The organism is Vibrio sp. CyArs1, assembly GCF_022432925.1.
GTDB classification, from domain to species: Bacteria; Pseudomonadota; Gammaproteobacteria; order Enterobacterales; family Vibrionaceae; genus Vibrio; species Vibrio mediterranei.
In genome coordinates this window covers 1-57,671 of the sequence record NZ_JAKRBO010000010.1, presented here as the reverse complement: position 1 = coordinate 57,671, position 57,671 = coordinate 1, and the positions used below count along the sequence as shown (strand labels likewise).

The 57,671-nt window shown below is 45.4% G+C and carries 49 protein-coding genes, 1 tRNA gene, 3 rRNA genes and 1 pseudogene (1 of these 54 running past the window's edge); 23 read left to right on the top strand and 31 right to left on the bottom strand.

Translation table 11 applies throughout. The features are described 5' to 3' along the window. Both MMA19_RS22500 and MMA19_RS22495 read right to left on the bottom strand, forming a co-directional pair. Positions 1–2,339: the 5' portion of a PAS-domain containing protein gene (locus MMA19_RS22500; protein WP_124940526.1), read on the bottom strand. The gene continues 1,087 nt to the left of window position 1, outside the view; the window shows 2,339 of its 3,426 coding nt (coding positions 1–2,339); it begins with the start codon at positions 2,337–2,339; the stop codon falls past the left edge of the window. A gap of 71 nt (positions 2,340–2,410) precedes the next feature. Continuing rightward, positions 2,411–3,598 carry a 3-phenylpropionate MFS transporter gene (locus MMA19_RS22495; protein WP_240207290.1) on the bottom strand — a complete coding sequence of 396 codons (1,188 nt, stop codon included), beginning with the start codon at positions 3,596–3,598 and terminating at the stop codon, positions 2,411–2,413. Between the two features lie 232 nt (positions 3,599–3,830). On the opposite strand from MMA19_RS22495, the gene MMA19_RS22490 reads away from it, so the two are divergent. The 10 genes from MMA19_RS22490 (at position 3,831) to MMA19_RS22445 (ending at position 15,462) form a co-directional block, all read left to right on the top strand. Then, positions 3,831–5,657, top strand: coding sequence for a putative nucleotidyltransferase substrate binding domain-containing protein (locus tag MMA19_RS22490; RefSeq protein ID WP_240207289.1), 1,827 nt, complete (start codon positions 3,831–3,833; stop codon positions 5,655–5,657). A gap of 23 nt (positions 5,658–5,680) precedes the next feature. Beyond that, entirely contained in the window at positions 5,681–6,307 is a 627-nt protein-coding gene (locus MMA19_RS22485; RefSeq protein WP_038222766.1) for a 3'-5' exonuclease, read from the top strand. Positions 6,308–6,491: 184 nt separating this feature from the next. Continuing rightward, positions 6,492–8,441, top strand: a complete 1,950-nt coding sequence (gene acs, locus MMA19_RS22480) for an acetate--CoA ligase (protein ID WP_006073433.1) — start codon at positions 6,492–6,494, stop codon at positions 8,439–8,441. Positions 8,442–8,716: 275 nt separating this feature from the next. After that, entirely contained in the window at positions 8,717–9,166 is a 450-nt protein-coding gene (aroQ, locus tag MMA19_RS22475) for a type II 3-dehydroquinate dehydratase (protein ID WP_006073432.1), read from the top strand. A 61-nt stretch (positions 9,167–9,227) separates the two neighbouring features. Continuing rightward, positions 9,228–9,695, top strand: coding sequence for an acetyl-CoA carboxylase biotin carboxyl carrier protein (accB, locus tag MMA19_RS22470; protein WP_240207288.1), 468 nt, complete (start codon positions 9,228–9,230; stop codon positions 9,693–9,695). A gap of 15 nt (positions 9,696–9,710) precedes the next feature. After that, entirely contained in the window at positions 9,711–11,054 is a 1,344-nt protein-coding gene (accC, locus tag MMA19_RS22465) for an acetyl-CoA carboxylase biotin carboxylase subunit (RefSeq protein WP_038223863.1), read from the top strand. A 106-nt stretch (positions 11,055–11,160) separates the two neighbouring features. Next, a complete protein-coding gene (gene prmA, locus MMA19_RS22460; RefSeq protein WP_031494195.1) occupies positions 11,161–12,042 on the top strand; it encodes a 50S ribosomal protein L11 methyltransferase in 882 nt (293 codons plus the stop codon). 200 nt (positions 12,043–12,242) lie between these two features. Continuing rightward, positions 12,243–13,211: a tRNA dihydrouridine synthase DusB gene (gene dusB, locus MMA19_RS22455; protein WP_031494196.1), complete on the top strand. Its 969-nt coding sequence runs from the start codon at positions 12,243–12,245 to the stop codon at positions 13,209–13,211. 23 nt (positions 13,212–13,234) lie between these two features. After that, positions 13,235–13,531, top strand: a complete 297-nt coding sequence (gene fis, locus MMA19_RS22450; protein ID WP_006073423.1) for a DNA-binding transcriptional regulator Fis — start codon at positions 13,235–13,237, stop codon at positions 13,529–13,531. A gap of 287 nt (positions 13,532–13,818) precedes the next feature. After that, positions 13,819–15,462 (top strand): methyl-accepting chemotaxis protein, encoded by a 1,644-nt coding sequence (locus MMA19_RS22445; protein ID WP_240207287.1) that lies wholly within the window; start codon positions 13,819–13,821, stop codon positions 15,460–15,462. Positions 15,463–15,609: 147 nt separating this feature from the next. Here MMA19_RS22445 and MMA19_RS22440 read toward each other — a convergent pair whose 3' ends face one another. The 4 genes from MMA19_RS22440 to zntR form a co-directional block, all read right to left on the bottom strand. Beyond that, on the bottom strand, positions 15,610–17,748 hold the full coding sequence (locus MMA19_RS22440; protein ID WP_240207286.1) for a lysine decarboxylase CadA: 2,139 nt from the start codon (positions 17,746–17,748) through the stop codon (positions 15,610–15,612). Between the two features lie 102 nt (positions 17,749–17,850). Next, positions 17,851–19,197 (bottom strand): cadaverine/lysine antiporter, encoded by a 1,347-nt coding sequence (cadB, locus tag MMA19_RS22435; protein WP_240207285.1) that lies wholly within the window; start codon positions 19,195–19,197, stop codon positions 17,851–17,853. Between the two features lie 411 nt (positions 19,198–19,608). After that, positions 19,609–21,201: a lysine decarboxylation/transport transcriptional activator CadC gene (cadC, locus tag MMA19_RS22430; RefSeq protein ID WP_240207284.1), complete on the bottom strand. Its 1,593-nt coding sequence runs from the start codon at positions 21,199–21,201 to the stop codon at positions 19,609–19,611. Positions 21,202–21,373: 172 nt separating this feature from the next. Next, entirely contained in the window at positions 21,374–21,769 is a 396-nt protein-coding gene (zntR, locus tag MMA19_RS22425; RefSeq protein ID WP_006073412.1) for a Zn(2+)-responsive transcriptional regulator, read from the bottom strand. 31 nt (positions 21,770–21,800) lie between these two features. Here zntR and MMA19_RS22420 point away from each other — a divergent pair. The 3 genes and pseudogenes from MMA19_RS22420 to purD all read left to right on the top strand — a co-directional run. After that, positions 21,801–21,899, top strand: a pseudogene (locus MMA19_RS22420) (phosphoribosylamine--glycine ligase); the annotation flags it as partial. Between the two features lie 156 nt (positions 21,900–22,055). Continuing rightward, positions 22,056–23,648 carry a bifunctional phosphoribosylaminoimidazolecarboxamide formyltransferase/IMP cyclohydrolase gene (purH, locus tag MMA19_RS22415; RefSeq protein WP_240207283.1) on the top strand — a complete coding sequence of 531 codons (1,593 nt, stop codon included), beginning with the start codon at positions 22,056–22,058 and terminating at the stop codon, positions 23,646–23,648. Between the two features lie 85 nt (positions 23,649–23,733). After that, on the top strand, positions 23,734–25,023 hold the full coding sequence (gene purD / locus MMA19_RS22410) for a phosphoribosylamine--glycine ligase (protein WP_240207282.1): 1,290 nt from the start codon (positions 23,734–23,736) through the stop codon (positions 25,021–25,023). Positions 25,024–25,103: 80 nt separating this feature from the next. On the opposite strand, the gene MMA19_RS22405 is transcribed toward purD, so the two are convergent. Continuing rightward, the gene (locus MMA19_RS22405) at positions 25,104–25,796 is read right to left on the bottom strand and encodes a DUF1481 domain-containing protein (RefSeq protein WP_062461648.1); all 693 of its coding nucleotides are present in this window, start codon (positions 25,794–25,796) and stop codon (positions 25,104–25,106) included. 208 nt (positions 25,797–26,004) lie between these two features. Next, a complete protein-coding gene (gene hupA, locus MMA19_RS22400) occupies positions 26,005–26,277 on the bottom strand; it encodes a nucleoid-associated protein HU-alpha (RefSeq protein ID WP_006073404.1) in 273 nt (90 codons plus the stop codon). A 318-nt stretch (positions 26,278–26,595) separates the two neighbouring features. Between hupA and MMA19_RS22395 the strand changes: the two genes are divergently transcribed. Beyond that, positions 26,596–27,726 (top strand): hemolysin family protein, encoded by a 1,131-nt coding sequence (locus tag MMA19_RS22395; RefSeq protein WP_240207281.1) that lies wholly within the window; start codon positions 26,596–26,598, stop codon positions 27,724–27,726. Positions 27,727–27,787: 61 nt separating this feature from the next. Here the strand turns inward: MMA19_RS22395 and MMA19_RS22390 are convergent, their stop codons facing one another. Next, positions 27,788–29,677, bottom strand: a complete 1,890-nt coding sequence (locus MMA19_RS22390; protein ID WP_240207280.1) for a RimK/LysX family protein — start codon at positions 29,675–29,677, stop codon at positions 27,788–27,790. A 273-nt stretch (positions 29,678–29,950) separates the two neighbouring features. Between MMA19_RS22390 and MMA19_RS22385 the strand changes: the two genes are divergently transcribed. Continuing rightward, entirely contained in the window at positions 29,951–32,272 is a 2,322-nt protein-coding gene (locus tag MMA19_RS22385) for a Tex family protein (protein WP_240207279.1), read from the top strand. A gap of 67 nt (positions 32,273–32,339) precedes the next feature. Here MMA19_RS22385 and MMA19_RS22380 read toward each other — a convergent pair whose 3' ends face one another. Further along, positions 32,340–32,789: a hypothetical protein gene (locus MMA19_RS22380; RefSeq protein WP_006073398.1), complete on the bottom strand. Its 450-nt coding sequence runs from the start codon at positions 32,787–32,789 to the stop codon at positions 32,340–32,342. 149 nt (positions 32,790–32,938) lie between these two features. Further along, positions 32,939–33,730 (bottom strand): pimeloyl-ACP methyl ester esterase BioH, encoded by a 792-nt coding sequence (bioH, locus tag MMA19_RS22375; protein ID WP_006073396.1) that lies wholly within the window; start codon positions 33,728–33,730, stop codon positions 32,939–32,941. 61 nt (positions 33,731–33,791) lie between these two features. Here bioH and MMA19_RS22370 point away from each other — a divergent pair, with 61 nt between their 5' ends. The 4 genes from MMA19_RS22370 to cysQ all read left to right on the top strand — a co-directional run bounded on the left by MMA19_RS22370 (position 33,792) and on the right by cysQ (position 36,747). Then, entirely contained in the window at positions 33,792–34,472 is a 681-nt protein-coding gene (locus MMA19_RS22370; protein WP_240207278.1) for a ComF family protein, read from the top strand. 116 nt (positions 34,473–34,588) lie between these two features. Next, a complete protein-coding gene (nfuA, locus tag MMA19_RS22365; protein WP_031493658.1) occupies positions 34,589–35,176 on the top strand; it encodes a Fe-S biogenesis protein NfuA in 588 nt (195 codons plus the stop codon). 184 nt (positions 35,177–35,360) lie between these two features. Then, a complete protein-coding gene (nudE, locus tag MMA19_RS22360) occupies positions 35,361–35,918 on the top strand; it encodes an ADP compounds hydrolase NudE (RefSeq protein WP_031493657.1) in 558 nt (185 codons plus the stop codon). Positions 35,919–35,928: 10 nt separating this feature from the next. Further along, the gene (gene cysQ, locus MMA19_RS22355; protein WP_038223913.1) at positions 35,929–36,747 is read left to right on the top strand and encodes a 3'(2'),5'-bisphosphate nucleotidase CysQ; all 819 of its coding nucleotides are present in this window, start codon (positions 35,929–35,931) and stop codon (positions 36,745–36,747) included. Positions 36,748–36,823: 76 nt separating this feature from the next. On the opposite strand, the gene MMA19_RS22350 is transcribed toward cysQ, so the two are convergent. From MMA19_RS22350 to gspC, 12 genes are read right to left on the bottom strand one after another with little or no spacing between them, the layout of a single operon-like run. After that, positions 36,824–37,582 carry a type II secretion system protein N gene (locus tag MMA19_RS22350; RefSeq protein ID WP_171391871.1) on the bottom strand — a complete coding sequence of 253 codons (759 nt, stop codon included), beginning with the start codon at positions 37,580–37,582 and terminating at the stop codon, positions 36,824–36,826. Beyond that, positions 37,583–38,077, bottom strand: a complete 495-nt coding sequence (locus tag MMA19_RS22345) for a type II secretion system protein M (protein ID WP_031493654.1) — start codon at positions 38,075–38,077, stop codon at positions 37,583–37,585. An 8-nt stretch (positions 38,078–38,085) separates the two neighbouring features. Continuing rightward, complete coding sequence (gspL, locus tag MMA19_RS22340; RefSeq protein ID WP_006073379.1) at positions 38,086–39,327, bottom strand: type II secretion system protein GspL; 1,242 nt, start codon at positions 39,325–39,327, stop codon at positions 38,086–38,088. Then, on the bottom strand, positions 39,296–40,309 hold the full coding sequence (gene gspK / locus MMA19_RS22335; protein ID WP_038222770.1) for a type II secretion system minor pseudopilin GspK: 1,014 nt from the start codon (positions 40,307–40,309) through the stop codon (positions 39,296–39,298). The genes gspL and gspK overlap by 32 nt, the downstream gene beginning before the upstream one ends. Before the next feature lie 8 nt (positions 40,310–40,317). Next, entirely contained in the window at positions 40,318–41,013 is a 696-nt protein-coding gene (gene gspJ, locus MMA19_RS22330) for a type II secretion system minor pseudopilin GspJ (RefSeq protein WP_063604260.1), read from the bottom strand. Beyond that, positions 41,003–41,359, bottom strand: a complete 357-nt coding sequence (gene gspI / locus MMA19_RS22325; RefSeq protein WP_006073375.1) for a type II secretion system minor pseudopilin GspI — start codon at positions 41,357–41,359, stop codon at positions 41,003–41,005. Before gspI ends, gspJ begins: the two co-directional genes overlap by 11 nt. Next, complete coding sequence (gene gspH, locus MMA19_RS22320) at positions 41,343–41,948, bottom strand: type II secretion system minor pseudopilin GspH (RefSeq protein ID WP_031494721.1); 606 nt, start codon at positions 41,946–41,948, stop codon at positions 41,343–41,345. The genes gspI and gspH overlap by 17 nt, the downstream gene beginning before the upstream one ends. Positions 41,949–41,998: 50 nt before the next feature. Then, complete coding sequence (gene gspG / locus MMA19_RS22315; RefSeq protein ID WP_240207277.1) at positions 41,999–42,442, bottom strand: type II secretion system major pseudopilin GspG; 444 nt, start codon at positions 42,440–42,442, stop codon at positions 41,999–42,001. Positions 42,443–42,501: 59 nt separating this feature from the next. Next, a complete protein-coding gene (gene gspF / locus MMA19_RS22310; RefSeq protein ID WP_038223887.1) occupies positions 42,502–43,731 on the bottom strand; it encodes a type II secretion system inner membrane protein GspF in 1,230 nt (409 codons plus the stop codon). Continuing rightward, positions 43,732–45,225: a type II secretion system ATPase GspE gene (gene gspE, locus MMA19_RS22305; RefSeq protein WP_038223889.1), complete on the bottom strand. Its 1,494-nt coding sequence runs from the start codon at positions 45,223–45,225 to the stop codon at positions 43,732–43,734. Positions 45,226–45,227: 2 nt separating this feature from the next. Next, positions 45,228–47,252 (bottom strand): type II secretion system secretin GspD, encoded by a 2,025-nt coding sequence (gene gspD, locus MMA19_RS22300; protein WP_240207276.1) that lies wholly within the window; start codon positions 47,250–47,252, stop codon positions 45,228–45,230. A 31-nt stretch (positions 47,253–47,283) separates the two neighbouring features. After that, the gene (gene gspC / locus MMA19_RS22295) at positions 47,284–48,141 is read right to left on the bottom strand and encodes a type II secretion system protein GspC (RefSeq protein ID WP_240207303.1); all 858 of its coding nucleotides are present in this window, start codon (positions 48,139–48,141) and stop codon (positions 47,284–47,286) included. 360 nt (positions 48,142–48,501) lie between these two features. Between gspC and hslR the strand changes: the two genes are divergently transcribed. The 4 genes from hslR to MMA19_RS22275 all read left to right on the top strand — a co-directional run bounded on the left by hslR (position 48,502) and on the right by MMA19_RS22275 (position 53,776). Further along, positions 48,502–48,888: a ribosome-associated heat shock protein Hsp15 gene (hslR, locus tag MMA19_RS22290; RefSeq protein ID WP_006073354.1), complete on the top strand. Its 387-nt coding sequence runs from the start codon at positions 48,502–48,504 to the stop codon at positions 48,886–48,888. A 15-nt stretch (positions 48,889–48,903) separates the two neighbouring features. Next, positions 48,904–49,779, top strand: coding sequence for an Hsp33 family molecular chaperone HslO (hslO, locus tag MMA19_RS22285; RefSeq protein ID WP_240207275.1), 876 nt, complete (start codon positions 48,904–48,906; stop codon positions 49,777–49,779). Between the two features lie 348 nt (positions 49,780–50,127). Further along, positions 50,128–51,756, top strand: a complete 1,629-nt coding sequence (gene pckA, locus MMA19_RS22280) for a phosphoenolpyruvate carboxykinase (ATP) (RefSeq protein WP_240207274.1) — start codon at positions 50,128–50,130, stop codon at positions 51,754–51,756. A 109-nt stretch (positions 51,757–51,865) separates the two neighbouring features. Next, positions 51,866–53,776, top strand: a complete 1,911-nt coding sequence (locus MMA19_RS22275) for an AsmA family protein (RefSeq protein WP_240207273.1) — start codon at positions 51,866–51,868, stop codon at positions 53,774–53,776. Positions 53,777–53,795: 19 nt separating this feature from the next. Here MMA19_RS22275 and MMA19_RS22270 read toward each other — a convergent pair whose 3' ends face one another. The 8 genes from MMA19_RS22270 to MMA19_RS22235 all read right to left on the bottom strand — a co-directional run. Next, positions 53,796–54,716: a bifunctional GNAT family N-acetyltransferase/hotdog fold thioesterase gene (locus MMA19_RS22270; protein ID WP_006073348.1), complete on the bottom strand. Its 921-nt coding sequence runs from the start codon at positions 54,714–54,716 to the stop codon at positions 53,796–53,798. A 37-nt stretch (positions 54,717–54,753) separates the two neighbouring features. Further along, positions 54,754–55,188 carry a D-aminoacyl-tRNA deacylase gene (gene dtd, locus MMA19_RS22265; RefSeq protein WP_006073346.1) on the bottom strand — a complete coding sequence of 145 codons (435 nt, stop codon included), beginning with the start codon at positions 55,186–55,188 and terminating at the stop codon, positions 54,754–54,756. Next, complete coding sequence (locus MMA19_RS22260; protein WP_240207272.1) at positions 55,160–56,107, bottom strand: virulence factor BrkB family protein; 948 nt, start codon at positions 56,105–56,107, stop codon at positions 55,160–55,162. The genes dtd and MMA19_RS22260 overlap by 29 nt, the downstream gene beginning before the upstream one ends. A 14-nt stretch (positions 56,108–56,121) precedes the next feature. Next, on the bottom strand, positions 56,122–56,679 hold the full coding sequence (locus MMA19_RS22255; RefSeq protein WP_124940507.1) for an AAA family ATPase: 558 nt from the start codon (positions 56,677–56,679) through the stop codon (positions 56,122–56,124). Between the two features lie 259 nt (positions 56,680–56,938). Further along, a 5S ribosomal RNA gene (gene rrf / locus MMA19_RS22250) occupies positions 56,939–57,054 on the bottom strand. Between the two features lie 48 nt (positions 57,055–57,102). After that, positions 57,103–57,178, bottom strand: a tRNA-Thr gene (locus tag MMA19_RS22245). A 63-nt stretch (positions 57,179–57,241) separates the two neighbouring features. Then, positions 57,242–57,357 (bottom strand): 5S ribosomal RNA (gene rrf / locus MMA19_RS22240). Positions 57,358–57,483: 126 nt separating this feature from the next. Next, positions 57,484–57,671: ribosomal RNA gene (locus tag MMA19_RS22235) — 23S ribosomal RNA — on the bottom strand; the annotation flags it as partial.

Here is a 57,671-nt window from a genome sequence, read left to right as displayed (position 1 = left end):
TTGGTGGCAAACACCAATCGTTTGTTGAGCTGTTCGAGCTCTTGCGTTCGTTCAATCACCCGCTCTTCAAGCCGTTCATTCGCATCACGTAGGGCACTTTCTGCTTCTCTAAATACCGTAATGTCAGTAAAGCTCATAACAAAGCCGCCGCCGGGCATAGGGTTACCTTGAACTTCGATCACGCTACCATCGGGACGCACTCGAGACGACGTATGAGGAGAGCCTTGCTCTAGATAATGGATGCGTTTGCGAACATGCTCATTAGGATCACCTGGCCCACATAAGCCTTGTTGTGCATTGTGACGAATGACATCAGCAATGGGTCTGCCAACTTGGATTAAACCAGCAGGAAAGCTGAATAGCTCGAGGTATCGACGGTTCCACGCTACCAACCGAAGCTGTTTGTCTACTACCGCTATGCCTTGTCCAATATGTTCAATTGCCCCTTGCAACAAGCCACGACTAAAATGATAAAGCTCCGACGCTTCATCAACAATGGTTGCCACTTCCTCAAGCTGCATATTTCGTCCCTGCAAGGCCGACGTTAACACCAATTTGGCCGATGACGCACCAAACACCCCAGCTAAAACACGTTCGGTATGACGAATTAGCTCTGCTGAGGCTTGCTGATTGGGTAAAGGCTGCTTTTCCTGCTGCTTCCAAAACTGTCGAAATGCACTTCTGACTCTGGTTCTGCCAACAAACCGAGAAGCAAGCATCTCCAGTTCAGCCACTGTGACTCGGCTTTGATATAAGCTGAGATTCTCACTTTCAGGAAGTGGCGTACCAACAAACGAAGCCGATTGCAGTCTTTCTGTTAGGCTTGAACGAGTGGCCAGTGAAATCACTACAAAGCAAATAGCATTCAACACGACGCTAATCAGCATGCCCCAGTCAGAGCTTTCAATATGCAGAGATGAGAGAATATCGGGCGGCGTAATCACTCGTAAAAGTAAGTTATTGGTCGCATCGCCAGCTAAAAGCCCGGTTTCACTCATCAGGGTGATCAGCCAAATGGCGAATCCAACAAACAGTCCGACATACACCCCTTTTCGATTGCCAAGACGCCAATACATCCCCCCTATCAAAGCAGGTGCAAACTGGGTAATAGCCGAAAATGACAAAAAGCCAATCGCCGATAGCGAGTGTATTGTGTCCAGCGCCTGATAAAACGCCCAAGCGCCAAACAACAGCAAGCAAATGAGTGCTCGACGAATTATAAGCAGCAGACCGGATAAATGACGGTGTGAGCGGTGCGCCAGTTTAATTCGGCGCAGCAATAATGGCATCACCAGATCATTCGACACCATAATTGCCAATGCAATGGTAGACACAATCACCATACCACTGGCGGCAGATGTGCCTCCTAAAAACGCCAATAAGGCGATGTTGTTCGCCTCTGCAAATTTAGGAATACTGATGACGAAGGTATCTGGAGATGTTCCCATCAATAAGCCTTGTCCTACCCAAGCAATTGGCAACACAAATATCCCCATCAGAACCAAATACGCGGGGAACAACCACCTTGCAGTATGTAAATCTTGGGCGCGCTCATTCTCCACTACAATCGTGTGGAACTGACGCGGCAGACACACGATCGCCATCATGGTCAGGCCGGTATGAATTAGCAAGGTAGGAATATTAGGGGATTGATAGGTATTCGATGCCAGTTCACCAAGATGGATATCTGGGCGCTGCCATGCCAAGTAAAGAATGAAAAAGCCAACAACGAGGAACGCTACCAGTTTGATGATTGATTCAAAAGCAACAGCCATCATCATGCCGCGATGGTGCTCGGTATTATCGATATGGCGAGTGCCGAACAGCATGGTAAAAATTGCTAGCGCACCAACAACAAACCACGAAATATGATTATCTTGATAACCCAGTTCATCCGCTAGATTCGGTGCGACGACATCCAATCCCATCGTAATACCGCGAAGCTGTAATGCTATGTAAGGCAAGATGCCGGCTACTGCAATCAGCGTCACCACTACCGCTAAGCCTTGAGACTTGCCATATCGTGCGGCAATAAAATCCGCGATTGAAGTAATGTGTTCGCGCTTTGCTATCAAAATAAGGCGAGCAATAACACGCCAGCCTAATGTGAAGACGATAATGGGGGCGATATAAATGGGTAGGAATGCCCAAGGATTTGAGCTAGCTTGACCAACGGTTCCGTAAAAGGTCCACGAAGTACAATACACAGCAATAGACAGGCTATACACCCAAGGTCGCCAGTTAGACAACCATTTCTTTTGTCTGTCTCCATACCACGCAATAAGAAACAAAATCCCCAAATACGCCAGTGAAACGGGGACGACTACCCATCCTTGCATGTTGTGATATCCCTTTAAATTCCTTAACTATTATTTAAAGGGCTATCACTAATTTTCACAAATGTTCAGCCTCAATTCTGTGGCTCAGGCTGAGAATTTTCGTTGATATCTCGCACACCTTTGTTTTTCGGCTCAACTTTAATAAACAGTGCGAGGAAGCCCATCGCCGCCATCCCCCAGAAAACGTTGGCTCCCCACAGTTCGTAGCCCCAGCCACTGACGGCCATCATCAACGCAATAAATGCACCCAATGGGATGGCGTTATACAGGGCCTGCAATGCCACCATCTTGTTAGCATCAGACTTTTGGATATATCGAATGGCAGCAATATGAGCGATCGCGAACGTCACACCATGCAGTAACTGGATAACGACAAGTGCCCCAACGGCGGTCGTTGAAGCCGTCAAACCCCAACGAACCATGACACCAACAGAAGAAATAACAAACAGAGTGCGTAGCGACCATCCTGCAAACCATTTCTTACTGAAAGCGAACAATAGCACTTCCGATACCACACCTAGGCTCCACAAATAGCCGATTAGGCTTTCTGGATGCCCTGCTTCCTTCCAATAAATAGAGCTAAAGCTGTAATAAGCCGCATGGCTTCCCTGAATAAGCGCAATAAGCACCAAAAAGCGTATCACCGACCAATCTTTTAACAGTAATGTCAGCTTTGGCCTAACCGCATCATCTTCATGTTGAGAAACTGGCATAGTCGCTGGACTACGCATCACCAACAGCATCGAGAACACGAAACCCGCAATCGCAGTGTAAACAATCATATTCGGGCCAAACTGTGAGGCTAAATAACCTACCACAGAAGAACCCGCTATAAAGGCAATAGAGCCCCAAAGTCGGGTACGGCCATAATCCAACATACTGCGATTCGCATAGTGGTTAGCCATAGCATCGGATAAAGGCACAACCGGGCCAAAGCTGAGGTTAAACAGAACTGTGACCAAGGCTAGCATCATAAAACTTGGGCCTGCTGCTAGGTGAGCAGCGACAAAAATGGTGCACGCTAACGTTGCCCAGCGTAGTGCTGGTAACAGACTTTCTGCTTTGTGAATTCGCGGGGTAATCAATAGGTTTGCAACGCAGCGAGTCGCAAAGCCTAATCCCATCAACATACCGACATCAGCTGCAGATACCCCTTGATCTTCAAACCATAACGCCCAAAAAGGCAGATAAACACCGTAGGCAAAAAAGAAACCAAATAAATATTGGGATACCCAAGCAAATGGGGATGGACTCAACATAGCAGCAACCTAAAACAACGACAGGAAAGAGAGCGAAGAGACGCTCTAAATAAGATCGCGCCCATTATGCAATGCGAAACGTTTGCAAAAAAGGGAATTGTTTATAGAAATGAATTTCCCCATATCAAAATGCCCTAAATATTACGTGGCCAATATTCGACTAAAGTCGTCTGGAGCTTGTCGTTAATTTTGCCAGACTATCAGCATAGCCACGGTTACGGAGCTCGTTTTTATGCCTGATAAATTCAATATGTCGTCACCTCCTTTCGACAGACTCACCGAACAGCAACAAAATCAGCTAAGAACAGCCTTAGATGTCGCGTACTTTCGAGATAAGGACGTCATGCTGCGTGCCGGGTCACCCAGCGACAGTTTACATATTATTATTAAAGGCTCTGTCGAAGAGCGCGATGAACACAACCAAGAAGTATTTGCCCACTATACCTATGATGATCTCTTCGACGTCCGTGCATTACTGGGCGATAGCGTGAAACACAATTATGTCGCTTTAGAGGACACCTTAGTTTACTTGTTACCTAAAGAGGTATTCTTATCTCTTTATCATAGTAACGGGCAGTTTGCGGCCTACTTTGATACCAGTTTGGCTACCCGTCAGCAGTTGATAGAAGAAGCACAGAAGCAACAAAACCTTGCTGAGTTCATATTGACCAAAGTCGACGAAGACATCTACCACCCTCCTTTAATTCTAGGGCCAGACTTAACCATTACTGACGTTACTAAGCAGCTGCTCAATCATGGTGTCGACGCCGCATTAATTGAACTGAATCTGGATACTGACACGCAGCAGCGCCACCCTAATACCCTGCCTTACGGCATAGTCACTCGCACCAATATGCTCCATGCCGTCGTGCTAGAAAACCTACCTAATACCACTCCAATCAGTGAGATTGCTACTTTTCCAGTCCACCAAGTCGACAAAGAAGAGTTCCTTTTCAATGCCATGGTGACTATGACTCGACAACGGGTAAAGCGACTAATGGTATGCGAAGGGAAGAAAGCGGTGGGCATGCTCGATATGACTCAAATCCTCAGTGCTTTCTCTACACACTCGCATGTGCTGTCACTCAGTATCGCCAGAGCCAACAATGTTGATGAGTTGGCGTTAGCATCTAATCGACAGCAGCAACTGGTAGATAGTCTCGTGACTAACGGAATCCGAACTCGATTTATGATGGAACTGGTTTCTGCTATCAACGAGCAAATCATTGAGCGCGCGTTTGAGCTTATTCTGCCACCTGCGATGCACGGTCACTGCTGTCTTATCGTCATGGGCTCAGAAGGTCGTGGAGAACAGATTCTAAAAACTGACCAAGATAACGCGCTTATCTTAGAAGATGGTATTGATTGGCCTAATAAAGACAGCGCGCTCAAGGAGTTAAACCATACACTAGCCAGGCTAGGTTACCCACTTTGCCCTGGCAATGTGATGGTCAGCAATGCTCATTGGGTCAACACCACCAGCGAATGGAAACAGCGCATAGAACAACTCGTGAGTAGCGCTAGTAGTGAAAGTGTCATGGAAATCGCGATTCTGGCCGACGCCAGAGCTGTCGCAGGAAACGCTGAATTGTTAACACCAGTTAGGCAACATTTGCAACAGCAGATGGAAGGTCAAGAAGCAATCCTTACCGAATTCACTCGCCCAGCCCTCAACTTTGCAGTGCCTCTGACTTTGTTTGGCAATGTTAAGTCATCAAAACAAGGTGTGGATCTTAAACAAGGCGGTATCTTCCCAATAGTTCATGGGGTGCGCGCCATCAGTCTTGAGTATGGTATCAACGAAACCAACACCTTTGATCGCATCGAACAACTGGTCAGTAAGCGAGTATTAGAAACCTCCACCGCAGAAAATTTGGCCGAAGCGCTCAAGCATTTCTTTAAACTCAGACTGCAGCAGCAGCTATCTCATCACGATATTAGCAATGCCATTCAACTTAATGATTTAGAGAGACCAGAGCGAGACTTACTACGACATGGATTCCATGTCGTGAAAAAATTTAAACAGTGGCTGGGATATCACTACCAAATACGTCACTAATTTCAGCGGAACAAGGCAGTACCATGAATATTATCTCAAGAGCCTATTGGCGCTATCATTTGCGCCACTCGCCACATCGGCACTTGTTTGCTCGCCCCAAACACAATGAGTATGTGTCCTTGGATTGTGAGACGACAAGCTTAGACCCAAGTGTGGCAGAGATTGTCACCATCGCCGCAACTAAAATTATTGATAACCGAATAATCACTAGTGACCCATTTGAAGTGCGTTTATCTGCACCCAAATCTCTAGGAGAAGACTCGGTGAAGATTCACCATATTACTCACGATGAGCTCAAACACGGCATTAGCGAAAAACAAGCGATGTCAGCACTGCTGAACTTTATTGGTAATCGACCTTTGGTAGGCTATCACATCCGTTATGATAAGAAGATTCTTGATCGCGCAGCTAAAAAACACCTTGGGTTCCCCCTACCCAATGAGCTCATTGAAGTTAGTCAGATCTACAATGATAAACTACTCAAGCTGCTTCCCAATGGTTACTTCGATCTAAGTTTGGAGGCAATCTGTCGACATTTGCAGATTCCTAATTATCACAAACATGATGCATTGGAAGACGCTAAAGCCGCCGCCATGGTCTATCTCAAGCTGACTCGAGGCTCACTTCCACCCTTTCGCCCACAGAGCTAATTATGTTAATCGGTCAGAATGCGACTTAGCTCTCATTAACGCAGGCTTGTAAGTCATTAATTTTGTTTGTTTTTCCTATACTAAGCCTAAAGTCTAATTGCTGAATACCGCAATCTAGCCGAGAGTTAATACACGATCTAGTTCAGCCCTAGTCAAAAAAGCTCAATTCACAAGGAGAGAAGCAATGAGTGAAGTTCATGTTTATCCGGTAAAAGAAAATATTAAAACAAACACTCACGCGGATGACGACACTTACCTATCCATGTACCAACAATCCGTCAGCGATCCTGAAGCCTTCTGGGGTGAGCATGGAAAAATCGTTGATTGGATTAAGCCATTTACCAAAGTAAAGCAAACCTCATTCGACACTGGACACGTTGATATTCGTTGGTTTGAAGATGGCACCCTGAACGTATCTGCCAACTGTATCGATCGTCACTTAGCGGATAAAGGTGATGAGGTTGCCATTATTTGGGAAGGCGACAACCCAGAAGATGACAAGACTCTAACTTTCAATGAGCTTCATAAAGAAGTGTGTAAGTTCTCTAATGCATTAAAAGCTCAAGGAGTTCACAAAGGCGATGTCGTCTGCCTCTATATGCCAATGGTGCCAGAAGCCGCCATCGCTATGTTAGCTTGTACTCGTATTGGTGCAGTTCATACGGTGGTATTTGGTGGTTTCTCGCCTGAAGCACTCTCTGGACGCATTATCGACTCCGATGCCAAAGTCGTTATTACGGCGGACGAAGGAGTACGTGGTGGACGTGCAGTTCCACTTAAGAAAAATGTCGATGAAGCACTGACCAATCCAGATGTAAAAACCATTAGCAAAGTGATGGTGTTAAAGCGCACCGGAGGCGATGTCGAATGGCACGAGCACCGCGACGTTTGGTGGCATGAAGCGACAGCGCAAGCTTCTGACGTTTGTCCTCCAGAAGAGATGAAAGCGGAAGACCCGCTGTTTATTCTATACACCTCTGGCTCTACTGGTAAGCCAAAAGGTGTACTTCATACTACTGGTGGTTATCTCGTGTACGCCACCATGACCTTTAAATACGTCTTCGATTATCAACCAGGTGAAACCTTCTGGTGTACCGCTGATGTAGGTTGGATCACTGGCCATACTTATTTGGTTTATGGACCACTGGCAAACGGGGCTAAAACGATTCTGTTTGAAGGTGTACCAAACTACCCTGACACAAGTCGTATGAGTGAAGTGGTTGATAAGCATCAGGTTAATATCCTTTATACCGCTCCAACAGCAATCCGCGCATTAATGGCTAAAGGTGATGAAGCCGTCAAAGGCACGACTCGCGATAGTCTGCGCATTATGGGCTCAGTTGGTGAACCTATTAACCCAGAAGCCTGGGAGTGGTATTACAAGACCATCGGCAATGAGAAATCACCAATCGTCGACACATGGTGGCAAACTGAGACGGGTGGCATTCTTATTACCCCATTACCAGGGGCAACCGAACTTAAACCTGGCTCAGCGACACGTCCATTCTTTGGTGTTCAACCTGCTCTGGTAGACAACATGGGCAATGTTATTGACGGTGCCACCGAAGGTAACCTTGTCATTCTTGATTCATGGCCAGGTCAGATGCGTACAGTTTATGGTGACCATGACCGCTTTGAGCAAACTTATTTCTCTACATTTAAAGGCATGTACTTTACTGGTGATGGTGCTCGTCGCGACGAAGATGGCTATTACTGGATTACTGGTCGTGTTGATGATGTGCTGAACGTCTCAGGCCACCGCATGGGAACCGCCGAAATTGAATCCGCCTTGGTTGCCTTCGATAAAATTGCTGAAGCGGCCATTGTTGGTATCCCACACGATATTAAAGGTCAGGCAATTTACGCTTATATCACTCTTAATGACGGTGAATTCCCATCGGCAGAGCTGCATAAAGAAGTGAAAGATTGGGTGAGAAAAGAGATTGGCCCAATCGCTACACCAGATGTACTTCATTGGACTGACTCGTTACCTAAGACTCGTTCAGGTAAAATCATGCGCCGTATCCTACGCAAAATTGCGACTGGTGATACTAGCAACCTTGGTGATACCTCGACCTTGGCAGATCCAAGCGTCGTAGATAAGCTGATTGCAGAAAAAGCCGAACTTGCTTAACTTATTTGACACTTAATCAACAAACCGCCCGCTTTTCGGGCGGTTTTTTTGTATCAGGATTTATCAAGGTGACGTCAAAATGTGCTCTGTGTTGCAATTTTTCTGACAGACAAGAGGTGATTAGACCAGTAAATTGCTGCTAAATGCTGTGAATTAGCTATAATCTTGGTCAATTTTTAAAAATATGATGGTTATGAGCTTTTCATACCCTCGTTTTTTTATGTAGACTTGAAATAAATCACGTTTATTTCACGTTAACCGAAGATGGCGACATTATGGCAGCAAAGTCACGAATTCTAGTTTTAAATGGACCAAATCTTAACCTCTTAGGTCTAAGAGAACCTGGTCATTATGGAAATGAAACACTAGCGCAAATCGTTGATAACTTAACTGATCAAGCATCACTTGCGGATATTGAATTGTCCCATCTCCAGTCAAATCGTGAATATGAACTGATTGAAGCCATCCATGCTGCGCATGGTAATACTGATTTTATCATTATTAACCCTGCTGCTTTTACGCACACGAGTGTTGCACTACGTGATGCATTACTGGGTGTTTCAATCCCATTTATTGAAGTGCACTTATCTAACGTTCATGCCCGAGAAACATTCCGTCATCATTCTTATTTGTCTGATGTTGCCCAAGGTGTTATCTGCGGATTGGGTTCGCAAGGCTATGAATTTGCGCTTTCAGCTGCCATTAAAGCCCTGAAAGCAAAATAACCAAATACTCTACGGCTCAATATTTGAGGCCGTCTTACTCACAAGATAAAGAGAAAGAAACATGGATATTCGTAAAATTAAAAAGCTAATTGAACTTGTAGAAGAATCTGGCATTGCAGAGCTAGAAATTTCTGAAGGTGAAGAATCGGTACGTATCAGCCGCAACAGTCCGGTAAGTGCAGCACCAGCACCAGTTCAATATGCTGCTGCACCTGCTCCAGCAGCAGCGCCAGCACCTGCAGCAGCACCTGCAGCAGCGCCAGCGGCATCAGGAGACGAACCAGCAGCCCCAGCTGGTCACCAAGTTCTTTCTCCAATGGTTGGTACGTTCTACAGCGCTCCAAGCCCAGATGCGAAACCATTTGTAAAAGTAGGCCAACAAGTTAACGCTGGCGATACTCTATGTATCGTTGAAGCGATGAAAATGATGAACCAAATCGAAGCAGACAAGTCTGGTGTGATTGCAGCAATCCTTGTTGAAGATGGCCAACCTGTTGAGTTCGATCAAGCTCTAGTAATTATCGAATAATAGAGAGCGCTCATTATGTTAGATAAATTAGTAATCGCGAACCGTGGTGAAATTGCACTACGTATTCTGCGAGCATGTAAAGAGCTAGGTATCAAAACGGTTGCTGTTCACTCAACGGCTGACCGCGATCTTAAGCACGTGCTACTAGCAGACGAAACCATTTGTATTGGTCCTGCACGCGGTATCGATAGCTACCTAAATATCCCACGCATCATTAGTGCCGCGGAAGTGACTGGTGCCGTTGCTATCCACCCAGGTTATGGTTTCCTATCTGAGAACGCTGACTTTGCTGAACAAGTAGAGCGTAGTGGTTTCATTTTTGTTGGTCCTAAAGCAGAAACGATTCGCCTGATGGGTGACAAAGTTTCGGCAATCAACTCAATGAAGAAAGCAGGTGTTCCTTGCGTTCCTGGTTCTGATGGTCCTTTAGACGACGACGAAACGAAGAACAAAGCGCACGCTAAGCGCATTGGTTACCCAGTCATCATCAAAGCCTCTGGTGGCGGCGGTGGTCGTGGTATGCGTGTCGTTCGTAGCGAAGGTGAGCTTATTGAAGCTATCGCTATGACACGTGCAGAAGCAAAAGCCGCTTTCAACAATGATATGGTTTACATGGAGAAATTCCTAGAAAATCCACGTCACGTTGAAGTTCAAGTGATTGCTGATGGCCAAGGTGGCGCAATTCACCTAGGTGAGCGCGACTGTTCTATGCAGCGTCGTCACCAAAAAGTAGTGGAAGAAGCTCCAGCTCCAGGCATTACAGAAGAAATGCGTAAGTACATCGGTGAGCGTTGTACTCGTGCATGTATTGAAATTGGTTACCGCGGTGCAGGTACGTTCGAATTCCTATACGAAAACGGTGAGTTCTACTTCATCGAAATGAACACTCGTATTCAGGTAGAGCACCCAGTAACAGAGATGGTAACAGGTGTAGACCTAATCAAAGAGCAGCTTCGTGTTGCTGCAGGTCAGCCACTGTCTTTCACTCAAGATGACATCAAACTTCGTGGCCACGCTATCGAGTGTCGTATCAATGCGGAAGATCCTGAGCGTTTCTTACCATGTCCAGGTACTATCACGCGTTTCCACGCGCCAGGTGGTATGGGTGTACGTTGGGAATCTCATATCTACACTGGCTACACTGTGCCTCCTCACTACGACTCAATGATCGGTAAGCTAATCACTTTTGGTGAGAACCGCGATGTTGCCATTGCTCGTATGAAGAACGCACTGGGTGAGATGATTGTGGAAGGTATTAAAACTAATATCACACTTCAAGAATCGATTATGAATGATGAGAACTTCCAACACGGTGGTGCCAACATTCATTACCTAGAGAAAAAGCTTGGCATGAGCTAAGCCCTTTCTAAAAATACTAAAAACCCACTACGGTGGGTTTTTTTATGCTCACTTAACGCGAATCTGCTACACTCTGCGCAAAATTCGTCAAGCAAGGACCCAACTCATGCCTTGGATTCAAATCAAACTAAATGCAACCAACGAAAACGCTGAACAAATCGGCGATATGTTGATGGAAGAAACTGGCGCTCTATCCGTCACCTTCCTAGATGCACATGATACCCCTGTTTTTGAGCCGTTACCTGGCGAAACTCGTCTGTGGGGCGATACTGACATCGTAGCCCTGTACGATGCAGAAGCAGACACCAAGCTTATTTTGACCCAAATAACTGCGTCAAACATGCTCGCTGAGGGCTTTGCTCATAAAGTTGAACAGCTCGAAGACAAAGATTGGGAGCGTGAGTGGATGGAAAACTTCCACCCAATGAAGTTTGGCGAACGCTTGTGGATTTGCCCAAGCTGGCGCGATGTTCCAGAGCCAGATGCCGTAAATGTGATGCTAGACCCTGGTTTGGCTTTTGGCACAGGCACGCACCCTACTACAGCTCTGTGTCTTGAGTGGCTTGAATCTTTAGACCTTGCTGGTAAAACCGTTATCGACTTTGGTTGTGGCTCTGGGATCCTAGCAATCGCCGCGATCAAGCTTGGTGCAGCAAAAGTAATCGGGATCGACATCGATCCTCAAGCTCTAACCGCATCGAAAGATAACGCTGAGCGCAATGGCGTTGCTGACCAATTGGAGCTATTCCTACCACAAAACCAACCGGAAGGCTTAATTGCCGATGTGGTCGTTGCCAATATTCTTGCGGGTCCTCTTCGTGACCTATCTGGCATCATTAAAGGCTTAGTGAAAGAAGGTGGCCAACTTGCCATGTCTGGCGTGTTAGACACCCAAGCAGAAGATGTTGCGAACTATTACCGTGATGAGATGACTATCGACCCAATCGTTGAGCTCAATGAATGGTGCCGAATCTCGGGTAAAAAGTAACCATTATTATTTACAAAGCAGTGCGTTAGCTTGCTAACGCACTGCTTTTTTTTGTTGATACAGAATAGTTTTACCACTAAACGCCTGAAAATCAGGCAATTTGCAGAAACAAATTGTAAATGCTCAAATATTAGTCTTTTCACGCACCGAAAAAATGCGTAAAATGCGCGCCCTTGCTTGTGTAAACCTGTGGCAATGTTTTGAGAATCGGACAATACCAACTTAAGAACAATCTGATTGTGGCGCCTATGGCGGGTGTTACGGATAGACCGTTTCGAGAGTTGTGCCTTCGTTACGGTGCGGGAATGGCGGTCAGTGAAATGATGTCATCCAACCCGAAACTGTGGAAAACAGCTAAGTCACAGCAACGCATGGTGCACGAGGGTGAATCTGGTATTCGCTCGGTGCAAATAGCAGGTGCCGATCCCAAGCTTATGGCTGAGGCGGCACAATTCAGTGTTGAGAACGGTGCGCAAATCATCGACATCAACATGGGTTGCCCTGCTAAAAAAGTGAATAAAAAGCTCGCGGGCTCAGCTCTGCTTAAGTACCCAGACATTATCGAAGATATTCTGCGTACTGTGGTTGATGCCGTAGATGTCCCTGTGACATTGAAAACCCGTACGGGCTGGGATACAGACAATAAGAACTGTGTCCAAATTGCAAAACTAGCCGAAGACTGCGGCATACAAGCACTCGCCCTTCACGGTCGAACTAGAACTTGTATGTACAAAGGCGAGGCAGAATACGACAGCATCAAAGCGGTTAAAAACGCTATCTCTATACCGGTTATTGCTAACGGTGATATCGATAGCCCTGAGAAAGCGAAATTCGTACTGGATTATACCGGTGCAGACGCTTTGATGATTGGACGTCCGGCCCAAGGACGGCCATGGATTTTTGAGGAAATCCAACACTATTTGGAAAACGGTACACTGATGCCAGAGCGTCCCACCGAGGACGTACAAGGCATTTTGCTAGGTCATGTTCAGGCACTTCATCAATTTTATGGTGAATATTTAGGTCCACGCATCGCTCGTAAGCATGTTGGCTGGTATTTAAAAGAACATGAACAAGCCAGTGAGTTCCGCCGTGCCTTCAACGCGATTGAAGCGGCTAATGAGCAGCTAAACGCATTGCAAGGCTATTTTGAAAACGTTGCATCATAATTACGAGAAGAGCTAAACCGATTATGTTCGAACAAAATTTGACTTCAGAACCATTGACAGTTACTACAGTAACATCTCAAGACCAGATCACACAGAAGCCTCTACGCGACTCTGTAAAAGCGTCTCTAAAGAACTACCTTGCTCAATTAAATGGTCAAGACGTCACTGAATTGTATGAACTAGTTCTAGCGGAAGTAGAACAGCCGCTACTAGACACCATCATGCAGTACACTCGCGGTAACCAAACTCGCGCAGCAACTATGATGGGTATCAACCGCGGTACTCTTCGTAAGAAACTTAAGAAATACGGCATGAACTAATCCATTGTGATTGTTTTTGTGAAAAAGCCAGAGCCTAGCTCTGGCTTTTTTATTGTCTGTAGATCACAACTCTGCTGTTATCAGCCATATTGCATTCGATAAAACGGAACTTGGGTCAAATCTTAGACCATTAGGGAATAGCCGGATGTTTCACCATCACGTATCGTAGAACACACAATAACCACAAAACCTTGTCAGACTGGCCACACAATAACAAACAATGAAAGTCAGCATGCCAACTGCCCTGTTGGTAATGTGTTCACCTATAAGAAAAAGGAGTTCTTAGGATGAATGCCTCATTTTTGCGCCGTAGCTCTATTCAAACTCGTCTCTATCTACTGATAGCGATTGTCTCCATCACGCTGATGGTCCCGCTCGTTCTCGCACTAGTTGATTATCAACAATCCCTGATAGCGGCAAAGAAAACTAAAACTCGCCACTTAGTTGAGAGTGCCTACTCGCTTGTCAACCATTACCACCAGCAACAATTGTCCGGTCAGTTGAGTCAACAGCAGGCTCAAGCAGCGGCCGCTGAAGCGATTCAGAGCCTTCGTTATGAAGGGAACGATTATTTTTGGATTAACGATCTTACCCCCACCATGGTCATGCACCCTATCAAGCCCCAACTAAACGGGCAAAACCTTAGTCAAATTGCCGACCCTAGTGGCAAAAAACTGTTTGTTGAGATGGTGCAAGTTGCAAAACAACAACAAGCGGGCTTTGTACCTTATCTCTGGCCTAAACCTGGTTTAGAAACACCCGTAGAGAAAGTCTCTTATATCAAAGCCTTTAAGCCTTGGGGATGGATTATCGGCACTGGTGTCTATGTCGATGATGTTCAAGCGCAAGTCTGGCAAGCCATACAGAAAGTCTTAATAACCGTCGTGATCGCGTTGGCCTTTATGTTAGCATGTGCCACCCTCATCAGCCGCAGTATTGCGAAACCTTGCCGCGAAACATTAGAGGCACTGACAGAGATAGCCAGCGGTGACGGCGATCTATCGAAGAAGCTACCAGAGCAAGGCAATGATGAATTGAGCCATATTGCCGCTGCATTTAACCGCTTCACACATAAGTTGGAACACATCATTCGCGATATTAAGCCGGTAACCGACAACATAACCCAAGCTGCCATTTCCCTTAACGCTGTAGCACAAAACGGGGCTAGTCAATCACAGCAGCAACAGCAAGCTGTGGATACCGTAGCGTCCGCTATGAACGAGTTGCATGCCAGTAACCAAGAAGTGGCCAACTCTGCTCAGCATGCCGCTCATGCTGCCACTTTAGCCAGTGAACAAGGACAGCAAGGTAGTGAAGTGATAGAACTTGCCGCGTCATACATGCAGTCCCTCTCAGAGCGTCTTACAGAAACGGATAACAACATCAAGCTACTGGCGAGTGACACCCAACAGGTAGGGGCCGTCTTAGAGGTGATTCGTGGCGTGGCTGAACAAACCAATTTGCTCGCGCTCAATGCTGCTATCGAAGCAGCTCGTGCGGGAGAGCAGGGTCGAGGCTTTGCGGTGGTTGCAGATGAAGTTCGCACATTGGCCACTCGCACTCAAAGCAGCACGGACGAAATCGAACTGATTATTCAGAAGTTGCAAAATCAAGCGGCGCAAGTAAGTCAATCGATGACCCAAACTCAGCAACAGTCACAACAAACATTAGAACAAGCGAGCAACGCCAAGCTCGCGCTGCAAGAGATTGACACCCAAGTGAACGCTATCGTTGCGCTGAATCAGCAAATCGCTGAAGCCAGTTCACAGCAAACCTTGGCGACTGACGAAATTAGCCAGAACCTAACACAAATTGCTGATCACGGTAATCAGTCAGCTCTAGAAGCTCAAAAACTGGCTCAAGCCAGTGAGCGGTTAATGGAAAACGGCCATCAACTCAGTTCTGGTATAAGCACCTTTAAAGTCTCTTAGCCTTAAGTACTAAGAATAAAAAAGGCGAACAGTCACGCTGTTCGCCTTTGATATTAAGCGGTCGTCAATCGGGGTAGCGGCCACTTTCTAGGATGAGTGCATCAAGATGGAGCATGCAAACGACATCAGACGCCCTAATCAATCTATTTATTGGTCTTTCAATACTTTAACGGTATAGCAGCCATCTTTCTGACGATAAACACCGTGAATATCAGTCTCAAAGCCTGGGTAATGCGCGCCGATTTCACACAGCATTTCCAAGAAATCCAACACAGGACGTGAACTATCAGTCACCATTTCACCCGGTAACACAAGTGGCACACCTGGAGGATAAGGTAAGATCATATTAGCACTGACACGACCCACCATCTCTTTTAAGTTAATCTCCTCAATTTGACCACGTAGCTCTTGTTGCCAAGCCGCATGTGGTGTGACTTTCATTTCAGGCAGAACATCGAATGCTTTGTACATCAATTCTGGTAATTGGTATTTCATTGTTAGCTCATGAATACCCTGAGCCACCTCTTGAATGCGTTTACCTTCATAGAAGTGGGGGTCTTCTTGGTATAGTGACGGCAACATAGTACGTACGGTTAGGTTAAGGTCGAAACCACGTTTAAACTCGGTTAAACCGCGCAGCAGTTGCATTGCTTTAGATTTATCGATACCAATGGAGAACAAGAACAACAAATTGTATGGGCCTGTTTTCTCCACCACGATACCGCGTTCGTCAAGGTATTTAGCAACTAGGGAAGCCGGAATACCGGTTGATTCCATCTCACCAGACTTACTCATACCCGGAGTCAATAGCGTGATTTTGATTGGGTCTAAGTACATGTGGTCATCGTCTAGATCTTTAAATCCATGCCATGTCTCTTTAGGATCCAATTTCCAGCATTCTGTTGTGTCGATGTTGTCAGGCTGCCATACATCGAAGAACCAGCCTTCACTTTCACCTCTAAGGCGTTTGATCTCTTTACGGAAACGAATCGCTCGGTCGATAGAGTCTTGCATCAACTTACGCCCAGTATTACCACGCATCATTGCCGCTGCCGTTTCTGTTGATGCCACAATACCGTATTGTGGTGAGGTTGAGGTGTGCATCATAAATGCCTCATTGAAAGAAGCTTTATCAAACTCACCTTTAATGTGAATCATGGAAGCTTGAGAGAAGGCTGCCAACAATTTGTGAGTCGATTGTGTCTCATAGAACACTTTACCCGGCATTGCTTCACCGCTCATGCCACACTTGCCATTATAAATAGCGTTGAAATTAGTGTAAGGCACCCAAGCACTGTCAAAATGAATGTGCTTACAATCCAAAGACTCTTTGATGAACTGGGTATTGTAAAGTAGACCATCATACGTTGAGTTAGTGACTACCGCATAGGTCGGTGCGCTAGCCCCTTCAGTATTTGCTACTTTGTTAGCAATAACCTCACGGCTAAACTCGCGTTGTGGAATCCCCCCAAGAATACCGTAAGCATTGCGAGTTGGACGGAAGTAAATCGGTGTCACGTCGCTCATCATCATTAAATGAGTTAGTGACTTATGACAGTTACGATCCACAAGCACAGTACTGCCCGCCGGCGCTGAGTACATACCAACGATTTTGTTCGATGTCGATGTACCGTTAGTTACAATATAAGAACTATCCGCGTTAAATGTTCTCGCGATATACTCTTCCGCTTCTTTGTGCGGACCAGAATGATCAAGTAACGACCCTAGTTCAGGCATAGAGATTGAGACATCGGCCTTGAAGGTGTTTGGTCCATAGAAGTCGTAGAAAATACTTCCCGCAGGGCTTTTTTGGAATGCCGTGCCTCCCATATGTCCTGGTGTACAGAAAGTGTATTTTCCTTCTTCGACATATTTAAATAACGCTTTAGTGAATGGCGGCATGATAGCGTTTTTATACGCTTCCGTTGCTTGGTTCACTTTGATGACAATATCGTCCGCCATACCTAAAGCGTACTCAAAGAAGCTGACATTTAAACGCAGATCCGTCAGTGAAATATCCAATGTAGATTGGTCATTAGCAAATGCATGTACTGGCAGCTTCTCATTTACTGCGCTGATGCGCTCACAAAGATTGAGCGAGTATTTATCCCAGTCAAACAGCACACCACAGACGCGGGGATTCATTTCAACCAGTTTAATTAGGTCTTTGTCGTCAACTGGGTAAACTACGTCATAACCTGCTTTTTCTAGCGCAGCGTGCAGTTGACGAACCAGCTCTTCTTTGAAGAACACACCCATGTGATTAAGGATTGCGAAAATATTCATTTGGACATCTCCAAGGCGAATGAGGGCGCTCCCTGCCAAAGACAGTGAGTAAATAGAGCGCCTAGGAATAAATGGGCTGGTGCACTTCGCACCAGCGAAGAATTAGTGACTCGCTTGCTGCGAAGACAGTTCGTTAGGGTGTTGCTCCATGTACTGAGCTAAGCCCGCTTTTTTGCTGTAGAACATCAAAATGATGAGTGACATGATGAAGGTGGCTGTTAATGTTGTTCCTTCTGCTCCTGCTAATGCCACCATGCAGAACAAGCATGCGATACCAGAGAAGAACATCACGAAACCATTACGAGTCGTCATACCTTCAAAACGAATCAAGTTAATGCTGGAGTAGAAGTAAGGCAGCATAGTGAGCAATACGGCATCAGTCGTCAGTTGATTAAATAGGTCTGCCGCATGAGCAGTTTTTGAACTGAACACCATCAATACACACATTAACGCTGTCATTTTGATGGAAGCGAGAATGAGACCTTTTCTAGGAACACCATTTTTATCGACTTCACCATAAATTTTCGGGAAGTTGCCATCATTGGCCGCCCGTTTACAGGCTTCACCCACCAACATCATCCAAGAACCCAAAGAGGTAAAACAGGCCAGTGCAGTGAAAGCGGCAACGAAAGGCGCAGTCCAGTGACCAAAGATCTCTGTGGTAGCTAGTGCAAACGGTGCACCAGATGCAGCCACTTCAGAAGCAGGGAACATACCGCTGATCATTTGAGTCGACACAATGTAAATCACACCAGCAATAGCGGTCCCTAACATGGTTGCTAGTGGAACAGTACGTTTTGGGTTATCCACCATACCGGAGGACACCGCTGCTGATTCAACACCAACAAAAGACCATAGACAAATCAATACCGCCGCGATAACAGCGTGACTATCACTGCCTGCAGAGACATTCCAGTTTTGGCTGTACAACGCAGGTTCAAAGTGCGTCCAACCGAATAACGCGGTACCGAGCACAGGGATGAGGATAAGCACAAGCCCTAATGTACATAAGCGGCTAACCCAACTGCCACCAAGCAAGTTCACCATAGTAAATACCCAGACCGAGGCAATCGTCGCGATGCCGGCGGGAATTGGGTTGTTTAAGACTGGGAAAAAGACCGAAAGATAAGAAACACCTGTAATTGCAATCGCTAAATTACCGATCCAGTTTGCGTGGTAATAGAGCACACCGGTTTGGAAGCCAAATACAGGAGAAATTTCACCGGCATACGCGATAGGCCCCCCCTCTTGAGGGTTCTTCGTTGCCAAACGTGCAAACACAAATGCAAGGCTCAACGCGCCAACAATACATATCACCCAGCTATAGAGTGAAATGGAACCCACAGCCGCCAGGCTCGATGGTAACAACGCAATACCACTGCCCATCATGTTACCCGCCACAACACCAGTACAGGCAATGAGGCCAATTTTCTTTGTATTCGATGACATAACATCTCCAAATTAGTTCTACTTGAACGTCATGCGTTCAAACTGAAGCCGATTCGAGATGTCACCGTAAGAAGGTTGAGCAACACCTCGTGAATTTTCGAGATGCAGGTTACGCCCAATTTCAAGCAAAGAAATCAATCTGAAGTTATCAATAAAACCATTAGCTAGAAACGTTCAACCTTGATATAAACCTTATCAAAAATAAAATTAAACCTTTAAAAAACAATTAGATAGTCAATATAAACTACCAAGCTAAACCATTCTAAAAATATCAAGGTGAGCCTTTATCACCAAAAACGTACTTTCCTGATATCAAGCCAGCCCTATGCCAGATACAAAAACGCCCTCCAATAAGGAGGGCGAGTATTTGAGTATGGGTGCGCTACTGATTCTCTACGCGCTCAACAAGGATTAGATAAGTCGGACAACAGAAGGATGAACTGCACGATACATGGCGTGGTCAATCTGTTTTAGATTGCTATAAAAAATCAGATTTTCGCACAACAAGTAGGTTTCTACGGACGTATCAATATAGAAGGCTTCACTGTAGGCCTCACTTGCACTATCCACATCCCCTGATAACTCAGCGTGCTTACCTTTAATGATATAAGCCAACACAGAATCACGAAGTTGAAGCGCTTGGTTCAGGTAGGCGGCGGCTTGCTCTTGGTCTCCCACCATGGTTTCATGTAAAGACAGTGCCTCGTAGATACGCGGTTGTATCGGTCCATTCGATGTCGCAAGGTATTGTTTTAGCGCACCACTGAGTTTGCCTAGCTTCTCTTGGGTTAAAGGGCTACTCTCGTCTAAAGCACTTCTAACATAATAGGCGGCCAGCAATTCAGACTGTACATAGGCGTTATCCGGCTCTTGCTCTACCACCTTTTCCAACAAATCAATGCCATATTGGAACTGCCTAACATCAGACATATTCAAATAATGGTTAGCACGAATAAACAACCCTAGTGCTTCAGGATCACTAGGTACTCCAGCCATCATGGTCACCGCACGTTGCTCAGCATTGGCTACATTAAGCACTCGCATCAAATCTAAGGAGCTTTGTTTGAGTACAGATTTCAAATGCTTGTCGGCTAAGGCATATTGACGGCTAAACAACACTTTTTCGGAGGAGTTATCTCGATATTCCAATTCAAGAAAGTCGCGGCCATCGTCTTCATCCACTCTTACCAGTACAGTTTTACCGGGGACAATTCCCGTTTTGAATGCCGTTTTATGCAGCATCACCCGATAGCCACTGACTTGAGTAATATCAGACATCAACTTTTGAGCAAAACCATCCGCCAGTTCATAGCTACGCCCTAAACTGCGAATGCCATCTTGAAACTCAAACTCGATAAGATGCGTGTCAATCACCTGTGTAATGCTCACCTCAGATTGTTGGTAAGTAAAGATGCCAATCGCAGCCACCAAAATACCAATCCAAATTGCATTGATAACCCCTAAACGCCATGGACTTAACAGTCGTTTGGGCTTTTTGCTTCGCGTTGCCTTCTGCTTCTGGTACAGAGCTCGAGTCAATGGTGCAGCCGGAAAAGCGATCGCTTCCTGAGCATCGGTGTCACTGTCCACAGCTATTGGATCGGATTTAGAGTGTAACGTTGATGTATCCGAACTTGCAGGGGCAATAGAAGAAGATCGATATTGAAGAAATTGCTCTGGCGTCATTGGTGTGACGGCAGCCACTAGTTTGTAGCCACGTTTGGGCACCGTTCCGACATAATGCAGATTCTCTTCACGACCATCTCGGAGGATTTTTCGCAGTTCAAACACAGACTGAGTCACAACCTGATCAGTGACAATGGCGCCGTCCCAAACGTAACGAATTAGTTCGTCGCGACAGTAGACTTGGCCAGAGTGTTCGGCTAAGAAATGTAATAGATTGATTAAGCGTGGTTCAACAGAGACTTCCCTATCTTGTCGATACAGCTTATTTTCATCAACACTGAGAACCCAGTCGTTGATTTGAAAATAGACCTCTACCATATGAATTTTCGTCTCTCACATACACGTCCCCGCACTTTATAGCCCCACGCTACCAGCGGATGACTGTGGAAAGGCGCGATTATAGAGGTCTTGAGAGTTTTCACCTATACAATGCCGATGATCAAAGGTGCAAACTAAGGTTGGTAGCCTCGCGGATAGCTATGAGGTGTGGTTATTCCAACGCCGCTAATATAGAGCAATGACTGGCATCATGACCATGCCCACAACATGCGTCATTGATTTTTTTCAACGCGGTCCGAATACGTGTTAGCTCCGCTATTTTCTCATCGATGATGCTAAGTTTGGCAGAGGTGATAGCTTTCACCTCTGCACAGCTATGCTCGGTAGCTTCAAGTTTAATGCCTAGCAGTTCTTTGATTTCGTCTAGGCTCAAGCCGAGCTCTTTGGCTTTTAAAATAAAGCTAACCTGTTTTTGGCTCTCTTCATTATAAAGACGATACCCAGATTCACTGCGCCCTGCGGGAGCGATAAGTTGGTTTTTCTCATAAAATCGCAACGTATCCGCTGTGACTTTGCAGCGTTTTGCTAACTCACCTATCTGAAACATAACCGTTTAAATTAACCTCTTTGTTACAAAACTGGCCTATAATCCTTTTTTTTGCACTTTTTTTTGCGATGCCAAACGATTGCGCGAGCTTTTTTGTAATAGATTGGTTAGAATACGCGCCATCGACATAAATGATGCTTTTTTGCTCAAGGATAATTGCCAAAGTATTAGTGACCTGTCCCTATGATGGTGCAAGCCACGCTATTTTGGCAACTATCTTTATGCCGTAGGTATAAACACCTACACACAGCAACGTTAACTCCGTGATTTTGAGGAAGACAGAAGCATGAATAACGCTCGTCCAATTCGCCGCGCTCTTATCAGCGTATCTGACAAAACTGGTATTGTTGAGTTTGCCGAAGCGCTAGCACAACGTGGTGTTGATATCCTATCAACAGGTGGTACAGCTCGCCTACTTGCAGAGAAAGGCATCGCAGTAACTGAAGTATCTGACTACACAGGCTTCCCTGAAATGATGGATGGTCGCGTCAAGACTTTGCACCCTAAAGTTCATGGTGGTGTGCTAGGTCGTCGTGGTCAAGACGATGCAGTTATGGAGACACACGGTATCAACCCTATCGATATGGTTGTCGTTAACCTTTATCCATTCGCAGAGACGGTTGCTAAAGAAGGCTGCACGCTAGAAGACGCCGTTGAGAACATCGATATCGGTGGTCCAACTATGGTTCGCTCTGCTGCGAAAAACCACAAAGACGTGACTATCGTTGTTAATGCACACGACTACGACCGCGTTATTGCTGAAATGGACGCAAACGAAAAATCTCTGACTCTAGAGACACGTTTTGACCTAGCTATCGCTGCGTTCGAGCACACAGCTTCTTACGACGGCATGATTGCTAACTACTTCGGCACTATGGTTCCATCTTACGGTGAGAACAAAGAGGGTGATGAAGAGTCTAAATTCCCACGTACGTTCAACCAACAGTTCGTGAAGAAACAAGACATGCGCTACGGTGAAAACAGCCACCAAGATGCTGCATTCTACGTAGAAGCAAACCCAGAAGAAGCGTCTGTATCTACCGCTCGCCAAATTCAAGGTAAAGCGCTGTCTTACAACAACATCGCTGACACTGACGCAGCACTTGAGTGTGTGAAAGAGTTTGATGAGCCAGCCTGCGTTATCGTTAAGCACGCAAACCCATGTGGTGTTGCACTGGGTAAAGGCATCCTTGAAGCGTATGACCGCGCTTATAAAACTGACCCAACATCAGCGTTTGGCGGCATCATTGCCTTCAACCAAGAGCTAGATGCAGAAACAGCGAAAGCCATTGTTGAACGTCAGTTCGTTGAAGTGATTATCGCACCTTCTGTTTCAGCTGAAGCAGTAGAAGTGGTTGCCGCTAAGAAAAACGTTCGCCTACTAGAGTGTGGCGAGTGGACAACTAAGACAACCGGTTTTGACGTTAAGCGCGTTAACGGTGGTCTTCTGGTTCAAGACCGTGACCAAGGCATGGTATCACTTGATGACCTTAAAGTAGTCTCTAAGCGTCAACCGACCGAAGAAGAGCTGAAAGATGCACTATTCTGCTGGAAAGTGGCTAAATACGTGAAATCCAATGCGATCGTTTACTCGAAAGGCGACATGACTATCGGCGTAGGTGCTGGTCAAATGAGCCGCGTGTACTCTGCGAAAATTGCTGGTATTAAAGCTGCTGACGAAGGTCTGCAGGTTGAAGGCTGCGTAATGGCATCTGATGCGTTCTTCCCGTTCCGTGATGGCATTGATGCTGCAGCAGAAGCTGGCATCAAGTGCGTTATCCAACCAGGTGGCTCTATGCGCGATGACGAAGTTATCGCAGCCGCTGATGAGCATGGCATGGCGATGATCTTCACAGGCATGCGCCACTTCCGTCACTAATTACTTGTCGCATTTGGTGCTGTAGCCACATTAGCGCTGCAACACCAAATGCTTAGAGTAATCCAAATTTTGAAAGGATTATTAAATGAACGTTCTAATTATTGGTGCTGGTGGTCGTGAGCACGCTCTGGGTTGGAAAGTGGCTCAGAATCCAAATGTTGAAACTGTTTTCGTAGCACCAGGCAACGCAGGTTCTGCGCTTGAGCCTAAGCTAGAGAACGTTGCGATTGATGTTGAAGACATTCAAGGTCTAGTTGCGTTTGCAAAAGATAAAAACATCGAGCTAACGATTGTTGGTCCTGAAGCACCGCTTGTGATTGGTGTTGTTGATGCATTCCAAGAAGCAGGCCTAGCGATCTTTGGTCCTACTCAAGCTGCAGCTCAGCTAGAAGGCTCAAAAGCGTTCACCAAAGACTTTTTAGCTCGTCACGCTATCCCAACTGGCGCTTATGCTAACTTCACGGAAATTGAACCTGCACTGGCTTACGTTCGTGAGCAAGGCGCACCAATCGTTGTTAAGGCTGACGGTCTTGCTGCTGGTAAAGGTGTTATCGTTGCGATGACGCTTGAAGAAGCAGAAGATGCAATCAAAGACATGCTAGCTGGCAACGCATTTGGCGACGCCGGTAGCCGCGTGGTTATTGAAGAGTTCCTAGATGGCGAAGAAGCAAGCTTCATCGTGATGGTTGATGGCGAAAACGTATTGCCAATGGCAACCAGCCAAGACCACAAACGTGTTGGTGATAAGGACACAGGTCCTAACACTGGCGGTATGGGCGCATACTCACCTGCTCCAGTGGTTACTCAAGAAATCCACAACCGCATCATGGAAGAAGTTATCTATCCAACGGTTCGCGGTATGGCTTCAGAAGGTAACCCATACACTGGTTTCCTATACGCGGGTCTAATGATCGACAAAGACGGTACGCCTAAAGTTATCGAATACAACTGTCGTTTCGGCGACCCAGAAACACAACCTATCATGATGCGTATGCAATCAGACATGGTTGAGCTTTGCCAAGCTGCAATCGACAAAAAGCTAGACCAAGTTGAGTCTAAGTGGGATCCACGTGCTTCTATCGGTATCGTTCTAGCGGCAGGTGGCTACCCAGCATCTTACAGCAAGGGCGATGTTATCTCTGGTCTACCAACAACAGAAGTGGAAGGTGAGAAAGTATTCCACGCAGGTACAACAGACAAAGACGGCAATGTTGTGACTAACGGTGGTCGAGTGCTTTGTGCAACTGCACTGGGCAACACAGTATCTGAAGCTCAAGCACGCGCTTATGAGTTGACTAAGAAGATCACCTGGGACGGCATGTTCCACCGCAACGACATCGGTTATCGTGCCATTGCACGCGAGCAAGGCGAGTAGCTTTCGCTCTATCGAACGGTAGCAAAAAGGCGCTCAATAGAGCGCCTTTTTTATTCTGTGGTCTAGTCACGTTGCACTGGTTATTCAGTGGCAAGCACGGGACGCTTAATACAATCGGTCGAACCATCAGAGAGCATTAGCAATTGTTCTACTTTTGCTCCAGTCAGTCGAGTACTGCCTAAAAACGCGACATAGCTTTCCACTTCCGCCAAACGCTGCACTACAAAGTCTGGCAAACTCTGTTCAAACTTAATATTGTTAAATTCAATACCGCTACAGGTTTCCAGCGACTTTCCATCCCAATGACCTTGGATAAGCTCTAAACCATCACTATCCTGCTCTTTTACTCTTTCCACAAGTAAGTCAGCTTCACGTTGGTAGTTTTCTAACTGAGCACGTTTGATGGGTAGGACTTTACCATTTCGACGGTATTGTTGATAAATAGCTTCGCCATCTTTATTGAAGCGCACGTGAATACGGTAATTGACTGAACCTGACTCAATCTCATTTTGCACCCCTTCTCGCACAAACTCACGTAGTGTGTCACCACTCCAACGATAATTGGACTTATACCAACCATAGTCATTCATATTGACATAGTCAGCAGCACTGAACGGTTTTGTCAGCCGCTCGGTATACCAATACAAACTCGTTGCATCCCCTAACGTTTGACCACCTGTGTATTCCGAATACTGATTCAGAGATGGTGACGGAGAAGAAGAGCAACCAGCGAGCGTTGCAACTAATAGTGATACCAACAGAGTTTTCTTCATTGATGTCTATAACCTCAAACAAAAGCAACGTAGGCAAACAACAGCTTCTACTAACTGTAGGACAGCGTTAATGACAAGGCGTTCACTTCAATTCAGAGTATTGGAGGAGAGATTGATGGATAAGCGCATTACATCGGCTAACACGTTTATCGATCAACCGCATAGGAGGGAAAACAGCACCGATGAAAACTCATCGGTGCTGTAGAAATTATTTAACTGCGTCTTTTAGCGCTTTACCAGCTACGAAAGCTGGAACGTTCGCTGCAGCGATTTGGATCTCTTCACCAGTTTTTGGATTACGACCAGTGCGAGCTGCACGGTGGTTTACTTTGAACGTACCAAAACCAATTAGTTGAACTTGGTCACCTTCAGTTAGCGCTTCAGAAACACCTGAAAGCGTCGCTTCAAGCGCTGCTTTAGCTTGTGCTTTAGATAGGTCTGCTTTCTCAGCGATAAAGTCGATTAATTGGGTCTTGTTCATTAGGTTTCCCTTCTTCATGTTATCGAGTTAGAGCCCACTCTAAATCATAAAGCCCCCATCTGGCAAAGGTTTGTAGCCGATCTTTCTCACTTATGACCGAGATTTAACCGTTTTATGAGCAATAACTCACAATTTGTTACGTGAAGATTGAGTTTGAAACCTTGTAATTTATTGCATAAAGTCCCATAAATGCACTGCCGCACAATTAATAAGCCTGATAAATCTATTATGCGGCTACTGTTTTTTAAGCACTCACCAACAATGCACAGGCTCATTTGCAGCAAAGTTAGGTTGATGTGTGCACATATTAGGAAATGAATGTTTCTTTTAACGGTTTACATAGCGATCGCTATCGGTGTTTCTTTTATCTGTTCTGTGCTTGAAGCGGTGTTACTTAGTATTACACCAAGCTACCTAGCTCAGCTTCGACAACAAGAGCACCCTGCAGCAGACAAGCTTAGCAAGCTTAAAGCTGAACTCGATCGACCATTGGCTTCTATTTTGACGCTTAACACCATCGCACACACCATCGGCGCGGCAACGGCAGGTGCGCAAGCTGCTAAAGTGTTTGGTAGTCAATGGCTAGGCGTTTTCTCAGCGGTACTGACATTAGGTATTTTAGTGTTGTCAGAAATCGTCCCGAAAACCATTGGTGCAACCTACTGGCGTCAACTTGCTCCTACCGCAGCTACAATTTTACGTTGGATGGTATGGGCACTAACTCCATTTGTTTGGTTTTCTGAGCAGATCACTAAGCGTCTGGCTCGTGGCCATGAAGCGCCAAAGATGCGTGATGAGCTGTCTGCGATGGCGATGTTGGCAAAAGAAAGTGGTGAGTTTGCTGAGGGTGAATCCAATATCTTGAACAATATTCTTAATATTCAGGATATTCCGGTAACGCAAGTTATGACACCGCGCCCGGTGGTTTTTCGCGTTGCAGCTGAAATGACCATCAATGAATTCTTGGACCAACACAAAGAGACCCCATTCTCTCGTCCACTGGTCTATAGCCAACAAAAAGACAATATCCTCGGGTTTGTACACCGTCTGGAATTGTTTAAGTTGCAGCAACAAGGCAGTGGGGAAAAGCAGTTAGGCTCTGTAATGCGTCCTATCCACGTGTTGTTTAACACGATTATGTTGCCTAAAGCATTTGAGCAAATGATGGCTGCACGCCTACAGATTGCAATGATTGTAGACGAATATGGCACCATTCAAGGCATCATTACACTCGAAGATATTTTTGAGCACTTACTAGGCCAAGAGATCGTCGACGAAGCAGACAAAACCACAGACATGCAAGAACTGGCTTACCAGCGCTGGGAACACTGGAAAGAGAAGCACAGTATGATCGATGGTTCTGATGATGAAGAATACGACGAAGTCGACAACAACTCAGAGTCAGAAAAGAAAATCGATGCCGACATCAAAAAAGATGAACAGCAATAATCTCTAGAAAATAAAACGGCAGCGCTTAAGCGCTGCCGTTTTTTATTGGCTTACGTTTGAGTTAGTGACTGCCGATATCATTTCCTAATAGGAAGTTCTCATCACTACTAACTACTACGCCGTACTTAAGGAAGTTTTTCCCTAAAATCATACTGTAGTGGAAACGAGAGCGGTCTTGTAGATTGACTCGAACCGTCTTCTCGACATCGCCAAGTTTCACTCGCATTTCAACCACTGGGCGTACATTGGCTTTTTCACCCGCCTTCGCTTTAATGCGCATTACATCCACCACTTCACGGGTGAATTCTTGCTTCATCCCCATATCATTGGCATAAGTGAAGGTCACCATGTCTTTACCGTCTTTCTTGAACTGTTTAATATCCAAAGCATTCATTGAACTAACATCAGCGCCGGTATCAAGTTTCACAGGGAACTTCAAGCCTTCCACCGTTGCATTCTCTATGTGACCTGCGGTAAAGATAGGATAGGCGTCCAGCAGGTTTTCACTTCGAGTATTCACCAAGACACCAGCTTTCGTCGCTTTCTTACCTATGATGAAGTAAGGCTCTTCACCTTCATCACTATCCAAAGCTTCCAAAGCAAATTCAACCGTCACTTCTTTGTCGCCAACAATAAACTCACCGTCGACAACCGGTCGCACCGTATCACCTACTTTTATTTTACGAAGAATGGTCTTGCGGATTTTTTCTTCATTACCTTGGTCGTTAGATAAGTAGTACTCCACTTTGTCACGACCTTTAGCTTCAATCATTTCAAAGCTAGCGACTTTTAATAATGGCGTGCTAACCGCAAAAGAAGGCTCAGCGTTTAACTGGTAGCCATCAAGAATCAGACTTTCCACAGGTGAAACCACCAGCGGTTTATTCTTCATACGAGACTCAAAGCTCTGCTTCTTCTTGTCCAGCTTATCTTTGGCACCCGTATCGACAATAAAGTTTTTACTAAGTGTGTCTAGGCCCAATCGAAGCTGAGTACTGTATTTAGAGCGATCTTTTAAATACACCTGAATCGTCTGCTCAAAGTCTTTACCACCTTTGAACGGCACAAAAACAACTGGGTATTCATTACCACTGACAGAGAGCATTTTCACCAATGGATACGTCACACGCTTTTTCGCGTTTTCTTTACCCGCTAAGTCAAAGCTTACGCTGTTATCTTTTTTATTTACTGCGACATTCTGCGCGTTAAGAATGCTGTAGTTATTTTGCAAAGATAGGCTTACATCGACTGGCACACCATCAACTTCACCAGACTCACGACGACCAATAACTTGAGCGTCTTTCTGTTCTTGCAAATAGTCGTAACCAGCCATGACCCAAGCATTGTCAGCTAAGAACGTTTTACCAATTAAGATAGGAGCACTAAAACCACTTCGGTCAGTTAAGTTCACTTCGGTTTCTACCGTTTTACCTGCAATAGTCAGCGGCAGAGTAATCACAGGGCGATAGATAGGTGTCGCACTGGTTCGGCTACGAATCACACTAGTACGCGTCAAAGGTCGCTCCATAGTGATTTTCTCTCCGGTGTATGGGTGACGAAGCGTAAAAGTCACCATACCACCGAAGTTTCGTTCTTCATTATCAAATTCTTCTAGCCACCAGTCACTGGCAGAGCCGCCATACTCATCTACGATGGTCTGCAACAGCTTCTCATCAGTTAACCCTTGGTACTTTGGGTTGTCGCTGGTGACATGGATATCTTCAGCGTGCATCGATGTAGTGTCCGCACCGGTATCAATCTTGCCAACAAAAGGGATACCTTTAAGCGCGTCAATATCTTGATAGTACACACTCTCAACACGACCTAAGACGAGTTTATCTTCGATAGAAAGTACAGGTGCTTGAGTAGTAGAGAGATCTGGTGCAGCCATAGCCCACCCACTGGTCATTGAGGCGAGAATTAACGCCAACTTAGTTGCTGTTCTATTCATTTTAATACATCCATTCATTGACCGACTTTTAATACCCCGTTTGTCTTGAGACAACGGCCACTGTAATTCATTGCCAACTCTCTTTAACTTTACAGAAAATTAACGGAATATCCACGCGATTATCAATAAATTAGCAAATTACTGAAGTGTTTCACGGCTAAGTGATAGAGAAAAATAACCAAGCAATTGCAAAACTTAGCTCAAGCCCTTATATCCTATAGATATCGAAGAAAGGATCTTCCTTTCCCTAACACACAACAAGAGAATACACGGATGAGCCAAGCTATCTGTCAACTGATTGCTAAAGAGCTGAGCGTCAGCACTAAGCAAGTTGAAGCTGCTGTCACTTTGATTGATGACGGCAACACCGTACCCTTCATTGCACGTTACCGAAAAGAGGTAACAGGCGGGCTTGACGACACCCAATTACGTACTTTGGATTCTCGCCTTAGTTACCTAAGAGAATTGGACGAAAGACGTCAGACAATTCTGAAATCCATTGATGAGCAGGGCAAACTCAGTGCCGAATTACGCGCTGAAATCGAAAACGCCGATAACAAAACACGTCTTGAAGATCTGTATCTACCATATAAGCCAAAACGTCGCACAAAAGGGCAGATTGCCATTGAAGCAGGACTAGAGCCACTTGCGGATCTGCTTTGGAATCAACCAAGTCATACTCCGGAAGACGCTGCCCAACAGTACGTTGATGAGTCAAAGGGTGTCGCAGATAACAAAGCCGCTCTTGATGGTGCACGCGCTATCATCATGGAGCGCATCGCTGAAGATGCAGACCTATTAGAGAAAATTCGTCACTACCTAAACCGTAATGCGGAACTTAGCGCTCGAGTTATCCAAGGCAAAGAACACGAAGGCGAGAAGTTCAAGGACTATTTTGAACACGACGAAGCCATCAGCAAAGTTCCGTCGCACCGTGCACTGGCCATGCTTCGTGGTCGCAATGAAGGCTTCTTGCAATTATCCCTCAACGCCGATCCAGCTAATCAAGAAAACGCACGCGAGTCTCACTGTGAAACCATCATTGCAGAGCATTATGGTGTTCATCTAAGCCAAGCGCCAGCGGATGCTTGGCGCAAACAAGTCATCAGTTGGGCATGGCGCATCAAAGTATCGATGCATATGGAAACCGAACTGATGGGCGCGCTCAAAGAACGCTCGGAAGTCGATGCCATTACCGTGTTCGCTACAAACTTGAAAGACCTTCTGATGGCCGCACCAGCTGGCCCAAGAGCAACATTAGGTCTAGATCCTGGTTTGAGAACAGGCTGTAAAGTGGCTGTCGTCGACACTACAGGTAAAGTGTTAACAACAGAGACGATCTACCCTCATCCCCCGCAAAAGCAATACGATAAGTCAGCACAGGTTATTGAGCAGTTAGTGCGTCAATACAATGTCGACCTAATCGCGATTGGTAACGGTACTGCCTCACGCGAGACAGACAGCTTTGCTGCCGATGTGATTAAACGTGGCAATCTTAAAGTTCAGAAAATTATCGTCAGTGAAGCTGGTGCTTCAGTGTACTCAGCCTCGGAACTTGCTGCCAAAGAGTTCCCAAACATGGACGTGTCACTACGTGGTGCCGTCTCTATTGCACGCCGACTGCAAGACCCGCTGGCTGAACTGGTGAAAATCGACCCTAAGTCTATTGGTGTTGGTCAATATCAGCACGATGTAAGTCAAACCATGCTGGCTAAACGCCTAGATGCAGTCGTCGAAGATTGCGTAAACGCCGTTGGGGTTGATGTAAATACGGCCTCAGCTGCACTACTCACTCGAGTGGCAGGACTTTCATCAACACTGGCGCAAAACATTGTCGACTATCGTGATGAAAATGGCCGCTTCGAGGCCCGTACAACCTTGAAGAAAGTCGCCCGTCTAGGTCCTAAAGCTTTTGAACAGTGCGCAGGTTTCCTTCGCATCATGAATGGCAAAAACCCGCTTGATGCATCTTCGGTTCACCCTGAAGCGTATCCAGTAGTTAAAACAATTGCTGAGAAAACTGGCCGTAAAGTGCAAACGATTATCGGTGATAGCAGCTTTTTGAAGTCTATTAACGCCATTGATTACACCGACGAGACATTTGGTTTACCAACTGTCACCGATATTATCCGCGAATTGGATAAGCCAGGCCGTGACCCTCGACCTGAGTTTAAGACTGCAACCTTTGCTGAAGGGGTCAACAAGATCTCCGACTTAGAACCCGGCATGGTGCTAGAAGGTGTGGTGTCTAACGTCGCTAACTTTGGTGCCTTTGTGGATATTGGTGTACATCAGGATGGATTGGTACATATTTCAGCTCTAACGGATAAGTTTGTCGCCGACCCTCGCGAAGTAGTTAAAGCAGGTGACATCGTTAAAGTTAAGGTAATGGAAGTCGATGCAGCCCGTAAACGCATCGGCCTGTCTATGCGTTTAAACGATGAACCTGGACAAGATAACAGAACTAGCCGCAGCTCATCTCAAAAGCCGAGAGAGCCTCGAGGCGGACAGCGTCAACACAAACCTCGTCAGGAATCCGGTAATAGCGCCATGGGTGGCGCATTCGCAGCGGCGTTTGCCAAGGCGAAAAAGTAGTTTCTATCAATAACAAAAGAGCACCTTAAGGTGCTCTTTTTAATTCACGTTATATCGAACCGTTCAACTAAGTGACCGCAAGAATATCAGAGGGTGTATTTGGCGCTACTGCATGGCCGTAATGATAACGAATCACGGTGCGACGTTTGGCCATCTTCCCTTCGAGTATCGCTGCATCGACTATTTTCTTCGGTAAACGAAAGCGCATAGCATAGCCTTTCCCTTGCGACTGACTATAGGTATTTAGCGACAACAACCGAAACCAATTTTCTACCGGATTATGCGGCTGAGAATCCTCTTCTTCCGTTTCATACTCTGGGTGCTCAGCAGGATCCCAGGCGCTGCGCTTACGGCGTTTTTCATCTTCGTTGATGCGTCGTTCAGCATTGGTTCTCGCCAGTTCCACTGGAGCGATGATCGGCTCTCTCACTTTGTTGTCACGAGCCACTTGCTCTGTCTGCGGATTCACGGACGGTGCAATAACCGGGGCACTTACACTGTTGGGTGACACTATCATGGTCACTCTCCTCTGTAATGAGTGATTACAGCCAATACCTCTACACTTAGCCTTATCTTTAACCGATTGAATTATCGTCAATCATCTCAATACAGTATCGGACAAAATGCATAAAGCTTTACCGATTTTGTGTAAAAATCCTGCAAATATCAGCGAACTAGCGCCTGCACCTTGTCGATAAAACCGCTTTGCTCGGTAATAAACGGAGCATGCGAAGAATCCTTAAATACATGTGATTGATGACCGGATGTGAGCTCATCTAGCTGTTTTGCAACACGCACTGGCACCAAACCATCTAATCGACCATACCAGCGGTGAACTGGCATCGATAGTTCTCCCAACTGTTGACGCAGATCGAGGGAGTCCAACCAATTCAGTCCTAGCATCAACGCTTCTTGAGAAGGCATAGGCCGCGATAACACCGCCTCTTTTAGTTGTTTCACATCTTGACGAGCACTTGGACTGCCCATGGCTTGCAGTGCCATAAATCGTTCAATGGTTAGCTTGAAGTTCTCAGTTAGCTGTTCCGTAAATGCAGCTAGTACATCCTTTTTAATCCCGCGCCACTGTTCACCTTCAGAGAACTTGGGCGAGCTTGCTAATGTCACCAACTGCGAGATTCTTTGCGGATAATAATGAGCTATATGAGTCGCCACTAACCCGCCTAAAGACCAACCCAACCAAATGGCTTGGTCGGGAGCATCCGCCAGTAACAACTCACAAAACTGCTCAAGGGACTGATACTCAACATCATGACTGAAGCCATAACCGGGTAAATCAACGCTATGCACGGTGAAAGACTGAGCCAGTTCGGCACTGCACTTGGACCATACCGCGCCATTCATGCCCCAGCCATGAAGCAAAACGATATCGGGTCCCTGACCTTCAGAATGCCAATGTACTTTTGATGCTGAGCTCACGTTATCTCCTACCGAATTCATACTATGTTGGGGTTGTTTTGCTTCATGCTAAACAGATATTCTCAAACGTCAAATTAGACCAATGAAACTGTCACTTCCAATACCCTCTCTGTGTCATTTATGCGGTTTGCGTATCGACTCAACCATGGAGCACCATTTATGGTGCCCACATTGTCATCGACAAATGGCGTTACACATTAAACGCTGTCATTGCTGCGGTTTACAAATAGAGACACAAGCCGATAAGTGTGGTCAGTGCCTTAAATCACCGCCTCCATGGCACCAAATGTATTGTTTGGGTGACTACCAATACCCACTTTCAACACTCATCCAGCAGATAAAGCGTCAGAAACGCTATTGGCTACTTCCTCCTCTAGCACGAATGCTCAACAGTTTGATTCTTCACCCTGCTCCCATGGTGGTCACCGTACCAATGAACTGGCATCAATATCTATTAAGGGGATTTAATCTTAGTGAAGTGCTCGCTAACGAGATAGCTAAGTCCGCGCCTCAAACTCAACTCATGCCTAATGTATTTCTCAAACATGCTCGAGCCCCAATGCAAAAAACCTTAGATAAAACCGCACGGCTGCGTAATGTTCGCCAAGCGTTTTCATTACATCAGCGACCAAAAGCAAGTCATGTTGCGATAATTGATGATGTGGTCACAACTGGCGCAACTGTCAGACATTTAAGCGAATTATTGCTTGATGTAGGGGTAGAAAAAATCGATATTTACTGCTTGTGCCGCACGCCAAAATGAGTCGGTAATCCACTGGAACTTCAAGTTGCACACAATACAGACAAATAATTTTGGCATCTACTCACGACAGGAGTAGAATAGTGGTAATAACCTACAACTATACTCAGGTATTCGTCGTGTCAAATCCAATTACTATTACAGAAAGTGCACAAAGCCACTTTGCCAAACTACTGGCTCAACAGCCAGAGGGTACGAACATCCGTGTTTTTGTCGTTAACCCAGGCACTCAAAACGCTGAATGCGGTGTGTCTTATTGCCCACCAGAAGCGATTGAGTCAAACGACACAGAATTTAAATACGAAGCCCTATCTGCTTATGTTGATGAGTTATCTCTACCCTTCCTTGAAGATGCTGAGATCGACTTCGTCACCGACAAAATGGGTTCACAGCTTACGTTAAAAGCACCAAACGCGAAAATGCGTAAAGTCGCTGATGATGCGCCATTAATGGAACGTGTCGAGTATGCTATCCAAACTCAAGTAAACCCACAGCTTGCTGGTCACGGTGGCCACGTTAGTCTGATGGAAATTACTGAAGACGGTATTGCCATCGTTCAGTTTGGCGGTGGTTGTAACGGTTGCTCCATGGTTGATGTAACCCTGAAAGAAGGTATTGAGAAACAACTTCTTCAAGAGTTCTCTGGTGAACTTACAGCGGTTAGAGATATGACCGAGCACGATCGTGGCGAGCACTCATACTACTAAGTGACTTTTTCGCCCACGCGGCCATGAAGTTCGAGCAGAGCGCCAAGGGAAACCTTTGCGCTCTGTTTTTTTATGGTTCTATTTGGCGATGACTCAATTCCTATATATATTAAGCAGTACAATAATTTCTGTTCCGCACGCTCACATCATTAATCTATGTGGAACAACGCTAAGGAGATAAGCCATGCCGTCCAAAAAAGGACCTGAAATCTTAGCCCAAAAGACCGTTGCCGAATCTCGGCTATTTAAGATTGAGGCGTTAGACTTAGCGTTTTCTAATGGTACTAAGCGCACTTATGAGCGAATGAAGCCAAGTGGTCGTAACGCAGTCATGATGGTTCCTATTACAGAGCATGGTGATATTTTATTGGTACGCGAGTACGCTGCTGGCACAGAGCGATACGAACTGGGCTTTCCTAAAGGACTTATCGACCCTGGCGAGTCACCTGACCAAGCAGCGGTGCGAGAGTTGAAAGAAGAAATCGGCTTTGGGGCAAATAAGCTGACTCCGCTTAAAGAAGTGATCTTAGCACCGTCTTATTTTTCAAGTCGCATGACCTTGTTCGTTGCTCAAGATTTGTACCCTGAACAGCTTGAAGGCGATGAACCAGAGCCTTTAGAGATAGTGAAATGGCCACTGGCTCAGGCAGACGAACTCCTCTCTCATATGGATTTCTCCGAAGCGCGCAGTATTACCGCATTACTGCTGATGTTAAGAATGAAGTCAGAACTAGGACTATAACGTGACGGCACTGAATAAAGATCTCTCCCACCTCATTCCCGACGCCATCAGCATTGCTCGCCTTGCTGGGCAGCTCATATTAGACATCTATGAAAACAAGCAATATGAGGCTTTTACCAAAGAAGATGAGACTCCAGTCACCACCGCCGACCTCGCAGCTCACAAGCTGATTGTTGAAAAGCTCAGTCAATTAACACCAGATATCCCTGTACTGTCTGAAGAAGCAGCAGATATTAGCCTTGAACAACGTTCGCAATGGGATACCTATTGGCTTGTTGACCCGCTTGATGGCACTCAAGAGTTCATTGCTCGCAGTGGCGATTTTGCTACGATCATTGCACTGGTTCGCAACCATAAGCCGATTATGGGCATCGTCTATGCGCCCGTGTCAGGCGTGACTTATTATGCCTACGAGAATAAAGGGGCTTGGAAAATCCCATCCATGGATGAAAGCTTGAGAATTAATGTCCTCAAACATGATGCTCAAGATCAATCCATCGCGATTGCGATTAGTCGCCGCCAAAATATCAATCGTGTCACAGCAAGAATGAGCTCTGCGTGGAACTACGATTTGGTTCCTCTTGGTTCTGCGGCACTAAAAGCGTGTCTAGTGGCAGAAGGCGCAGTGGACTGTTACTTGCGCTTAGGCCCAACAGGTGAATGGGACACAGCAGCAACCCAATGCATTGTCGAAGAAGCTGGCGGTGCCATCTTAAGCACCGAGTTAGGTCCGCTGTCCTACAATCAAAGAGAGACATTGGAAAATCCAAACTTCATTGTGATTGGCGATCAATCGCTAGCTTGGGATAAGATTCTCATACAAGAATAGACACACAATAAAACTAAAAAGGAGGCTAAGCCTCCTTTTTAGTTGTTAACTCAACAAACAACTTCGTCTCCAGTTCCTAGAATCTTCCTTGATAATTAAAGGAATAACGACCTTGATTATCAGGGTTACCTAGCCAACTCAACTGCTGACGCATGGTCGCAGGGAAATCACCTTCCGGTTTAAACCACGCGCTGGATTGATATTGTCGGTTCGGCGTCAGCTGCCCTGAGAACTCACTAGAGACTTGCTTACTAGATTGACTGCCTTTCGCGGTTAATACACTGTCATTGCACGCCAAATCAACAATAGTCGGCCCGAAGCTTAAGCTGCCGACAGGGGTTTCAATATAGCCAGCACTCCATGACAGACTGCCCTCTCCCGTTCCACACCAAGGAGATTGGTATTGCAACGATTTGATCGCCAATTCAAGCTGCCCCCCAGCCGAAACAGGCACGGGCATAGGAGAGTATTGCAGAACGGTATCTGCCGGTATCGAAGCTAACAAGGTCTCCACGTAAGGCCCTGAGAAGCTAATACCGACATTCCCTTTCCCAGAGAGACCAAGAGCACTGCCTCGGCCAAACCTAACAGCATATTCTGGGGACAGAGTTAGCAAACTCGACCATGAGAAGGACCAGTTAAGCTCTCCTAATTGGTAGTTCTGAACTCGTACATTTTGAGCTCGCCCCTGCCAAACTGTTCCTTCTGCGCTATCAATAAACACACCTTGAGGCAACGGTGAGAAGCTCAATGCCACGCTCGCAGGCAAGTGATAGATAGCACTAGCGGTAAATACACTGGTGCAAAGTAACGCGTACTTAATGACTCGTTTCACTTAGCTACCTCTTTTAAATTGCAGACGGTTCACCTCTATCACACCACTCAAATCCGCCTTATCAATATCCATATTTTCCACTGTCACTCCGTGGTTTTCCTGTAAATAGAATAACCAATTTACGAAGAACTCAAACGGGATCGGTTTGATCCAGACTTGCAGCTGGTCGTTACGAGGCTGCATTCGAATCAACTCGACATTAAATCGATTTGTTGACGACGTGATAACCTGATTTAAAGGCTGCTTGGAGACAACCACACCGCCTGCACGACGTTTTTCAACGATGGTATCGGCTTGTTCACTTACCCAAGACAACAATTGACGCTCTGATTGAATGCGCATTTGAGCATTCTCAGTTCGCTGAGCAAACGGGGCGAGTATCCCCCAATAGATGATCCCAATAATGGCAACGACAGAACATGCCAAAACCAGTCGCTGTTCCCTTTGACTGATACTAAGCCACCAGCTTTGTGCGCTAAGTAGTAGACCTTTCATGATTAACCCTATTTTGCCTTCAACACAAAGTTACCCATCACCACTTCACCATTACGGTTAAGAGGACCTTGTGACACATCGAATTGCGTTTCCAGTTTTATTCTTGCCGCTTCAAAGCTTTCAAAATCCTTGCTGGTGACACTCATACGAACTTCATTGCGATTGCCATCAAAGGTAAAACTCTCAACTTGCATGCCATTCACTTGACCCACGGTGTCGGGCAATTTCGACAACCATTCCAACACAGACGCACTGGAGATATCGGAGCCACCTAATCGGCCTAGCTCATCTTGCATTTGTCTCTTCAGGTAGCTCACTGTAGGAATGCGTTTCTTATCTGGAAACACGCTTCGGAAAATACGTTCACTTTCCGCTCGGTAAGCTGCTGCCTGAGCTTCATACTGATTAACAAGCACTACTTGTTCCGCAATCAGAGCAACGATAAGTATTGAGGCCGCGATAGCTACTTTCTTCCAAACTTTCCAATGTTTTAAGAAAGAAGCTTTAGGTTTAAAGTCACCACTGAGTAAACTAAAGCCGCTATCCACCACTCCTTTTGAAAGTAGTGCCATGGCGGGTTCTGCTGGCAAAGTTTGCCATGAAACATGGTCAGAATACGAAGCAACAATCGTAGGTTCTTCTGAATAGCTCTCTACGACTACTACAGCAGACTCTTCTTGATCTTGCTGCTCCCGAGAGGATAAATAATCCGACTTAATAACCGCTTCAAGCCAGTTGTTATCAACCGTCATACCCGACCATTCAGAGGTACGAAACAGCCACTGCTCATCCATTTCAATCGCAGAAACATGTTGTGTCTTGGGCAAAGCTAAAACATCAGGAACGACCTTTTTAACTTCAATACCATGTTGCAAAAACGCCTCAAGCACATCAGATAAATAGCGCTTATCAACCGCACACACTGCCGCTTTGTCAGCGTGTTTATTAAGAATCGTAAAGTGAAGCTGCTCGACATCTTGAGCAATATCATCTTCTACAAGAAATGGCAGCATGGTTTCAAACTGCCTAGCTCCACCTGCAGGGATCTCAACTTGAGCGAAGTGAACATCCTGTGCACATAGCATAAGCATTGTGACACGCTGCTGCGCGTATTCCTTGATCTCTTCGAGCTGCGCTAAACTGTCAAGCACACCACTCGCTATCACTTCTTGCTGATTGGTCGACCAAACCGCCCAATGTACAGGGCTAGTCGGTTGACTATTCAGGCGAACGGTTAAAAACTCGCTCACGAAATCCTCCAAATCGACGGCGCACTACCGTCACATCTTGCCTATCTTGGCTAAAAAATAAGGTTCTTAATCGCAGTCTTGATTCGTCCACAACTACCTGCGCATCTAACTCAAAGTAAACACTGTCCACAGTCAGGAAAGGAGAACCTTGCTGCTTTGTATTGTCATCCACCGCACCCATTTGTGGCTCTGCTAAAAACTGATTCACACCAGACCACCCATCAAAGGGGCGATTTTCAATAAGCTGTTTGGCATTATCGACCGACAAATTCGGTGCAAATAACGCAGCGAGTAACGGTGCTTGCTCGACCGAAATCGTATTAACATTGAGCTGCCAACTGGATGTCGGTAACGCGCACACTAGTGGAGCAATTTTCAACATAGCTTCACCAGACATCTGATTAATTGCTCTCAGTTCAGAACTGTCGGCGATTAGACCATTAGCGGCAACATACGCTGGCGACAAAGACTCGTAGTAACTGTCTCCAACTCCAGACACGGAGCGAACAGTCGTTTCCTTATTGATAAACTCCCAAGTCGAATCAGCAATTTGTTCGGCTTGGTAATTCTCGACTTCACTTTCTTCCAGCAATCGCTGAAAGAAACGCACCAAAAATGGTTTAGTGGCGCTATTGGCATTCGGTGTCACATTCGCCAGAGCATTGACATTGAAGCATGACTGCATATCTCGAATGTAGCCAGTTGCTTGACCGTAATCGAGAGGATAAGTGCGTTCCTCAAGAGCCCAAGGTTGATTCAGATTAATACTGTCTTTGTTATCTTTGTAGCTCTCTTTTATCGCAACAGAGGCCAATGCCTCAACACCAATGGCATACCAATAGGCCTGTTGATAATTAACCTGATTCGATGCTCGAGTGAACTGACTAAACAAGCGCTCAGACATCGTAGCGGCTATTGATACCATGATGGCTAAAAGCAGCAGAATAACAATCAAGGCAACCCCTTTTTGGGAGTTAGGCATCACTCTCTTCACGAATTGCCTCCTTGGTTATTACCACCTTGATTCCCACTGCCATCTTGATTCCCATCACCATTATTAGGTGCCGATGACGCGTTAATGGTACCTGCAGGAGTCAGGTAAATCCTGGTTATCTCGCCATAATCTTCGAAGGTAAGCTTAATCTCCACAGCTAATGGCAGTGACAAGTCTGCTTGCCACTCTTTAAGCCACGTTTCCCCATTGTAAAAACGCATGTCAAAGTCTTCGACACCGCTAAAGATAGGGAGAACCACCGGAGGCTCGCCCACAGCCGTGTCAGGGTAGCGCCACCATACTCTTTCTAGTTTGCCCTGTTTTAGTCGATAGCCAATTTTCGCTACTTCACCTCGCGGAAATTGATTTTGCGGATTGAGCCACCCTAGACGAGTAAAAAGTAACCCTTTTCCTTCAGACTCCAATAAGTTTTGCTGCCACAAGATCAACCGATTTAACGGCGCCTCTCCCTCGTGTCTAAACTGCCTAAGTGCCATTTGCCTAAAGTCACTATCCAGATAGACAAACCCTCGCTGGATTTCTTGCAAACGAGCACTGCGCTCCTGCGAGAGTTCGTTACTTCGCTGAACTTGGTTAACCACTTGATAAGCAGCAACACTGAGACTTGCGAAGATGGCGATAGCCACTAATACTTCAATCAGTGTAAAGCCTTGAGAACGCTTACCTATCAACGTAGCTCCTCACCGTCACGATGGGACTGGCTTTTTTATCTAGTGCCACACTCACATCAACAGCTTTAAGTAAATTATCAGATGTTTTTACGGGAGTGACGCTCCAAAACCACTCGCGTCCCGCCAATTTCTCGCTCCCTTTTTGGGCTTTAAGCGCAGACGTATCCAGCATAACCTTGGCCATTTGATTATCCACCACCATTGCGGCAAAGGCTTTGTCTTCTAGATAGTTTAAGGTATTGATGTGCTGACTCACTGAACGAATGATCGCAATGGCCGCCGTTGCAAAGATAGCAAGGGCAATCAACACCTCAAGTAGGGTCATCCCTCTAGCGTTTGTTTTCATTCCAATCCTTGTCGTCCATTAGCTGCAACGAACCATTATCTTGGATTTGTACATACCAAGACTGCGCTTTAAGCGCTCGATTTACAGGCGCTAAAACAAAGGTTCCCGGCGTAATCTCTCCACTTGAAAGAATAAAAACTTGCGGCGGTTTTTCTGCTTTTTTCTTTTTCTCGACATCAGCAAACATATCTTCATCAAACAAAGTACCAGGTTCAAACAATCGGTCATCATTGCCCCAGACACCATTGCTTAAATCGAGTTTGACAGTCATCTCTTCTGGCAACGTGGTTTCTTCAGGAATCTGATTCAATGACACTCTTTGCCAACCGTCAGCTTGGAGCTCCAGAAACACATACTGCTTTTTATCTTCATCAACTCGTATTCCGAAGTCCTTTCCAGCTAACATGGCCTCTTCATTGAAGAGCTGAAGCCTTTGGAATAAGCGCTGAGCTTGTTGTTTCACTTGTTCGTCTTGCGGCTGAGGTAAGGTCGAAATGACTGCGACGGCACTGATGGATAACAGTACCAATACTAGGAGCACTTCCAGTAAGGTGAAGCCTTGATGATGTTGCCGTATGAGAGAACGCATGACATACCATTGAAAAAGGTAGGGCGAATACTCGCCCTACTGATTACCGATTACTGAAAGTCTTGAATATTCCAGTTGCCAATATCGGCTGCTGCGCCTTCACCACCCTCTTGACCATCAGCACCTAACGTAAAGATGTCGATAGTGCCTTTGTCACCAGGGCTCAAATATTGATAGTCATTGCCCCACGGGTCACTAGGTAAACGACGAATATAACCACCATCACGGTAATTACGCGGCTCAGGGTTACCCGGCTTAGTCACTAGCGCTTCCAGACCTTGATCCGTTGTTGGATAAACGCTGTTGTCTAACTTGTACATATCAAGCGCATTTTCTAACGCGACAATATCGGTAATGGCTTTTTGTTGATCCGCTTTCTCTTTGTTGCCTAATAGGTTAGGAACAACAAAGCTTGCCAAAATACCTAAGATAACGACAACCACCATTACTTCGAGTAACGTAAAGCCAGCCTGTTTTCTGTTTGTTTTTCTCATTTCTCACTCCAAAGAAAACGCCTCTAGACAGAGGGTTGTGATTTCATTATCTGATTAGATTATCCAGACATTAAATTGTTCATTTCTAAAATTGGCATCAATGTCGCCATTACGATAAATAGTACCAAGCCAGCCATCAATGCGATTAAGGCGGGAGTAAAAATTCCCAAAGCAATATTTATGGTCGATTCAAAGTTCTGATCTTGGTTATCAGCGGCACGCGTTAACATGCTTTCGAGCTCACCACTTTGCTCACCACTAGCAATCATATGCAGCATCATTGGAGGGAACAGTTTGGTTTGTTCCAGTGCTTTACGAAGACTTGCACCTTCGCGTACATTGTCGGCGGCATTAGAAACCTGCTTCTTAGCAAAATGATTGGTCATCACATCCACTGACACCTTCATGCCTTCAAGAATTGGAATTGCGCTCGAGGTACAGATTGCCAATGTTCTAGCAAAGCGAGAGGTATTAAGACCACGTGCTATTTTGCCAATCAACGGGAGATTAAGCACCTTGGTATCCCAACTCATTCGTATTGCTGGTCTTTTCAATGCAGCTTTGAATAGGTAAAACAACACCAGAAATACCGCGACAACGACAATGCCCCATTGCTGCACAAAGTCACTGGAAGAAAGCAAGAATTGAGTCGATTTAGGCAACTCTTGTCCCATTTGGACAAACTGACCGACGATTTTGGGTACCACGGCTGCTAGAAGGAACGCCACAATGGCGACGGCAAACACCACCAGCACCACTGGGTAGATCATTGCTTGTTGTAGTTTGGAACGAAGTTTTTGACGGTTCTCAGCGTAATCAGCTAAACGTTCAAGGATAGAGTCTAGATGGCCCGACTTTTCGCCAGCCGCAACCATGGAACGAAATAGCTCATCAAAGATATGCGGATACTCCGCCAAACTGTCTGACAAGGTATAACCTTCGGTGACTTTAGAGCGTATTGCAGCAAGCATACTGCGAATTCGTGGCTTCTCTGATTGCTCTGAAACCGCTTTTAAACACTCTTCTAACGGCATGCCCGATTGAACTAGCGTCGATAACTGACGTGTAATAAGCGCTAAATCAGGCGTACTGATACCACGCTTAAAGGCTGGTTTTGACGTTTCACCATTGGCACTTTTGCTTGACTTACCTTTCGCTTCGACAATATCGATAGGAATCATGCCTTGCTCTTTCAGGCGTAAGCGAGCTTGGCGAGCATTATCTCCCTCAACTAACCCTTTTACTTGCTTTCCTTTGGCATTCAGAGCCTTATATTCAAACGCTGCCACTTACGCTTCCTTGGTCACACGCATGACTTCTTCAAGAGAGGTAATTCCATGCTTCACTTTATGGAAACCGTCATCTCGTATACTCGGAGTATGTGAGCGTACTGCTTTTTCAATCGCCTGCTCGCCTGCTTCATCATGAATAAGGGTCTGTACTGTTTCATCAACCATCAAGAGTTCGTGGATACCAGTACGTCCACGATAACCTTTGTGGTTACACTTCTCACAGCCGACAGCTTTATGTAATACCAGCTCTTCATGCTCGGCCAGCCCGAATAACTGCTTAGTAGCGCCATCCGCTGCATAAGGTGCTTTACAGTCATTACATAAGGTACGGACCAAGCGCTGCGCTAGAACGCCGAGTAGAGAAGAGGAAATCAGAAACGGTTCAATGCCCATATCACGCATTCGCGTAATCGCACCAACAGCCGTATTAGTGTGCAGTGTCGACATCACCAAGTGACCAGTTAATGAGGCTTGAACAGCAATTTGGGCCGTTTCAAGATCTCGAATCTCACCCACCATCACCACGTCGGGGTCTTGACGTAGAATGGCACGCAAGCCTCGAGCAAAGGTCATGTCTACTTTGGGGTTAACCTGCGTCTGACCGATACCATCAATATCAAATTCAATAGGATCTTCAACGGTCAGTATGTTGCGCTCATTACTGTTGATCTCTTGCAGACCTGCATACAGAGTCGTGGATTTACCAGAACCAGTTGGACCGGTCACCAAAATGATGCCATGTGGCCTCTTAATCAGGTGTCTAAAGTTTTCATGGTTGGCTGCTGTCATACCTAAACTATGCAAATCTAGACGCGTCGCGTTTTTATCTAGTAGACGCATCACCACTCGCTCACCATGTGACGATGGCATCGTAGAGACACGAACGTCTACCGCTCTACCACCAATACGCAATGAAATACGGCCATCTTGGGGAACTCGCTTCTCCGCAATATCCAGCTTAGCCATAACTTTGACACGTGATACCAACAGCGGTGCCAACTTACGACTTGGCGCCAACACATCACGCAGTACCCCATCAATACGAAATCGAATCGACAGTACTTTTTCAAAGGTTTCAATATGAATATCCGAGGCGCCTTCTTTGATGGCCTCGCCAAGCATGGCGTTGATTAGCTTGATTATCGGCGCATCGTCATCCGACTCCAACAAATCTTCATCTTGTGGCAACTCCTCTGCTAAAGAGAAAAAGTCATCACTGTCAGCACCAATATCTTCCATTAACTGACGAGCCTCAGACGAGTCGCGCTGATAAGCTTGAGTAAGCTTTGAATCAAACTCCTCAGAAGAAAGAGCATGTAAGGAAAAAGGCTGACGAAACACTCGCTTAACTTCTTGCAATGCATTCAACGCCAGCGGCTCTACATAGTAGAGCACGGCGTCTGACTCTAGAGACTCGAACACTACCTTAAAGCGATTAGCAAAGCTAAACGGCAGGCGAGTCACCAAAGGGCGCTGTTGGATAGTGTCCATAATTACTTCGCTTCTACCTGATCAAAGAATGCTTGAATTTCAGATGGGTAGCGCGTGGTATTATTGAACTCAGGTAATACTGGAATGTAGCCGTCATCCATCAGCTTCAAGCCTTTATCCGCCTTGAATAACTGCTCTGCACGAATGTAGTTATATTTACGCTGAGTGATACCATCAGACGTCATGCCATCACGGATAATCGTCGGCTTAATGAAGACCATGAGGTTCTTTTTCTCAACCGTTGTACTGGTGGAAGTGAACAAACGACCCAGATATGGGATATCCCCGAGGAAAGGAACTTTCGACTCACTTTCAGCGGCACGTTCATCAATCAAACCACCCAATACCAGCATCTGACCATCTTGGATCATCACCGAAGTGTTAAGCTGACGCTTAGCAAAACGCACATCTACCGCACCATTAGCACCAAGAACATTGGAAACTTCTTGCTCAATATTAAGCTGAACCGAGTTACCTTCGTTGATCTGTGGGACGACTTTAAGCTTGATACCTACTTCTTTACGGTCAACCGTTTGGAATGGATTGCTGTTGTTTGAGCCAGCTGTCGAACCGGTCAATACTGGCACTTCTTCACCAACGATAAACGACGCTTCGCCGTTATCCATAACAGTAATGCTAGGAGAAGACAGAATGTTTGAGTTGGAGGTACTGGAAACTGCTGTAATAAGAGCAGTCCAATCGCCAAGAGCAATACCCACAGCAGCACCTTGGACACCGCTGAGTGCGCTAGCAAGCTTGGTATAGTCACCTGTGGTTTTGGTTTCAACGTTGTACGGCGTTCCATCCGCTCTATAACGAGTTTCTGTTGTGGTCTTGTCTTTGGCTTCTTCCATACCAACCATAACATTGCCGATAGAAGCTCCCGTATTGGAAAACTGAACCACACTACCCGCCGAGGCATTACCCCATTGCACGCCAAGGTTAGCGCCATCAACGTCGGCAAGCTCAACAATCAGCGCTTCAATTAGAACCTGCGCACGACGAATGTCTAGCTGCTTAATGATCTCAAGCAGGGCTTTCATAATGTCTGGCGGAGCAGTAATCACAAGCGCGTTGGTATCAGGGTGCGCACTGATCATCACTTCAGAGCGGTTTGCTCCACTGCCTGAGGTAGAGCCAGACTGCTTCTCTTTCTGAAGGTTATCAGACACCCCTTTTAGGACATCCACAAGTTCTTCAGCTTTGGCATATTTAAGATACTGAACTCGGTTGTTGCCTTTGGTTGCCATCTCAACATCAAGTTGATTAATCAAACGACGTAGACGCTCACGAACTTTAGGGTCACCAGAAATCAGGATAGAGTTAGTTCGTTCATCCGCCACCAGCTTAGGTTGTAAGAGTGCTGGGGTATTTTTAGCGTCCGTCGTCTTATTTAAAGCATCAACAATACGAACCATTTCAGCGGCCGAAGCGTTCTTTAATTCAACCACTTCAACTTCTTTATCGCCTGCTTGGTCTACACGGCGAATAATATCTGCTAGGCGATTAACAACGGCGGCACGGCCGGTAATAAGAATGATGTTCGCAGGGTCATAATGAACCACATTACCTGCACCAGCATTATCATTTAGCTGGCGCAACAAAGGAGAAAGCTCTCTTACCGAAACATTCTTCACCGCGACCACACGTGTCACGACACTGTCTCCTGTGACGTTATCGGAATCACCAACTACGGGAATCGCCGAGGTCTTGGCATCTTTTGCTTTGATAACCTTCAAAATGCCATTGTCCATCTCTACGACAGCGAAACCATAGACTTCTAAGACATTAAGAAAAAAGCTGTAATATTGCTCTTCATTTAGAACATCATAGCTACGCACATCGACTTTACCGCGCACTGACGGATCAACAATGATGGTCTTATCGAGGTTGCGTCCAACGATATTGATAAACTCATGTAGGTCAGTTCCCTTGAAACTGGCACTGAATTCATTGGCTGATACCGTTGGCGCAGCCATCAGGCTCCCCATCAATAACCAGGTACTTGTTTTAAGCCAACTTTTCACTTGTTGCTCCCTTGTAATGCCTTAAGCATAACTAAAACTGAATGAATATGTCATGTTGTTGCCCGTCACGCTCTACCGTTAGATTGAGTTCGGTAAGCTCGGAAATAGACTGATAAATTTTCCCCATAGCAGCAGGATCAGTGAGATCGGCACCATTAAGTGCAACAGCAATATCACCATTTTGAAGTCCTACGGCGTTAAACAGCTCTGGATCTCGTCCAGGACTGACTCGGTAACCTTTTACCTGACCATCTCTTTTCACTTGAGAAAGTCGGACATACTGAAAAATCTGTTGTGGATCTTGAGTAATCGTTCTGCGAATCGCTGTCAGCTTTTCTTCTGAATCAATAGGGTTATTTCCCGCAATATTTGAGGCTGCCACTTGTGGCGCCGTCTTCAACTCAAGTTTTTTATATTCCAAGCCTTCTAACATCACCGTCTCATCACGTCCGGAGTTGGAAATAATGATTCGGTCAATCATCACGGCGCTCACCGTCGCTCGCGTGCCTTCAATCTGTTCTCCAATCCCATACGTTCCTTGCTTGCCACGATTGGCAACCACCGCAAGACTCAAGTTAGGATTACTACTTACTACCGAGCCGACTAAAACCACATTCAAACGTGTTTTAGGTGCATCAGTCACCACTGGCGCCTGTACTACTTTTTGCTCGCGATTGTACCGTCCAAAGATATTGGCTTTGTTGATATCGGAAGAGTGTAAATTATTAGATTGAGTTTGCGCTTGGTTATTAACAGCAACGGGCGCAACCCATTGACTAACAGAATGAGTTTGAGGAAACAATTGCCATAGTAAAACGCCAGCAATCCAAGCGGACACCGCTAACATGGTTAGAGTAAGCGTTAGGCTAATTTGAGATTGATACTGCAGACAACGACGAAAAAATGAAGATATAGAAGCGGTGTTGATACTCGCAGCCGATATGGATATTCCTTTCACTCTCCTAACTTCCTGCCCTACTAAACATTTACTGACTGTGTAATTAATTGTTATTGCTAAATTATCAGCAATCGTTTTTTATATGGTTAATCATCTGACTATAGCATAACTACTATGACTGTAGTGCAATCCGCAGAATGGGGTTGAAATAATTAGATCTAAACTCCATTTAGAGGAATATTAGCATGATAAACCTATCAGCAGCTCTCCTCAATTTGTCAGTAATTACTTAAAACTGTCAGGTTATTGAGCACAAGAGCACTGATATTGAGTTAGATAGCAGGATTCAGTATGAGTTCCGAAGAAAAAGCCGTTCGCCTCGATAAATGGCTGTGGGCCGCCCGCTTTTACAAGACAAGAAGCATCGCTCGCAACATGGTCGATGGTGGCAAAGTCCACTATAATGGACAACGTTCTAAACCAAGTAAAATTGTAGAATTAGGCGCTGTCATCGCCCTCAGACAAGGCAATGAAGAAAAGACAGTGACTATTGAGCGTATTTCAGATCAACGCAGAGGTGCACCGGAAGCCCAAACTCTCTACTCAGAAACATCAGAGAGTATTGCCAAACGAGAAGATAACGCGTTGCGCAGAAAACTAAATGCTCACAACCCAAGCCCTGAGCGTCGACCTGACAAAAAACAGCGTCGCGACATTATTAAGTTTAAACATCAATAAGCTGGAGTTTCCTAAATGGCTAACAACACATTAAATCGCTACCTCTTTGAAGAGCTATCAGTGCGCGGAGAGCTCGTGCAATTGGATAGCGCCTATCAGGAGATACTATCCAGCAAAGAATACCCAGCTCCACTGCAAACTCTTCTAGGTGAGTTGCTTGTTGCGACAAGTCTACTAACTGCTACGTTGAAGTTCGAAGGTTCAATTACCATGCAGTTGCAGGGTGATGGCCCAGTTTCCTTAGCGGTAATTAATGGAGACCACAACCAAAAACTACGTGGTGTTGCTCGCTGGGAAGGTGATATTGCTGATGATGCTTCAATCCACGACATGATGGGTAAAGGCTACCTAGTTATCACCATTACTCCAAATCAAGGTGAACGCTATCAAGGCGTTGTCGGATTGGAAGGTGACAATTTGTCAGAGGTGCTAGAGGGCTATTTCGAGCGTTCTGAACAGTTGAAGACTCGTTTATGGATCCGTACTGGTGAAGTTGATGGTCACAAGCATGCGGCAGGTATGCTGCTTCAGGTTATGCCTGATGGTACCGGCTCTCCAGAAGATTTCGAGCATCTAGAGCAGCTCACGAATACTGTAAAAGATGAAGAGTTATTTGGTTTAGAAGCCAATGAATTGCTCTACCGTCTATATAACCAAGATAAAGTACAGCTATTCGAACCAAAAGAAGTGGAATTTTTCTGCGGTTGTTCTCGTGAACGTAGCGGCGCAGCTATCGTCACTGTCGCTCAGGAAGAAATATTTAACATTTTGGCTCAAGATGGCGAAGTTGCCCTACACTGTGATTACTGTGGTTCAACCTACGCTTTTGACGAACCAGAGATCAAAGCACTTTACGCAGATGCCCAACCGGATAACAAGACCGTACACTAATTTTTAGAGTGTAAAAATGAATAAAAGCCAGATCAGATGTGATCTGGCTTTTTTTGTTCGTTTTATTTAACAAATACGCAAATTATTAATGCAAATGCACTAACAAAAGACGTAAATCATGTGTTACATTTGATCTAACGCAAAGGTTTGCTTTGGGGAGAATTAGCCTAATTTCAATATGTGACAAAACACTTAAAACCATCAATAACTGATGAATAATTTTTGAACTATATCCCTGTTTTCTCGGGTCGCCGTTGCTAGCATGGAGTTCAAAATAAAAAACAAATAATAAATAACGAATTACAAAAAAATTTTAAAATCCCTACAAAAATCCAATAAGGAGCACCTATGACCGTTATGGACATTAATAAGGCTGCACAAATCGATCTTACCAAGTACGGAATCACTGGCGTAATTGACATTGTACGCAACCCAAGCTACGAACAGTTATTTGAAGAGGAAACTCGCGAAGGTCTAGAGGGCTACGAAAAAGGCATAGTCACTGAACTTGGCGCCGTCGCTGTAGATACGGGTATCTTTACTGGTCGCTCACCAAAAGACAAATTTATCGTTAATGATGACACCACTCGCGACACCATGTGGTGGACATCCGATAAAGTCAAAAATGACAACAAACCTATGTCTAAAGAGGCATGGGATGACCTCAAACTACTCGTTACAGGTCAACTTTCTAACAAACGCCTATTCGTCATTGACGGATATTGCGGTGCGAACCCAGACACTCGACTCTGCATTCGTATTATCACAGAAGTGGCTTGGCAGGCTCACTTCGTTAAAAACATGTTCATCCGTCCAACAGAAGAAGAGCTCGCTACGTTTGAGCCAGACTTCGTTGTCATGAATGGTGCTAAGTGCACTAACCAAAAATGGGAAGAACAAGGACTCAACTCTGAAAACTTCACTGTATTCAACCTAACGGAAAGAATGCAGCTTATCGGCGGTACTTGGTACGGCGGTGAGATGAAGAAAGGTATGTTCGCAATGATGAACTACTTCCTTCCTCTAAAAGATATCGCATCCATGCACTGTTCTGCGAATATGGGCGAAGAAGGTGATGTGGCTGTCTTCTTTGGCCTATCAGGTACAGGTAAAACAACGCTATCAACCGATCCAAAACGCGCACTGATCGGTGACGATGAGCACGGTTGGGATGATGACGGTATATTCAACTACGAAGGTGGTTGTTATGCGAAAACAATCAACCTTTCGAAAGAAGCTGAGCCAGACATCTACAACGCGATTCGTCGAGATGCACTATTAGAGAATGTTACTGTTCGCAACGATGGTTCTATCGACTTTGATGATGGTTCGAAGACAGAGAACACTCGTGTCTCGTACCCACTTCACCATATCGAAAATATCGTGAAGCCAGTATCGAAAGGTGGTCATGCGAACAAAGTCATCTTTTTGTCAGCAGATGCGTTCGGTGTACTTCCACCAGTTTCTAAATTGACACCTGAGCAAACTAAGTACCATTTCCTTTCAGGCTTTACAGCGAAGTTAGCAGGTACTGAGCGTGGTATCACAGAGCCAACACCAACATTCTCAGCATGTTTCGGGGCAGCATTCCTAACGCTACACCCAACTAAGTACGCAGAGGTTCTAGTGAAGCGTATGGAAGCAGCAGGCGCAGAAGCTTACCTTGTGAATACTGGTTGGAATGGCAGTGGTAAACGTATCTCGATTCAAGATACACGCGGTATCATTGATGCGATTCTAGATGGCTCTATTGAACAAGCAGAAACGAAGACTATTCCTGTGTTCAATCTAGAGGTACCGACTTCGCTTCCAGGCGTTGACCCAACTATCTTGGACCCAAGAGACACTTATGTAGATCCACTACAATGGGAGAGCAAAGCCGAAGATCTAGCGAAACGCTTTATCAATAACTTCGACAAGTATACTGATAATGCAGAAGGTAAATCATTGGTAGCCGCTGGCCCTCAATTGGACTAATTGTTAGATAAACGTTCAATTTTTTAACTCTAGCCCCTCTTTTTGAGGGGCTTTTTCGTGTTTTTCACGCTAAATTATTGTTTATGTTGGAAGGTAGGAAAATAAATTCGTGATAAGAAAGATAATTGCGCTTTGGATAGCATTGCTTGCACTTGGCTTACTTTCAGTTTTGATCGTTTTTGGTGTCTTGCATACACAGTATGCCAAACCAATTATCACTTATGCTCTGCAGCAAACATTGAACATAAAAGTGGATAGTGAGGCGATAAGTTATCACTACCCTAATAGAATCGATTTTTCGAATGCCAACTTTTCAAAGGCTGAGCACGATTCCATTAGTGTCAACAAACTATCAGTGTGGTTTTCACTACCAACGTCGACTTCTAAGTGGCTACACATTAACGAGTTGTATGTTAGTGGTGCCAATCTATCAAACCTTACTCTGAGCCTAAATGCATTAGCTGATTACCAGATCAACAACATCGCTCTCGATCATGTGGATTATTCTGGACACAACGTGATCATCAATGATCTGCAGCTCCAACTAAGAAACCTAGAGGTAGGTACATCAATCGAAAGTACTAGAGCAGACTTTCAAGTTCGTGCTTCCCAGGTCTACTATCAAGGTGAAGCTATTGATGAGCTTCTCCTTGATGGTTCCCTTGCTGGCGACAACACGAAAATCTACGGTGCCTCATTCACGTGGAAAAAGGCGCAAGTTACCACTCAAGCGCAAATTGAGAATGGTCATTGGTCTTTAGTCAACACCACTATCAACAAGCTAAAATTTGATTTGTCAGGACTCAGCCAAGGACCGTTAAGTTCACTCACTTCTGTGATTGGCCATATTAACAGTTTGGATCTTTTAAACTCTGATATTACCTACCAGGGAGCGCATGCAGAAAACGTTAGTGCGTCGTTAGAAAACATCGACCTCACTCGCTCGATATGGACACAAAGTCAAGCGTATCTCTCGCTCGATGCTGACAAGCTTCAATGGCAACAGTTTGATTTCATTGAGCCGACTCTAGAACTCAGCTTTTCACCAAATAAACTCGACATCAAAGATCTCGATACCAACCTTGAACAAGGTCGGATTCAAATAGCAGGTACGTTAACTCCAAATTCAATAGCATTGAACAAAGTCGATTTAGATGGCATCAAGTATTACCAAGAACAACAAAATCACTCTTTAACGGATCTGTTTACTCACTTGCATCTCAGCGATCTTAAACAGCTCTCTATCGACTCGCTGAATATCAACCGTAGTCAATGGATTCAACTTGCTCGAAAGCCTTATTGGCAAGTCACAGGTCTAAACCTACAAGCTGAAGATCTACTTATCAAAAAAGATTATCGTTGGGGCTTTTGGCAGGGAAGCGCTATTGCGTCAGCCAATAGCGCTAGTATCGATAAAACAATCGCCAACCAAGTGGCCGTTGAAACCAAAAGCACTGATGGAAAGTGGCAACTCAACCGGCTGTTTATCCCTTATGACAAAGGATACATCAGCGCCTCAGCAGAACTTGACTTTGCTGCGCCAAGTCAGCCTTTACGAATTGATGCTGAAGCATATTCAGCCCCTGTCGAGCTACTCAATTACTTAACTGACAGTAAACAAATACAAATTTCCGGCTTAGCCGATGTGGCGCTGTCAGTAAATGCTCTTACGGCAGACAAGTTATCGTTACAGCACACTTTATCAGGCACTCTTGAAGCCAATTTCTACAACACTCAAATGACAACTGAAGAAACCGATACTTATAACGTTTCTCTATCGCCATTTAAGTTAAGTGCAGATAGAGGGCAGCTGACCCTTGCCGCATTCGAGGTCTCGAGCCAAGAGTGGAATGGAAAAGCAGAGAGCACTATCGACCTGAGAAAGGACCCACTACATTCACTTCAATTAACATTGCACTTCGAGTGCGGCTCTCAATATCATGTTGAGTTGTTGACTGGTCACATCGAGCTTGAAGAAGTGGAATGTGCAGATCAAAAAAAGCAGCAGGTTCAACCATAACCTGCTGCGATTAAGATTATTATGTGGAAAGTAGCGTGTCTTTATAGTTTGGTAGCAGCATATAAGTACCAACAAACTCGACGGCAGGCACATCTCCACTGTAGATCGTAACATTGATGATGATGCGCGCCTTTCTACCAGTTGCCAATCGGTCTAAGTCGCCACTGATACCATCAAGAGAAGTCACCGATACTGGACTCATTTCTACGGGATGACGATAACGAATGCTACTGTCTGCCAACACGATATCAGCATGTAAACCTCGCTCACGCATCAAGAGCCATGTCATCCCCCATCCTGTTAATGTCGCAAGAGTAAAGGCAGAACCGGCAAACATTGTATTGTGTGGATTGAGGTTAGGATTTAGTTGGGCGCCACATTCAAAGCGGTAACCAGTATATTGGTTAATCTTAATACCCATTTTGTCACTGATTGGTATCTGTTGCTCCCAACGCTCTTGCAGCTCAGCACACCATTCAGGTCTTCTTAATACTTTAGCCAAAGGGTCAAGCTGTTTAACCATTTGTAGGTGACGAACAGGACCTTTCTGATCATTAAGTTCACCTTGGCTAGTGAATCCATTTTTCTCGTAGAATGAAATTGCATCTTCGCGGGCATTACAAACTAGGCGCTTCACCCCTTCTTGACGTGCAAATGATTCCAATGCTACTAAAACAAGAGAGCCCATCCCTTTATCACGGCGATTGCTTTTTACCGCCATATAACGAATTTGGCCTTCGTTATCAGGCGTAATGTATAAACGTCCGATAGCCATAGGTCTTCCTCGACCATCCACTATCATACGGTGATGACTCATTTCATCGTATTCATCACGTTCAGAACCGACTGGTAGTCGCCACGGCTCTCTTAGCATCTGCCATCTAAATTGGTAGTACTTAGCTAACTGGTTGTCAGTTTTAGGAGTAATAAGCTTAAACATAGATATCCTTTCGCATGCAAACTAATGCTCTACTCGATTATACTTGTAGCCAGAAGGTAACAGGCCCATCATTGACTAATGATACTTTCATATCAGCAGCAAAACGGCCGCGTTCAGTCGGTAAAACTTCAGAACAATGATCTGAAAAGTAATCATACAGACGCTCTGCATCAGTAGGATGAGCCCCTCGCGAAAACCCAGCTCTTGTTCCCTTCTTAGTATCCGCAGGTAAGGTAAACTGCGATACGACTAAAACACTACCACCGACTTGTTTGACGTTGAGATTCATTTTTCCGTCTTCGTCTTCAAAAACACGGTATGTCGTGACTCGCTCGACCAAACGTTTTGCTTTCGCTTCATCGTCGTCTTTTTCTACACCAAGTAGCACTAATAAACCTTTACCGATCTCTCCGACGACTTCGCCGTCTACTTTTACCGCCGATTCACTCACTCTTTGAATTAGTGCTATCACTTATGGTTTCCTTGTTATCACGCATTTCAGTCACAGCTTCAGATTGTAACATGCCCGAATCGGGTAGCCAGTGTTCTTTCTCCCCCATCGCAGCCGTGAACTCCGCACCGATAAGTACAATAAACCAACACAAATAGATCCACAGGAATAAGATTGGTATCGCCGCTAAAGCACCATAGATAAGCTGATATGACGGAAACTGTGTGATGTAATAAGCAAACCCCTTTTTGCTTATTTCAAACAATAAGGTAGCGACTATTGAGCCAACAACAGCATGACTGAAGTGTACTTTTTTGTTTGGAACTAACATGTACAGCCCGATAAACGCAAAGAACGCCATTATTGCTGGTAACCATGCGATGAAGAGGCTAAAAGCACCGCTAACCATATTATGTTCTAGAGCTTTCAAAGAGGTCACATAGGAAGTACCAACTATACTTGCGCCGATTAAAATTGGTCCAAGGGTTAGTATCATCCAGTACATGGAAAATGAAAAAACCATGCGGCGTTTAACTCTGACTCGCCAAATATAGTTGAGATTCTTATCAATATTAGAAATCAACATGAGTGCCGCGATAAATAAGAAAGCACTACCTATTGCCGTCATTTTACCGGTATTTGATACAAACTCGACTAACGCAGAGTACACAGCATCTCCGGCAGCAGGAACAAAATGCTGAATAATGAAGTCTTGAAGCACTTCTCCTGTATTAGAAAAAACAGGAAATGAGGACAGTACGGAAAGCAGTACCGTCAAAAGAGGGACGATTGATAGTAAAGTGATATAAGCAAGATAACCTGCATTCACATTAATCCTATCGTGAGACATTCTTTGGGCTAAATAACGGGAGAAATTTAAGGTTTCTTGCCCAACAAATAACAGTCTCTTAATAACCACATCTGGGCTTTTGATTGGCATCTAATTAATCCTTGCTATGCTGTCTGGCCCAAATGAGCATAAGACTCGGCCAAAACAAACTCTACTCGTTGCTCTAGTTTTAAAAAAGGCACTGATATACAGCGGTATCCTAGAGACTGGTATTGTTCTATCAATTGTCGATGAATCTCTAATGCTTCTTCAAACGGATAAGGTCGAACGTCATCTTGAACGTATGTATCAGTGTTAGGTTCGCAAGTAAAAACTAGGGCCTGATATCCTAGCTTAGCTTGTTCAGTTACTCTTGGCGGAATCGACTCGTTTCCAAAGGTTAAGTAGGCACATATATCCGGAATAGCACGATCCAAAAAGCTCAGTTGTTCACTTGTCGACGCTACCTGCTTTTGATTCATCATATCCTTAAAGCATAGTTCAGCAAAAGCAGCTAATTGATTCCAAGGAAGTATTCCATTTTCTAGTTTCGACTGTTCTTCAATAAGCTTTCTCGGTACTTCTTCAAACGTCTTACAATCACGAGCAGCTAAAGCATCAAGCAGTGTTGTCTTACCAGACCCTGGCCCGCCTGTAATAATAAAGGGACTATGTCGTTCCATCGTAATCTTGCTAGTAGGTAAAGATAGTAACGAGTCTAACACTGTTTTGATGTGATAAAAGATGGCAGTTTGAAGAAGGTGGACGGAATTAAATAATAGATCCAAACATTACTACAACTGTAGCGAAAGGAAATAGGTAACAAAGCACTATAGTAAATGCGGAAACGTGGAATTAAAGCTTGGTAATATCCTACGGTGCGACGATCTACAAGCAACACATACGAAAACGCCCCAGCAAATGCTGAGGCGTGGAAATAAAGCTTGGCGATGTCCTACTCTCACATGGGGAAGCCCCACACTACCATCGGCGCTATTGCGTTTCACTTCTGAGTTCGGCATGGAATCAGGTGGGTCCACAATGCTATGGTCGCCAAACAAAATCTTGCTTGGGTTCACCTTGCTCTGCAAGATGACTCTAAATACTGGTGCTGATACCCAGACTCGAACTGGGGACCTCATCCTTACCAAGGATGCGCTCTACCACCTGAGCTATATCAGCATAGTGGTTGTCCTTCAGGACTAAAAAAGCCCGTCTTTTCAAACGGGCTCTTTCAAATTTAAAGCCTGGCGATGTCCTACTCTCACATGGGGAAGCCCCACACTACCATCGGCGCTATTGCGTTTCACTTCTGAGTTCGGCATGGAGTCAGGTGGGTCCACAACGCTATGGTCGCCAAGCAAATTCTGCTTTTACTTTCAGCTTTTATTAAAAACTGAAGGCAAAAATCTGGAAAACTGATTTAAAAGTCTATATACACATTCAAAGTTCTTGCTTTGAGTCCATCAAAACCCTTTGGGTGTTGTATGGTTAAGCCTCACGGGCAATTAGTACAGGTTAGCTCAACGCCTCACAACGCTTACACACCCTGCCTATCAACGTTCTAGTCTCGAACAACCCTTTAGGACACTTAAAGTGCCAGGGAAGACTCATCTCAGGGCTCGCTTCCCGCTTAGATGCTTTCAGCGGTTATCGATTCCGAACTTAGCTACCG

Coding starts and splice junctions, on each gene's coding strand:
- MMA19_RS22495 (WP_240207290.1), bottom strand. CDS start 3,598: ATGTTGAGTCCATCCCCATTTGCTTGGGTATCCCAATATTTATTTGGT.
- MMA19_RS22490 (WP_240207289.1), top strand. CDS start 3,831: ATGCCTGATAAATTCAATATGTCGTCACCTCCTTTCGACAGACTCACC.
- MMA19_RS22485 (WP_038222766.1), top strand. CDS start 5,681: ATGAATATTATCTCAAGAGCCTATTGGCGCTATCATTTGCGCCACTCG.
- acs (WP_006073433.1), top strand. CDS start 6,492: ATGAGTGAAGTTCATGTTTATCCGGTAAAAGAAAATATTAAAACAAAC.
- aroQ (WP_006073432.1), top strand. CDS start 8,717: ATGGCAGCAAAGTCACGAATTCTAGTTTTAAATGGACCAAATCTTAAC.
- accB (WP_240207288.1), top strand. CDS start 9,228: ATGGATATTCGTAAAATTAAAAAGCTAATTGAACTTGTAGAAGAATCT.
- accC (WP_038223863.1), top strand. CDS start 9,711: ATGTTAGATAAATTAGTAATCGCGAACCGTGGTGAAATTGCACTACGT.
- prmA (WP_031494195.1), top strand. CDS start 11,161: ATGCCTTGGATTCAAATCAAACTAAATGCAACCAACGAAAACGCTGAA.
- fis (WP_006073423.1), top strand. CDS start 13,235: ATGTTCGAACAAAATTTGACTTCAGAACCATTGACAGTTACTACAGTA.
- MMA19_RS22445 (WP_240207287.1), top strand. CDS start 13,819: ATGAATGCCTCATTTTTGCGCCGTAGCTCTATTCAAACTCGTCTCTAT.
- MMA19_RS22440 (WP_240207286.1), bottom strand. CDS start 17,748: ATGAATATTTTCGCAATCCTTAATCACATGGGTGTGTTCTTCAAAGAA.
- cadB (WP_240207285.1), bottom strand. CDS start 19,197: ATGTCATCGAATACAAAGAAAATTGGCCTCATTGCCTGTACTGGTGTT.
- cadC (WP_240207284.1), bottom strand. CDS start 21,201: ATGGTAGAGGTCTATTTTCAAATCAACGACTGGGTTCTCAGTGTTGAT.
- zntR (WP_006073412.1), bottom strand. CDS start 21,769: ATGTTTCAGATAGGTGAGTTAGCAAAACGCTGCAAAGTCACAGCGGAT.
- purH (WP_240207283.1), top strand. CDS start 22,056: ATGAATAACGCTCGTCCAATTCGCCGCGCTCTTATCAGCGTATCTGAC.
- purD (WP_240207282.1), top strand. CDS start 23,734: ATGAACGTTCTAATTATTGGTGCTGGTGGTCGTGAGCACGCTCTGGGT.
- MMA19_RS22405 (WP_062461648.1), bottom strand. CDS start 25,796: ATGAAGAAAACTCTGTTGGTATCACTATTAGTTGCAACGCTCGCTGGT.
- hupA (WP_006073404.1), bottom strand. CDS start 26,277: ATGAACAAGACCCAATTAATCGACTTTATCGCTGAGAAAGCAGACCTA.
- MMA19_RS22395 (WP_240207281.1), top strand. CDS start 26,596: ATGTTTCTTTTAACGGTTTACATAGCGATCGCTATCGGTGTTTCTTTT.
- MMA19_RS22390 (WP_240207280.1), bottom strand. CDS start 29,677: ATGAATAGAACAGCAACTAAGTTGGCGTTAATTCTCGCCTCAATGACC.
- MMA19_RS22385 (WP_240207279.1), top strand. CDS start 29,951: ATGAGCCAAGCTATCTGTCAACTGATTGCTAAAGAGCTGAGCGTCAGC.
- MMA19_RS22380 (WP_006073398.1), bottom strand. CDS start 32,789: ATGATAGTGTCACCCAACAGTGTAAGTGCCCCGGTTATTGCACCGTCC.
- bioH (WP_006073396.1), bottom strand. CDS start 33,730: ATGAATTCGGTAGGAGATAACGTGAGCTCAGCATCAAAAGTACATTGG.
- MMA19_RS22370 (WP_240207278.1), top strand. CDS start 33,792: ATGAAACTGTCACTTCCAATACCCTCTCTGTGTCATTTATGCGGTTTG.
- nudE (WP_031493657.1), top strand. CDS start 35,361: ATGCCGTCCAAAAAAGGACCTGAAATCTTAGCCCAAAAGACCGTTGCC.
- MMA19_RS22345 (WP_031493654.1), bottom strand. CDS start 38,077: ATGAAAGGTCTACTACTTAGCGCACAAAGCTGGTGGCTTAGTATCAGT.
- gspK (WP_038222770.1), bottom strand. CDS start 40,309: ATGCCTAACTCCCAAAAAGGGGTTGCCTTGATTGTTATTCTGCTGCTT.
- gspI (WP_006073375.1), bottom strand. CDS start 41,359: ATGAAAACAAACGCTAGAGGGATGACCCTACTTGAGGTGTTGATTGCC.
- gspH (WP_031494721.1), bottom strand. CDS start 41,948: ATGCGTTCTCTCATACGGCAACATCATCAAGGCTTCACCTTACTGGAA.
- gspG (WP_240207277.1), bottom strand. CDS start 42,442: ATGAGAAAAACAAACAGAAAACAGGCTGGCTTTACGTTACTCGAAGTA.
- gspE (WP_038223889.1), bottom strand. CDS start 45,225: ATGGACACTATCCAACAGCGCCCTTTGGTGACTCGCCTGCCGTTTAGC.
- hslR (WP_006073354.1), top strand. CDS start 48,502: ATGAGTTCCGAAGAAAAAGCCGTTCGCCTCGATAAATGGCTGTGGGCC.
- hslO (WP_240207275.1), top strand. CDS start 48,904: ATGGCTAACAACACATTAAATCGCTACCTCTTTGAAGAGCTATCAGTG.
- pckA (WP_240207274.1), top strand. CDS start 50,128: ATGACCGTTATGGACATTAATAAGGCTGCACAAATCGATCTTACCAAG.
- MMA19_RS22270 (WP_006073348.1), bottom strand. CDS start 54,716: ATGTTTAAGCTTATTACTCCTAAAACTGACAACCAGTTAGCTAAGTAC.
- MMA19_RS22260 (WP_240207272.1), bottom strand. CDS start 56,107: ATGCCAATCAAAAGCCCAGATGTGGTTATTAAGAGACTGTTATTTGTT.
- MMA19_RS22255 (WP_124940507.1), bottom strand. CDS start 56,679: ATGGAACGACATAGTCCCTTTATTATTACAGGCGGGCCAGGGTCTGGT.